The organism is Niveibacterium microcysteis, from assembly GCF_017161445.1.
Classification (GTDB): Bacteria; Pseudomonadota; Gammaproteobacteria; order Burkholderiales; family Rhodocyclaceae; genus Niveibacterium; species Niveibacterium microcysteis.
This window is the reverse complement of the sequence record NZ_CP071060.1, coordinates 1-57,671: the sequence shown is the minus strand read 5'-3', so window position 1 is coordinate 57,671 and position 57,671 is coordinate 1. Positions and strand designations below refer to the sequence as shown.

Here is a 57,671-nt window from a genome sequence, read left to right as displayed (position 1 = left end):
TGGCATCGAAGCGGCGCGCAATCACGACCACGCCGCGCGGCGGTTGCGACACCGCGGTATCGCGGATCGCCATGCGGCAGGTGAGGAAGTTCTCCGCGCCGAGGCGCGCAACCCCGCACTGGCTCGCGTCAGCCGCGATCGGGCCGGTCAGCGTGCGCAGCAACGGGCTGGACGGGGATTTGAGGGGCGAAAGATCGGGCGCCGCGCCCTTCGTCGCTGGTGCCGCAATCGCGTCGATGACATGGCCATCCGGCCCGATCACCAGCACCCAGGCCAGATCCGAGGGGACCAGCACCGTGGGCTGAAGGTTCTCGGCACGGAAGGCCGCACTGGGCGCCGCAACATAGCCGTACAGCTCGCTCCAGTGCGCCCAGCCAAGCAACAGTTGACCGAGCGAGCGGGCCTCGATTTCCAGCGCGTTCACCAGGCGCTCGGTTTCGTGCTCGGCCGCCTCGCGTTCGATCTGCACATAACTGGCACCGATGCCGCTCGTGAGCAAGCGTGCCGCCAACAGCACGGCGACGGCGAGCACGCCGACAACGCCAAGGATCAGGCGCGCGATCAGTGGCATGGCGTGCTCCGAAATGCGCGCAGGCGGAGCCGGAATCGTGCGGAGCGCAGGGACATACGACGGTTTACGGCCCCGCACCACCGGGCTTGACCCCGATGCCGCGCAGCGCGCGATCCGTCACGGACGGCGGCGGCCGTTGCGGCGGAAACTGGCGCCACAGGCTCCGCTCAGGCGTGGCACACGGTTTGCGTGCCCACTGCAAAGGCAACCCCAAGCCTGGCTAAGGAGGTGCTTGATGCAAAGCACGAAACGCGAGACGGTGCTCGCGCTGAACCTGATCTTCGGCCTGACCCTGATCGGCTGGCCCTTCATGGCGACTTTCTCGCTCACGCTTTTCGAGGGCAGCGGCGCCGTCAACGACAACTACCTTGTGCTGATGCTGGTGTGCGTGTGGCTCTACCCGCTGACCTACATCGTCGCACTCGCGTGGAGCCGGATGTCGCTCAACCACAGCCGCACCCGCCGCCGGGCGGTCCGCATCGCGTTGCTACCCGGCCTCAACCTGATGGCGGCGGTGGGCCTGACAATCGCGGTATGGCTGCACTGCGGCGGCGAATTCGCGTGCTGACTGGCTAACGTATTTCGGTCAGCGGCGCTGGCGCCACGTCCGCCGTCCGCGGGCGCACCAGCATCGCAAGCATCACCGCAGCCACCGCCAGCACCCAGACCACCACCGCCCCCGAGGGCAGGTCGAACACCGCCGAGGCGGCCAGACCCAGCGCATAGCCAACCGCCCCGAGCGCCCACGCCGCCAGCAGGCGGGGCGTGCCGCTCAGCTCACGCGTGGCGAGCGCCGGGATGATCAGGCTCGAGAACACCAGATACACGCCGACGACCTGCACCGATGCGGTTACCGCGATCGAGAACAGTGCGTAGAACACGAAGCTGCCGCGCTTGCGTGCGCCGCCGAACCACAGGACCAGCAACACCGCCGTCAGCACCGCGAGCCAGCCGATCTGCTTCGGGCTGACCCACAGGATCTGGCCAACCAACAGGTCTTTCAGGTGCTCGCCGCCGTGCGGATTGCTCGCGAGCAGCAGCAGCCCGCCGCTCGCAGCGAGCACGAAGAGCACGCCGATCAGCGCCTCCTGATGGCGACCTGCGCGCCGCTCGGTGAAGGTCAGCAGCAACGCCCCGGCCAGTGCGGCGGCGACCGCCGCCACCTGGACCATCAAGCCCTGCGGCTCCCAGCCCATGAAGTCGGCGGCGATCACGCCGAGCCCGGCGATCTGCGCGATCGCGAGGTCGATGAAGACGATGCCGCGATCGAGCACCTGCATGCCCATCGGCACATGGGTGGCGAGCACCAGCAGGCCGGCGACGAACGCCGGGCCGAGGATGGACAGATCGAGCGCCGAGAGGTCGATCATTTTCCGGCTCCCTTGAGCAGGCGCGCGATGGTGTCGTCGAACAGGCCGAACAGGTCTTTCGCGGCCGGCGTGCCACCGACCGTGAAGGGCAGTTGCACCGCCGGGATCTTCGCGCGCTCCGCGAGCCAGTCGGCGGAACGGGCGTCCTGATAGGCGGCGTACACGATCAGCTTGGCCGGGCGGTCCTTCTGGCGCGTGAGGATTTCCTGCAGGTGGGCCGCGGTGGGCTCGACGCCCGGCTTCGGTTCGAGCGCATCCACGTATTGCAGGCCGAGCCAGTTCTCCATGTAGGTCCAGGCCTTGTGCTGGGCCAGGATAGGCGTGCCGCGCAGCGGCGCCGCCTGCGCCGACCAGCGCGCGAGTGCGGCATCCCAGCGCTTGGCGAAGTCCTGCGCGCGCTGTTGATAGGTGGCGCGGTTGGCGGGGTCGATCTGCTCCAGCCTTTGCGCGAGCGCCACGGCCACCTTGGCGATGTTGCGCGGATCGGTCTGGATGTGCGGATTGCCTTCGGGGTGAACATCGCCGTCGGCGCGGTCGACCCGTGTCGGCACATCGAGCTTCTGCACGAAGTCGGACGCTGCGAAGTTGCCCGGCTTGCCCGGCTGGATTGCGGCGTTGCCCGATTGCTGGATCAGCACCGGCAGCCAGCCGATCTCAAGCCCAGCGCCAGTGCAGGCGAGCAGCTCGGCATTGCGGGCACGCGCGATCAGGCTGGGTTTGGCTTGCACATGGTGGGGGTCCTGCAATGCGGTTGTGGCGAGGGTGACGTCGACCTTGTCGCCCCCGAGCTCCTGTACCAGGGCGCCCCATTCGGGCTCGCAGGCGAGGACCTTGAGCGCGGCAGAGGCCGGGGTGACGGCTGCGATCAGCAGCGTGGCGGCAAAGAGTTTCTTCATGTCCGGTGCTCCGTGGTGGCTCAGTAGGTGTGCGCGCCGTGCGCGCCGAGGCTCATCTGGTACTGGATGAAGGCCTGGCTGTCGGCGAGGCCTTCGCGCGACAGATCGCGGGTGAATTGCAGGCGGATGCGCGAGAACTCGCTCGGGTTGTAGTCCAGCATCAGGCTTGCACGTGCCGGGTCGTAGCTGCTGGCGGCGAGGCTCGCGGCGTTGAGGCCGTAGTCCACCGTGCCGTGCTGCAGTTGCTCGCCGCGCAGGCCAACGCGCCACTGCGGCATGAACTGGTAGATGCCCTGCAGATACCAGCCGGACTGCGTGCTGCGATACGCATCGCTGCTGTTGGCGCCCGCGGTGTCGTAGGCGAGATCGCCCTTCTGGCTGCGGCGCAGGTATTCGCCCTGCAGCTTGAAGTTCTGCACCGTGGCATTGCCCATCGGCGCCCACTTCCACACGAAGTCCGCAATCCAAAGCCGCGTGTCGCCGGTGAAGGCGTTGCTGACGCTGTTGCCGGCGAGGTCAGCGACTTCCCACAACTGCTCCTTCGCCTTGGCCTGCAGGTAGGAAAGGCCCGCGCGCCAGCTGTGGCTCTCGCCGATGTCGCCGCCGATATGGCCATACACCGCGCCGCCACCGGCCCCGTTGCCGCCCGCATCGCTACCGGGGAAGGCGCGACCGCGGCCGAGTTCGGCACCGAATTCGAGGTAGGTGTCGGTCGGCGCCAGCCAGCGCAGCTGGACACCATCGTCGCCGTACTGGCCGCCTACGAAGGCCTGGTAGGCAAGCGGCGCGTCGACGAAATCCCAGGTGTGGGCGTGGGTTTCGTTGAGGTAGCCGATGCCGGAAAGATAGCGGCCGACCTTCAGGCCCAAACCGTGATCGAGGCCCATCGTCTGCACATACGCTTCCTCCACCGACAGCGAGTTGTCGCCGTGCAGCGCGATGTTCGCGACGCCACGAAAGCGGTGGTCGATATTGGCCGACAAGCCGAGTTCCGATTCGCCAAGGTTGAAGCCGCGATCGCCGGGCCCGATTTCGGCATCCGACGGCACCGGGAAGCCGGTGATCGCGTAGTTGGCCGGATCGCGCTTGGTGTAGGTGTACTGGCCGGCCAGGATCAGCGAAATGGCCGGGTTGAAGGCGCTATCGCTCGACTGCGGTGCGGCGGCCACCGGCGTTGCCTGCGGTGCAGCCACAGCGGGTTCGGTCACCGTGGCCGGCGCCACGCTCGGAGCCACGGCCACCGCAGGTGCGGCGCTACGTGCTTCGGCGGTTTCAAGCCGCTTTTCAAGCGCCTGGATGCGCGATTCGTAGTTCGCGCGCATCGCTTCGATTTCCTTGCGCAGCTTCGCCACGTCGGCACTTTCGGCCGCGTGAACAGGGGTGGTCAGCGCGAGCAGCAGGCTCGCGGACAGGAGTTTCCGTTGAAACATCGATGCCTCACGTCAAACGCAATGAACAGGAACGGCCGATCCCGTGCGGGATACCGTCAGCGGGGTTCAGGCGAGGGCGTAAGGGGGTGCGCGAGACGCGTAAGGCAGCCGCGCGACGGCGCGCGGCGTGGGGGCAAAGCAGGGCAGTTCGAAAACGGCATCCGGTGCCTGCAGCGCGGCGATGCTTGCCGCGCCAGCTATGCCGCCGGTGACGCCGCTGAAAGCGAGGCAGGCCTCGCACTGCGTTGCGTCCGGCGCCAGTGGCGCCTGCACCGTGCGGCTCGCCTCCGCAGCCTGCGCCGCATGCCCGTAGCCGTGCGCAAACGCGCCCAGCTGCATCAATGGCAGCAGTAGCAAGACCCACAGGAGGAACAGGGCCGGCAGCAGTCGCCGGCGCTTCGGCACGGTCACGGCAGGCGAAGAACCCGAATCAGGTTGAACAAGCGATTACAGCGCCACAAGGTTGCAGCCGCATGACGCCACGCTCAGGCGGGGCATCCGCTGAGGCAGGTCTGCGTGCGCATGCGGCGCAGGTTCACCACATGCGCGCCAACCAGCAGCAGGCCGCCCGCCACGGTGAAGGGCACGTCCAGGGTTTCGATGTGGAACAACGCCTCGGCACCCACGGCGATGCTGCACAGCGCGATGCCGGCGAGCGCCGCCACGCCGACGAAGCGAGAGCGATGGCGCCGATAGCCCGGCAGCAGGGCCAGCAGCGACAAGCCAACGATAGGCACCAGCAGCAGCGCGTGCACGCCGGTGTGCGGCACCAGTGCCAGCGCCGGCAGCAGCGGAATCAGCAAGGGCAGCGCAAGACAATGCACCAGACAGGCGGCGGACGCGAAGATGCCCAGCTTGTCCCAGGTGCTGCGCGGCAGATGGGTATGGCCGCGGTGGCCGTGCAAATCGTGCGCGCTCATCGGCGGGCCTCCACCGGCACATTGCAGGCCGCGCAGTGGCCGTGCACCTCGAATTCGACCTGCGTGCTGGCAAATCCGGCCGGCAGGCGTGGCGCGGCGCGTGGCGTATCTTCCAGGCAGAACACCTTGCCGCAGTCGTCGCACACGAAATGCGCATGCGCCTGGTGCGGCTCGCCGCCCGTGCTGGCAGCGGAGAAGCGGAACACGCGTTGCTCGTCCGCAGTCTTGTGAGCGAGGCCTTGTTCGACCAGCCAGTCGAGCACACGGTAGAGCGTCACGCGATCAACCGGCGTGCCGTCGTCGAGCGCTTTTTCAACGTCGTGATGCGAGAGCCCGCGCTCGGCGCCGCGCAGCAGCGCGAGCACACGCAGCCGCGCCGGCGTGACGCGGGCGCCGCGTTCGCGCAGCAGGCGGGAGATGTCTTGCGTTTCCTTCATGAACGCAATTGTATTTGCAACCATGTTGCAATAGCAACCCGCTGCATCAGCGCTGCCACGTCCGGCACCGCCTGCCCGCCCACCCGGACTACGCCGGCATCCGCGCAGGCGCGCTCAGCGCAAGCCCTGCGCCGGAGCGCAACGCGCGCCGGGCTGTCGTGTCACGTCGTCGCGGGCGTTCAGTAATCGTCGTCCGAGATACGCGGAACATGGTCTTCGGCGGGCAGACCGGTGTCCGGGTCCACCCAGTCCGAGAGCCCCAGCGAATCCTCCGCCTCGCGCAGCGACGTGCCTTCATCGTCGTCGCTGGCGCCGTAGTCCGAATTGGCGAGCGCCTCCTCGTAGGTGGCGAAGGGGCCGAACTGCTCCAGCGAGCCGGGGTCCAGCCAGTAGAACCCGTCCGCGCGTTCGACGATGCGGATCTCCTCGGATTCGGGCCCTTTGTCCGGCCCGATGTCGGGGTCAATGATGGGCGTGCTCATGACGGACTCCTTCCGCTTGTGCTGCGTTGCTCACGACCGGCTCGCCACAGGTGCCACGCACGCGGCGCGGACGGCGAGGGACCCTGTTGCTGCACAACCCCACTATATGCCTGTCGCCAGCGCGCGGTGCACTTGCCGACACGACATCGCTTGAGCGGTACACCAGCCCCTGCCGGCGGATCAGTGCCCGGCATCGACACCGGCGAATTGGTTGCATCAAACGCGGCGAAATTGGGTGGTTCACACCAACCAACGCTGTGTCAGCATGGGCCCACTCTCCCGCTTCCGCCGACCATGCTGCTCCTGAACCTTGACCGCGCCAGCGCCGTGCCGCTCTACCTGCAGATTGCGCAGCAGCTGGCCGCGCGCATCGACGCCGGCGCGCTTGCAGCGGGCGAAGCCCTCAGCCCGACACGCTTGCTCGCGCAACGGCTCGGCGTGAATCGCAGCACCGTGTGCCGCGCCTACGCGCAACTGCAGGCCTCGGGCCATGTTGAAAGCAGCGCCGGCGGCTACACCCGGGTACGTGCCCGCGCGGCGGCCACGGATGCCGCCCGCACCAGCGATGGCCATTTCGATTGGGGATCGCGCTTGCGCAGCGCGACCTCGCCGGCCCAATCGGTGCAAGCAGTGGGCGATGGCATCGACTTCCGCCCCCTCGCGCCCGATCCGCGCCTGGCGCCGATGGATGCGCTGCGCCGCGCGATGAAACTTGCACTGGCGGACGACGCGGCCAGCCTGCTCGACTACCCCAGCCCACTCGGCCACTTACCACTGCGGCAGTGGATCGCCGAGCGCATGGCCCGCCTCGGCGCACCCGTCACCGCCGATTCGGTGATGCTGTGCAACGGCGCCCAGCATGGGCTCGACCTCGTCTTCCGCACGCTGCTCGCGCCGGGCGCAAACGTCGCGGTGGAAGCGCCCGGCTACGCCTGCGCCAACGCATTGATCGCGCAGCACGGCGCCAACGCCATCGGCGTGCCGATGCGCAACGACGGCCTTGATCTGGCCGCGCTCGGCGCGGTGATCGCGCAACACCGGCCCGCCGCGCTCTACACGATGCCCAACTTCCAGAACCCCACCGGCATCACCACCCCGATCGCGCACCGTGAGCAACTGATGCGCCTGTGCGAAACGCACGCGCTGCCGATCATCGAAGACGGCTTCGCCGAAGACATGAAGTACTTCGGCCGCGCGGTGCCGCCACTCAAGGCGCTCGATCGGCAGGGCCTCGTCATCCACGTCGGCACTTTCTCCAAGCTGCTGTTCCCCGGCCTGCGGGTCGGCTGGATCGCCGCATCGCCCGCGCTGATCCCCGCCCTTGCCGCCACCCGCGGCACCGCCGATCTGGGTGGCAGCGCCTTGCCGGCCGCTGCGCTGTGGCAGCTGTGCGCCAGCGGCGAGTTCGACCGCCACCTGCGCCGCCTGCACACCGAATACCGCCGCCGCATGCAGCGCCTGATCCGCGCCACCCGCACCTGGCTGACTGGCGAGCGCGTGCGCTGCAGCGTGCCGCAAGGCGGCTATGTGTGCTGGGTTGAAGTGGATGGCGGCCAAGCCGGCACCCACGCAGACGAAGCTGAGCTGATCGCCGCGCTCGCCGCCGCCGGTGTGCGCGTCACGCCCGGCGCCGGCTGCTACCCGGCCGGCCACACGCCTGCCGGCGCGGCCTTCCGCCTCTCGATCGCGCAAGCCGACGAAGCCGCCATCGAACGCGGCGTGCAGCGCATCGGCGAAGTCCTCCGCGCTCGGCGCCCATGACACGGAACATCGAAATGGAAGAACCATGGAAGCGCTGAGGCCCTCGCAGTTCGCCGCCCTGCTGCCGATGCTGCGGCAAGTGACTATCAACCACCTGTTCGCGCGCAGCGTGCTCGAACGCAAGGTCGATGGCCGCGTGTGGGTGCATCGCGACGCCACTGGTGCACCCGCGCTGGTCTGGGTCGCCCACCCCTACGGCATGTCACTGCTGTTTGGCGACGCCGCGCAGGCCAGCCCGGCCGCGCTCCAAGCCACGCTGCGCGAACGCGCCGCGCGAGCGGAGGACGAATGGCTGCAGTGCAGCCCGCCGCCGCTGGCCGATGCCCTCGTCGCCTTGCTGGGCCTCCCGCCCACGCCTAGCAGCGCCACGCCGGGGGGCGACGCCCCGCAGCTGTTCACCCGCACCAACTTCCGCTTCAATGCCGCGCGCTATGCCCAAGCACGCGCCGGCCTCTGCGCCCGGCATCCGGTCGTCGAGATCGACGCAGCGCTGTTCGACCGCATCGATTTCAGCGTCGCGCCTCGCCGCTTCTGGCGCGATGCCGCCCAGTTCCAGCGCGAAGGCACCGGCTACTGCAGCATCGCCGGCGGGCAAGTCGCCGCCTGCGCCTTTGCATCCTTCGTGTTCGACGACCAACTCGAAATCGGCATCGAAACCCACCCCGACCACCGCCACCAGGGCCACGCCCTCGCCACCGCCATCGCCCTGATCGACCACTGCCTGCAAACCGGACTCACCCCCGTGTGGTCCTGCCGCAAACAGAACACCGGCTCATGGCGGCTCGCGCAGAAGCTCGGCTTTGTACCGAGCGTGGATTTGCCCTACTTGCGTCTGCCGGCGGGTGGCAGGGCTTCTGACGTTGCGCGGCACCTTTAGACGGAATTGGCTAATCCCTCGGTTTGCGGATAGTCGCTTGGCATCGTCAGATTAGCGATGGCCGATCCGACAACAGGGCGGCCTTAGCCGACATTCATGTGATCGTGCCCCGTGAGCACGGGAACGTCGGCTTTGCAGTCTGATGTGCGCGCGGATCCGACCAGCTGCTGTCGTTCGGTCTCTCCATGCCAACGTGAGCATTGCAGCAAAAGCCCGCCATCTAGGTTGCCGAGCCGAAAGACAGATGAGGGCCGCTCACGCGACGTTCGCGGTTCAGCAGGGGCCGGACAACCAGTACGCCCGCGGTGACTCGCGACACTGGACCCAAACGAGGCAATCGATTTCTTAGGAACAAACGCCTAACGCAACAGCGCGAACGCGGCAACGAGGGCCGCGCCGACCGCGCCGACCGATCCGATCATGGTCCAGCGAGTCATCCACTTGGCGCGATGCTCGGCCCGTGCAGCGTCCTTGCCTTCGAGGAACTGCTTCACGTGCTTGATCTTCCAGCCGGAATAACCATTGGTCCGCAGCCGCTTGCGGATGTACGCCTCGTCGGTCGCCTCGAGCTCGCGGTAGAACTCTTCGATCACGTTCCGCTGCATGGTCACTCCCCGAGTTCGCTGCGTGAGCCGATGTCATTCACGCGCTCGACCAGCGCCGCGTACTGTTCATCCGAGACGAGTTTTTCGCCAGTTTCGTCCTTCTCGTCGCGGAGGCGTTTCATCACGTTGTACGGGTTCAACAGGAGCACGTAGTGCATGGGTCCCTTCACGCCCTTGCGGAAGTCGACGAACCCGATTTCCTTCAGCACCTCCATGTGCTGGCGGAAGGTCGACACGTTCCGCTGGCCGCCGTAACCCGCCTCGTACGCGATCTGCGCCTCGCTCGCGATCCGCACAAGGCCCTCGCCGTAGTGATGCAACCAGAGGGCGAAATATGTCTTGCCCGCAGGAATCGCCTTGCCATACTTCTTCTTGGCGATGTCGTTGATGATGTTGATGACCAGCGACAGCGTGCGCGGGACTTGGGCGAAGCCGAAGCGCTTGTGCTCGTTGCTCAGCAGCCAGATGTCTTCGTCCTTCACGTCGGCCCAATGCACCTTTCGCAGATCAATGTTCGTCTGCTTGGCTTTCTCGCCCTTCTTCTGCGCTTGCCTGACGTTCGGCGCCTCGATGGTCGAGGCCAAGAGCGAGGCGGCCGTCGCCTCCAGCGGCGCAGGCGGAACGACGGCCGCAACTGCTGCCTGGACCGGGCTTTGCGGTGGCGCCGGTGGTACGACGGGGAGCGGATCGGGTACGGTTGTCATGGTGTTTCGGGGAGGGTTTTCGATACATCCAATTCTCCGGAAATTCTGCCGGAGTGCAAACACCCAGTCAGTGAGCAGTCCGCTTTTTTAGCAACGACAGGTAGGTGAGACAACAAGAACACGTCAATACTCAGATTTGGGCTATCAATCTTGCGAGACAGATGTCGCTTCAAACCAATGGCTTGACGTGGAAATGCAGTATCGCCTGTATCACCTTATCGTCGTGACGTATCTCATCACGTATCTCTACGCTATCCGGGGTTTGAAAAGGGGCACGAAGCCCACTTAGCAGGCGAATTATTTGTTGCCAGCCTTGTAGTTGACACTATGACCACGCCGACACGTGCAATTCATTGATATCCGTTCGTCCGATGTAGGTCGGACCCTCAAGACCACGAGGAATCAAGGCCGACAATCACTTTCTCCCGCGTCCGCTGCCTGACGCAGCGGCGTGCAATCAACCAAGCCGACGCCCCCGCCGCCAAGCACTCGGCGATTGCCCAGTCCACCCGACAAACGCGCGGAAGAAGGCGGAAGGTTCGGCGTAGCCGAGTTCGGCGGCGAGCGTAGCGACCGGCACGTCGGTCTGCCCTAGGCGTGCGAGCGCGAGGTCGCGGCGCAGGGCTTCGCGGATGGCGCGGAAGCTGGAAGCTTCGGCTTCGAGCCGGCGCGCGAGGGTGCGGGGGGAGAGGTGCAGGCGGGCGGCCACGGTTTCGAGCGTGGGGAGCTCGGGCAGGGCTTCGCGCAGCAGGTCGCGCACGCGGGTGACCATTTCGCGGTCGCGCCGGTAGAGGGTGGTGAGCCGCCCCGGCCCGCCGGCGAGGAAGCGGGCGAGCGCGGCTTCGTCGCGCCGCAGGGGCAGATCGAGCAGGTTGGCGGCGAAGTGAGCCACCAACGGCGTATCCGGTGAATCGCCGGGCGCGGCGAAGCGGCTTTGCGCGGTGTAGATCAGCGTGTAGTCGGCGACATGTGCCGGGGGCGGGTAGGGGAAGTCCACCGCGTCGAGCGCGATGCCGCGCCCCACCAGCCAGCACGACAGCCCGTGCAGCAGGCGCAGCAGCCATTCGAAGCTGAACACGCGGTCCACCGCAAAGGGTTGGCGCTCGCTGATCGTGAGCTGCGCGTGTTCGCCGCTTCGCGCCACCGTGATCGACACATCGGGCAGCACCAGCCGCAGGAAGCGCACCGCGCGCGCCAGCGCTTCGCCCAGCGTCGCGGCGCTCAGCACACCCCGGCACAGGAATTCAAAACTGCCCACCCGCATCGGCTGGGGGAACAGCCCGAAGGCTTCGTCGTCGAGCGTGGCCGCGACATGGTTGTAGAGCGCGGCGTAGTGGGCCAGGGGTACGCGGGCCGCGGGGTCGGCCAGCAGGGCCGCGTCGATGCCGACTTCGGCGGCAAGCTGCTCTGGATCGCGACCCTGGGCCGACGCGCCCGCCAGCATGCCCAGCACGAAGCCGATCGCCACGGTGGCGCGCGAGGGCGGCGAAAGTTCGGAATTTGTCGCGTGCATGACAAGCCAACTGAAGCGCGAAAGCGATTGGCGGAGTTTGCACGATAGGCGGCCAATCCGGCACTGGCACTGCGATGTGCGGGCGGCTACTTTCACAGGAAGCCCGCCGATTCTTCACGATGCGGGCACTGGAGAACACCGATGACCGACCCGCGCGTCCACACCCAATTGGCCCCGTACAAGACGAAGCACCGTGTCCGCTTCGTCACCGCCGCGGCACTGTTCGACGGCCACGACGCCTCGATCAACATCATGCGGCGGCTGCTGCAGGCGACCGGATGCGAGGTGATCCACCTGGGCCACAACCGCTCGGTCGGCGAGATCGTGAACGCGGCGCTGCAGGAGGATGTGCAGGGCATCGCGATCACCTCGTACCAGGGCGGGCATGTCGAGTTCTTCAAATACATGGTCGACCTGCTGCGCGAGGCGGGCGCGGGGCATATCAAGGTGTTCGGCGGTGGCGGTGGCGTGATCGTGCCGGCCGAGGCGCGCGAGCTGATGGACTACGGCGTGACGCGGATCTACTCGCCGGAAGACGGCGCCGCGCTGGGCCTGCAGGGCATGATCAACGACGTGGTGGCGAAGGCGGATTTCGAGATCGCGCGCGAGCTGCCGACCGATACCGACGCGCTGCTCGCCGGGCTGCGCGGTGGCGACCGGCGCCTGCTGGCGCGCACGATCACCGCGCTGGAGGCGGGCTCCGCCGCGCCGGCCGTGCGCGAGGCGATCCTGCGCGAAGCCGAATCTCTGACCACACCGCGCCTGGGCATCACCGGCACCGGCGGCTCGGGCAAGAGTTCGCTGACCGACGAGCTGATCCGCCGCTTCCGCCTCGATCAGGGCGACCGCATGAAGATTGCGGTGATCGCGGTCGACCCTTCGCGCAAACGCACCGGCGGGGCGCTGCTCGGCGACCGCATCCGCATGAACGCAATCGAGCACGCCAACATCTACATGCGCTCGCTGGCAACACGGGATACGGGTAGCGAGATCTCCGCCGCGCTGCCCGAGGTGATTGCCGCCTGCAAGCTCGCCGGATTCGATCTGGTGATCGTGGAGACCTCCGGCATCGGCCAGGGCGATGCGGCGGTGGTGCCGCATGTCGACAAGTCGCTGTATGTGATGACGCCGGAGTTCGGCGCTGCGAGCCAGCTCGAGAAGATCGACATGCTGGACTTCGCCGACTTCGTCGCGATCAACAAGTTCGACCGCAAGGGCGCGGCCGATGCGCTGCGCGATGTGGCCAAGCAGGTGCAGCGCAACCGCGAGGCCTTCAACCAGCGCCCGCACGAGATGCCGGTGTTCGGCACCCAGGCGAGCCGTTTCAACGACGACGGCGTGACCGCGCTGTACCAGGCGGTGCGCGACGCACTGCAGGGGCTGGGCCTGCATTTCGAAGCGGGCCGCCTGCCGGTCGTGCATGTGCGCCACTCGACGCACCAGACGCCGATCGTGCCGCCGGAGCGCAGCCGCTACCTCGCGGAGATTTCGGACACGCTGCGCGGCTACCACAAGCGCGTTGCCACGCAGAGCCGCGTCGCGCGCGAACGCCAGCAGCTGGCCGCAGCAAAGGCGATGGCGGCCGCCTGCGGCAAGGCGGCCGATCTGGACGAGCTGATCGCCGAGCGCGATGCGCAGCTCGGCGCGCACGAGAAGAAGCTGCTCGCAGACTGGCCGCAGGTGGCGGCGTCCTACGCCGGCGACGAGTACGTCGTGAAGATCCGCGACAAGGAGATCCGCACCCGGCTGGTGTCCGAAACCCTTTCCGGCAACTTCATCCGCAAGGTGTCGCTGCCGAAGTATGAAGACCACGACGAGCTGCTGCGCTTCCTGATGCGCGAGAACCTGCCCGGCGCCTATCCCTACACCGCCGGCGTGTTCGCGTTCAAGCGCGAGAATGAAGACCCGACGCGGATGTTCGCCGGCGAGGGCGATGCCTTCCGCACCAATCGCCGCTTCAAGCTGCTCAGCGAAGGCATGCCGGCCAAGCGGCTTTCCACCGCCTTCGACTCAGTGACGCTGTACGGCAATGACCCCGACCTGCGGCCGGACATCTACGGCAAGGTCGGCAACTCCGGCGTGTCGATCGCGACGCTGGACGATCTGAAGGTGCTGTACTCGGGCTTCGACCTCTGCGCGCCGAACACCAGCGTGTCGATGACGATCAACGGGCCGGCGCCGACGATTCTTGCGATGTACCTGAACGCGGCGATAGCCCAGCAGCTGGAGAAGTTCGAGGCGGACAACGGGCGCGTTCCGACCGAGGACGAGATCGAGAAGATCCGCGCCTGGACACTGGCCACCGTGCGCGGCACGGTGCAGGCCGACATCCTGAAGGAAGACCAGGGCCAGAACACCTGCATCTTCTCGACCGAGTTCTCGCTGAAGGTGATGGGCGACATCCAGCAGTACTTCGTCGAGCACGATGTGCGCAACTTCTACTCGGTGTCGATCAGCGGCTATCACATCGCCGAGGCCGGCGCGAACCCGATCTCGCAGCTCGCCTTCACGCTCGCGAACGGCTTCACCTATGTCGAGGCCTATCTGGCGCGCGGCATGCACATCGACGACTTCGCGCCGAACCTGAGCTTCTTCTTCAGCAACGGCATGGACCCGGAGTACGCGGTGCTGGGCCGTGTGGCGCGCCGCATCTGGGCGGTGGCGATGCGCGAGAAGTACGGCGCCAACGAGCGCAGCCAGAAGCTCAAGTACCACATCCAGACCTCCGGCCGCTCGCTGCACGCGCAGGAGATCGACTTCAACGACATCCGCACCACGCTGCAGGCGCTGATCGCGATCTACGACAACTGCAACTCGCTGCACACCAACGCCTTCGACGAGGCGATCACCACGCCGACCGAAGACAGCGTGCGCCGCGCGATGGCGATCCAACTGATCATCAACCGCGAGTGGGGTGTGGCGAAGTGCGAGAACCCCAACCAGGGCAGCTTCCTGATCGATGAGCTGACCGATCTGGTGGAGGAGGCGGTGCTCAAGGAATTCGAAGCAATCGCTGCACGCGGCGGCGTGCTCGGCGCGATGGAGACCGGCTACCAGCGCGGCAAGATCCAGGAAGAGTCGCTCTACTACGAGCACAAGAAGCACGACGGCAGCTACCCGATCGTCGGCGTGAACACCTTCCGCAATCCGCATGGCGATGCGGTGCTGGAGAAGCTGGAACTCGCGCGCTCAACCGAAGACGAAAAGCAGTCGCAGCTCGCGCGCCTCGCCAGCTTCCATGCGAGCCATGCCGGCGAATCCCCTGCGATGCTCGCGCGGCTGAAGGAAGCGGTGATCCACGACGAGAACGTGTTCGCAGTGCTGATGGACGCCGTGCGCTGCTGCTCGCTCGGCCAGATCACGAATGCGCTGTTCGAGGTCGGCGGGCAGTACCGCAGGAACATGTAGGCAGTGAGGGGCGATACGCCGGGGGCATAATCCGCCGCTCCTGTCATTCGCCCCCCGCTGCCATGCGTTACCTGTTGTCGTTCTGGCTGTGCCTGTGCCTCACCGCCTGCGGGCCTGAAGTGCCCCACACGAAAACGCTCGACCGCAACGGGCTGATGCGCCTTGTATTCCCGACGTGGGCACCGAAAGGCAAGGCGGCCAATCAGACGGTTTCCTTACCGGCGGAGTCTTCGCAGCCGGACAAGACAATCGAGACCGAGGCCCGCGTCAGCCCCCTGCATGTGATCCGGCTGGACGACACGCACGCGGTGATGGTGACCGAGGCGGTGGCGGTTGATGAGCACGGCGAGCCGGTGAACTGCCACGCCTGTTCGGCCAGCCTTGGCGCCTATTTCTTCAGCCGCGACGACAAGGGCTGGCGGTTCGATGCGCGACAGGACAGCGTCGGCACATCCGGCGTGAACGGTGCCATTGGCACTACCCGTGTTGAACGCCTCGGCAAGGCCTTCGTGGTGTTCGCTGAATGGGGTAGTTGCTGGCAGGGAAACTGCGGCAGCTGGCTGGAAGCCTTCGGCTTCTGGCCCGGCAAGGCGAAGTCACTGACGCCCGGCATTCCACTCGAAGCCGAAAACTCAGGCGCAGTGGGGGATTGCGATAACGCCGACCCGGAGCTTGGCGCGATGCAGCCCTGCTTCGACGTCTCCAGCAAATGGGCGGTTCGACAGGGGCAGGTGGTGATCGACTTCAAGGGTGAAACCCGAGACACACCCGATGAAGACGGAAAACGTCCGCCTGCGGTGAAGATCGCGACACAGGCACGCTACACGCTGCAGGGCGACGAGCTCAAGCTCGTTGCAGGCGCCAATCCGGTGCCGGGATTCTAGGGGTCGCATGTCGGCAGGTTCAGACCTGCCGGCAGCAAGCCCGGCGCGTCGTCCGGCGCGAGCAGTTGCGCCTGAAGCTGCTGCATCACGCCGCGATACAGCGCCAGATCGCCGGTCACGCGGCTGCACACCAGCGCGCCTTCGATCAGGATCTTGGCTTCCCAGGCGCGCCGTTTCGCAACGGCCGGGGCGACGCCGCAATCGACCAGCAAGTCGGCCAGGTGTTCGGCGCGCTTCACGAAGCGTTCTCGCAAGCCGCCCCCAAAACGTGCGAGTCCGTTGCCGATGCCGAAGGCGTTGGCCGGCGTGAGCTGGCTGGCGCGGTACTGCACCTCGTCGATGACCTTGAGGTAGGCGGCCAAGCGCTCACGCGGTGGCAGCGGGCTTGCCAACAGCGTGTCGACATGGGCGCTGGCCCAGGCATCAGCCTGCATCAGCACCGCGACGGCCATCTCGTCCTTCCCGCCCGGAAAGTGGTGGTAGATGCTGGCGCGGCCGAGCCCGGTGCGGGCGGTGATCAGCGCCAGCGTGGTGCCGTCGTATCCGTACTCGTAGAACAGATCGACCAACTGGCCGATGAGTTGTTCTCGCGTGTCGCTCTTGGGTCGGGCCATTGCGTTTTCGCTGCTGCGGACTGGTTGACAATCCTACCGTGATAATTACTATACCGATCGGTCGGTTAATAAACGAGATCGCCATGGCCCTACCTGCAATGTTCCGCCGCTTCGTCGCTGCGCTTTTGCTTGTGCAGATCCCCGCGTTCGGTGCGGCCGCATCGCCCTGGCAGGCCGGCAGTTTGCCGGCTGGGGCGGAGAGTCGTTACGGCCAGCACTACCTGGTCGCGCTGCCTGACGGCTATGAGGCAGAACCGCAACGCGCGTGGCCGCTGATCGTGTTTCTGCACGGAGCCGGCGAATGGGGCAGCGATCTCGCCAAGGTGAGATCGCAGGGGCTCCCGGCCTATATCGAAGGCGGCGGCAAGCTGCCGGCGATCGTGCTCGCTCCGCAAACGCCCCAGGGGCAGATGTGGCATCCGTTGTTTATCGACGCGGTGCTGCGCGAAGTCAGCGGGCGTTTGCGCGTGGACGCCGACCGCATCTACCTGACCGGTCTATCGCTGGGCGGCATGGGCACATGGAGTACCGCCCTCGCCTACCCCGACCGGTTTGCAGCCCTGGCACCGGTGGCGGGGGCGTTTCCGAACGACATGATGGCCTACAACCGCGGATGGCCTGAACCGAGCGCCGGCGACTGGCTGCCGGCGATCAGCCACCTGACGCATCTGCCGGTATGGATCGCGCACGGCGAGGTGGACCCGGTGGTGCCTTTCGCGATGGATCAGCGCGTGGCTGCGGTACTCAAGCAACTCGGTGTGACGCCGCGGCTCGACTGGATGGCCAATGTCGGCCACGACGCCTGGACACGCACCTACTCGGAGACACCCGGGTTCTACGACTGGCTGCTCGCCCAGCGTCGCGGCGCGCAAGCCGCCCAGCGGCCCCCGCAGCCTTCCGTTCGACTCGCGGGCGAATACCGCTCGGTTGATGGTCGCGTAGCGAAGGTCGAAGTGCGCGGCGATCGTCTCGAAGTGGCGTTGGGTGAGGCCTACCGCAGCGAGTTCCTGCCGATCGATGGCCAGCGCTTCATTGGCACTCACCTGATCCGCTTCGAGCTCGATGCCAACGGCCAGCCACGCCGCCTCGTCGCACCGGGCATCGGGCGTTTTGAACATCAAACGGGGGCTACACAACCATGAGCATCCGCCCCGCACGTCTGTGCCGCTTCGCACTCATGCTCGTCTGCCTGATGCCACTCGCCCGGGCTAACTCGGCGCAGGACGATGATGCGCTACGCACCACGCTGGACGCCTATGTGGACGGCTGGTACGCCGGCGATGCCGCACGCATCGAAGCCGCGACGCATCCGGATCTGATCCGCCGGAAGCCCGCCCTGGCGGGCACCAGCGGCGCGATCCAGCTCGAAGAGATCGATCAGCTTGGCTTGCTCGGTGCCGCGCGCAGCGGTATCGGCCGCCGCGCACCGGAGGCGGACCGAGTCCGCATGACGACCAAGGTGCTGGCGAAACGTGGCATCTCCGCGATGGCTCTGGTCGAAACCGGCGGGACTTTCAGTTACCTGCAACTGGTGAAGAACGCCGGGCGCTGGCAGGTGCTGAATGCCTTGTGGGAACCGAAGCTCGACCCGGCGGACGGCCGCGACATGCGTGAAGCCGACGCGGTGGCGTCCGTCGTGCAGGACTACGCGCTCGGGTGGTACGAAGGCAATGCGGCGCGGATGCAAGCTGCACTGCACCCTGCACTGCTCAAGCGCAAACCGGCGCTGCTCAATCGTGCTGGCGAGATCCGCATCGAGTCGCTCGATGCTGCGGCGCTGATCGCCGCCACGCGCGCCGGCGGCGGCCGCAACACCCCTGCGGACATGCGCGGCATTGCGGTGAAGGTGCTGGACATCCGTGGCCGGTCGGCAATTGCGGTGCTGGAAACGCGTGACTTCTTCGACTTCCTGGCACTCGCTCGCGACAAGGGCCGCTGGCAGATCGTCAACGCGCTGTGGGAGCCGACGCTGGACTGATCCCTCAGCGGGCGGCCGGTAAACCCGTTGCCCGGCGTCAAAGGTGTGCGCCAGTCGAGCCATACGCGCCGGCAACTTGCGGCAGAATGGCTGGCTGATCCCCCGTCGAGAAGCCACACCGATGCGCGCATCCCGTACCGCCCTTGCTGCCAGTTGCCTTGCCCTGCTGCTTGCCGCCTGCGGTGGCGGGGGCGGCGGCTCGTCGGGCGGCACCACGACCAAGGACTTCCCGCCCTCAGGCACCCTGGCGGCGCAGTGCATCGTCCCCCGCAGCGGCACCAACCCGGCCACCGGCCAGGCCTATGCGGACAAGGCCGGCAGCGCGGCAACCGAGAAGGCCTGGCTGCGTTCCTGGATCCATGAGTTCTACCTCTGGTACTCGGAAGTGCCCGATCCGGATGCGAGCGCCTACGCCACGCCGCAGGACTACTTCGATGTGTTGAAGACACCGGCGCTGACACCCAGCGGTCGCGAGAAGGATCAGTTTCACTTCACCTACGCCACCGACAAGTGGATCGCGGAATCGCAGTCCGGCGTAACCGCCGGTTATGGCGTGGAATGGAGCAGCATTTCGCGCAAGGCGCCACGCGAGATCCGCGTCGCCTACCTGCAGCCGGGTTCCCCCGCCGAAGCGGCCGGCCTCACGCGCGGCATGGAAGTCATCGCAGCCGATGGCATCGACGTGATCTACAGCAGCAACGTGGATGGGCTCAACGCAGCGATGTTCCCGGATCAAGTTGGCGCCACGCATACGCTGACCGTCCGCGACCCGGCGACCAACACCACCCGCGATGTGGTGCTGACCTCGACCGCCGTGACGCTGAGCTCGGTGATGAACACCCGCACGCTGGATACCACCGATGGCAAGGTCGGCTACATGCAGTTCAACGACCATATCGCACCGGCGGAGGCCGATCTCGTGACCGCGATCAGCCAGCTCAAGGCGCAGGGCATCAAGGATCTGGTGCTCGACATCCGCTACAACGGCGGTGGCTACCTCGCGATCGCAAGCCAGCTCGCCTACATGGTGGCCGGGCCTGCCAAGACGGCCGGCAAGACCTTTGAACGCACCGTGTTCAACGACAAGTATCCGAACACCGACCCGATCACTGGCCGCACGCTGACGCCGACACCGTTCTACAACATCACGCTCGGCTTCTCGCTCGCGTACGGGCAGAACCTGCCGACGCTGGGCCTCAACCGCGTCTACGTGCTCACCGGCAGCGGCACCTGTTCGGCCAGTGAAGCGATCATCAACGGCCTGCGCGGTGTCGGCGTCGAAGTCGTGCAGATCGGCAGCACAACCTGCGGCAAGCCTTACGGCTTTTACCCGCAGGACAACTGCGGCACGACCTACTTCGCGATCCAGTTCCGCGGCGTCAATGCAGCGGGCTTTGGCGACTACGCCGACGGCTTCGTGCCCGCGGGCAGCGGCACCGCCGGCCTGCCCGGCTGCGCAGTGGCTGACGATTTCGCACACAGCCTCGGCGACCCGGCTGAAGCACGGCTGGCTGCCGCGCTGAGCTATCGCACCAACGGCGTCTGCCCGGCACAAACGGCAGCGCGGGAAACGCGCATTGCGGCCATCAGCAGCGGCCCGGCCATCGGCAAGCGCGCGCCGTGGCGCGACAACCGCATCGTGGGCCAACCATGAACCGTGCAACGGCCCTTCCGCTCGTCGCCGGCCTGGTGCTGACGGCATGCCAGACGCCGCCGCAACTGGCGGAGCATGACGCACTGCTGATCGAACCGGACGCCGACACACGCGCCGAGGTACGCGCAGCGGCCAGCACCCTGCTCGGCGGCACGCCGGTGCTGCTGGCGCCCGACGCCTTCACGCAAGAGAGCCGTCTGACACTGGAACGGATGCCACGGCGGTCGCTGCTCGATTTGCCGCTCGCCGATCGCGCGCGTTTTGAGCCGCACCGGCTGCGCCTCGTGACCTCCGGCGGTAGCTGCCTGCTGCGCAACGAAAACAGCGACACGGCGGTGTTGCTGGAATCTGCACACTGCCGCGTACAAATCACGAAGACGGACGATCGCTAGTGCCTCATAGGCGCGCCGCGCGCAACACGCGCCACGCCAGGCTGTGCTAGCTTCCGCTACGTCACCAAGACCAACCACGACGTCAGTCTTGCAAGCAGCCACTTGCGACTGCGGCGGTTCAACCCCGGAGCGCGTTCCGATGTTTGCCGTTCGCCTTGCCCTGTCCGCCCTCGCCGTCGCGCTGGCGATCCCGCCCGCAGTGGCGCAAGTTCGGCCTTACCGGATTACCGGTTCCAACATCCAGAAGGCAGCAAACGGCGTGCTGTCGCTGATGAGCTATTCAGCAATCCCGGACATCACCTCCAGCTCGCTATCGATCAGCAGTGATGCCACTGGCAACCCGGACCTGCTGATGTCGCAGGTCGGCGGAGGCTTCACCTGGAGCCGCGAAACGCCCATCTATCTCGAAGGTGCGGCGGCCTACAGCCGCTACGACCCGAGCTTCGTCGCCACGGACGGCACCAATACGAGGTCGATACCGGTCAAGTGGACCTCCTTGTCCGGCACCGGCGGCATCGGCTGGGATTTCCCGATCGCGGACCACCTCGTCTTGCGCCCGATCTTCAACTTCTCGCTCGGTACGGTGGCGAGCGATCTCACCGTTGCGCGCGCCTTCATAGAGAACAAGCTCGACCACGACATCGCCTTCCTCGATGGCGGCACCCTGAACGCATACGGCCTGGGCGGCAGCCTGATGCTCGACTATGAGGCGGCGTACGAGAGTCACGAAACCGACATCGAAGCACGCATCACGAACCTGACGCTGCGCAGCTTCAATAACACCAGCGAGGCGGTGCAAGGCAGTTCGAATTCCACCACTGCCAACATCTGGGCACGCTACCGCGCCCCGACACCGTGGCGGCTGATGGACCGACCGGTGCGCTACGTGCTCGAGTGCGCGCATTCGGAATACTTCGGCGACCAGCGCGGCGCGCTCGGCTTCGTGCGCCTGAGCCAGGTCGGCGCCGGCATCGAATTCGACTCCAGCGCTTACGACATCATCGTGACCCGCACGCGACTCGTCGCACGCTACGTGTTCGGCGATGGCGTGGGCGGCATGTCGGTCGGTTTCGCGGTGAGTTTCTGAACGCCGGCGGGTAGGCACATCGGCCCCTCGCGGGGCCGTGCCGGCGCTTGGTAAACTCGCTGCTTTCCCCGCCCGCCGCTTGCCGGCGCCCCGTCCGTGAATCTCAACGTCGTCCTGCTGCTGCTCGTCACCCTCGTCTGGGGCACCACCTTTCCGCTGATGAAGGCGGCCTCGGCCACGCTCAGCGGCGTCGAGATCTCCGCGTTGCGCTTCCTGGTTGCCGGTGTCGTGATGCTGCCCTTTGCACTGAAGGCATCGCGCGCGACCTGGCGCGACGGCGCAGTGCTCGGTGTCGTCGCACTGGTGTCGTACGTGACGCAGGCCTTCGGCCTGGAGTACATCTCATCCAATCGCAGCGCCTTCATCACGAGCCTGAACGTGCTGATGGTGCCCTTCATCGGGCTCGTGCTGGGTGGCCGGCTAAGCGCGCAAGTGCTGGCCGCCGCCGCGCTCGCGTGCATTGGCATCGGGCTCTTGTCATGGGAAGGCGGCGGTCACTGGATCGGCGATGCGGCCACGCTGGTCTGCGCGCTGGCCTACGCGGTCTACGTGATCCTGCTGTCGCGCCGCGCTGCGCAACACAATCCGCGCACGCTGGCCGCCACGCAGATCGTGCTGATGGCCGGCTTCGCGCTGGTCTGGATGCTGGTTGCCGGGCTCGGCAGCGACCGGCTCGCAACGCTGCCGACCCGCACCGCGCCCGCCTTGCTGCCGATCATCTACCTGGGCGTGATCGCAAGCGCCGGCATGCTGTTCCTGCAAGCGGTCGCGCAACGCCACATCTCGGCCGAGAAGGCGACCGTGATCTACGCAATGGAGCCGGTGTTCGCCGCGCTGTTCGGCTGGCTCTGGCTCGCCGAATCGCTGGGCCTGCGTGGTGCGGCCGGCGGTGCGCTGGTGGTCGTCGCAGCGATCCTCAGCGAGTGGCGCTTCAACCCCCGCGCAAGCACCGACGCCGCCTGAAAGCCGCGGATCGCTCGGCCGTGCAGCGGCGGCACCCGCTACTTGAGGATCAACTCCTGCATCATCTGTGAGCCGAGCACCTCGCGCATCACGCCACGGTCAGCGCCTGCCTGCTCCATCTGCTTCATCGTGCCCATCACCTTGGCCGAGACCGCCTCATCCTCGGCAACCCGATCGAGCGCCGCCCAGTTCGGATAGGTAGTGCTCAGGATCATGTCCGGCTCGGACGGGTTGCGTGCCGCAAACGAATAGACCGCATAGCTCGTAATCAGGCCAGCCTTCTTACGCGCCTCCATCAATGCCTTGTAAGGCCCTGCGAGATAAGCGACGTAATCGCTGAACTTGCCGGGCTTGATCTTGATGAAGCTCTGCTCCACGACCGGGCCTTCCTTGTACTGCTTGTCCTGGGACATCGCAGTACCGGCTATCAGCGCAAGTACGGCACACAACGCATAGCGGAAGATCGTACGCATCACGTTACTCCTCATGAGGGTGCCGACCGGACGGCCGGTCTGTTGGGTATAGACGGCGCACGCTCGGAAGCAAGGCTGTTGGCGTAGCCGAGGGGTACAGCTGCGCAGCTGACCGTTCATCGCCCGGCCGACGGGCGCAAGTGGGCCAGCAGCGCAATCGCTTTGTCGCCCACCGGCTGCAGCAATGCGCGCGGCGGCGATCGGCACCAACGTCACCGTAAGTCGCCACCCCTAGCGGATTCCGTGACGAAAGTCGCGCTCAGGCGCCACTGCGGGGGCGGCCGTCACAGCCGCGTCATTGCCTGGCAACAGGCTCTTCGGGCCTTGCCGACCTTGCGTGCGGCACCGGCGATCCGACCACCCGACCCTGACGGACAACCACCATGCACAAGAAGACCCTGATTGCCGCCCTGCTCGCGGCCATCACCACGCCTGCCATCGCCGCCTTTGACCTGGTTGCGATCGGCGATCTGAACGGCAGCGCTGCCGGCTCATTTGCCGATCTCTCAGGCCTGAGCGGCACCCTTGAGAATGGCGTTGCGGCCAACATCCTCGGCGGCCTCGGATCCGGCCTCGCTTGGGCGGGGGGAAAAACCTTCATCGCACTGCCGGATCGGGGGCCAAACGCCGTCTCCTACAACAGTGCGATCGACGACACGACCAGCTACATCCCGCGCCTGCAAACCGTGACGATGAAGCTGACCGCGTCGGCTTCCGGCGCGCTGCCCTACACGCTGACGCCAACGCTGAGCGCGACGACGCTGCTGTACAGCAACAGCGCGCTGGCCTACGGCAGCGGCGCCGGGCTTGGCGTCGGCAATGGCGCGCTGGCGCAAAACAGCGCCGGCAAGTATTACTTCAGCGGGCGTTCGGACAACTTCAACGCCGCGCTGCCCTCGACCAGCGGCAACAACGCGCGCCTCGACCCGGAAGGCATCCGCGTGTCGAACGATGGCAAGAGCGTGTTCGTCTCCGACGAGTACGGCCCCTACGTGTATCAGTTCGACCGCGCGACCGGCGCACGTACCAACAGCTTCGCGCTGCCGGCCAACCTCGCGGTCAGCAACCTGAGCCCGAAGGGTGACGTCGAGATTGCAGGCAACACGATCGGCCGTGTCGCGAACAAGGGCATGGAAGGCCTCGCGATCACGCCGGACGGCAAGACCCTCGTCGGCATCATGCAGGCGCCGCTGGAACAGGACACGAAGAAGAACGTGCGCATCGTGACGATCGACATCGCCAGCGGCACGACTCACCAGTACGCCTACAAGCTCACGACCGGCAGCGGCGTGAGCGAGATCGTCGCGATCAACGACCATGAGTTCCTTGTCGACGAACGAGACGGCAAAGGCCTCGGCGACAACAGCAGCGCGGCCGTGAAACAGTTCTTCCGGATCGACCTCGCCGGTGCGCAGGACGTCAGCGCGCTGAGTGGCGACCTGAGCAGCAAGGCCGTCGGCAAGACGCTGGTGCTGGACTTCGCCAGCAAGCTCAGCGCGGCGGGCGTGAAGGCCAACGACATCCCGGCGAAGATCGAGGGCCTTTCCTTCGGCCAGGACATCGTGGTCGGCGGCGAAACCCGCCACACGCTGTACGTGGCGAACGACAACGACTTCCTCTCCAGCGTGACGGACAGCAATCACCCGGCCGGCATCGCGAATCCGAACAAGTTCTACGTGTTCTCGTTCAGCGACAGCGATCTGCCCGGCTACCAGGCCCAGCTGATCAGCGCCGTGCCGGAACCCGAGACCTACGCGATGCTGCTTGCCGGCCTCGGCATCGTCGCGCTGGGCGCGCGCCGCCGCCGCACAGCACGCTGAATCAGCACGCCGAACACCGCCCCGCGAAGGGGCGGTTCTGTTTCAGGGCACGGTGCGCGGTAACAAGCGGCCGCTGAACCCAAGCCATGCGGTACGCAGCGCCAGCGTGCCGATGAACAGATTGGCCGCGATGAATACTGGCAACGCCAGCATGCCGGCCGCCGGCACGCCCGCAATAGCCAACTTGAGGCCAACCACCGTCGCCGACGCCACGCCGAAGGTGTAGGCCCAGTAAGAGGGCGCAAACGGCTGTGCGGCAAGCCAACGACGCAGGCGCACACCCAGCAGCAGTTGGAAAAGGCCATAGCCCCACAGCATCAGCAGCCAATGGTCGTGCCCCGCGGGCTCCAGCATCAGCCAGGCCATCGCGCAAACCACCGGCGGCGCAAACTGGATGCCGATCAGCGGACGCTGTGGGGCCGGCACCGCAGGCCCCTGCCAAAGCCGCTGCATCACCAGCGATTCAAGCGCAAACCATGAGAACACCCCAGCGCCAAGGAACAGCCAGCCCCAGTCCGCATGCCCAAGCGCACCGAGCGCCGCTGCGCTGGTGAAGTTGCCCGCGACCGTCGGCAGGTAGATCGCTGGCACCGTGTGCTGCGCCTCGCGCCCGCCCTGCCACAACAAGCCCGTGTGCCACAGCGCGAAGGCCAGATGCCAACCGATGCCGGCAAGTGCCAGCCCCCACGCCGCCGCCAGCGAGTAGGGCAGCACCGCCAGCACCATCAGCAAGGTCGCGACCCCCAACAAGGCCGGCGTGCTGCCTTGCACCGGGTGTTTGAACTCGGCGGCTGCATGCGCAGGTGCGCGCAGTGCCTGAAGTGCGTAGGCGAGCAACAGTGTCGCCCAGACCAGGGCCGCCAGCAGCAGCACGGCTTCGCCGATCCATGGCGGCACCCCCCACATGCGATGCGCCAGACGCCAGGCCTGCCCGAGCCCGGACAAACCGAGCACCATGCCGAAGAACGAAGCGGGGAGGGGAGCTGCACGCATGGTCGACTGCACAGGAAGACGAGAAGGCCGCGATTGTAGGGGCTGCCGCGCCGGCCGCCCTTTGCGTATCGCAAGGTATCGAATGACACTTGCGCGCCGACGCACCGATGCTAGCCTGATGAAGTCGCTCCTTCCCCCCGGAATCCGATGCCAGCCGCACCGCAAACCCCGCTGATGACACCCGCGGTCGCCGACTTCATTGTCAGCGGCCTCTCGATCACGGTCGCATCCTGCGACAGCCGCCTCGTCCCCTCGATCGCGAAGGGCGTCGGCTGCCGCCCGGCGGACGACCTGACGACACTCACCGTGTTCCTCTTCGCTGAAAGCGCGGAGGCCACCTGCCGTGACATCGCCGCCAACGGCCGCATCGCAGTGACCTTCAGCCGCCCGAGCACGCATGAGACGGTGCAGATCAAGGGCCGAAACGCGCGCACCGTGCCGCTTGAGCCCGGCGACGTCGCCCGCGTCCGACGCAATCTCGACCTCTTCACCGAAGACATCGGCCTGCTCGGCTGGGGTGGGGACTTCGTCGACGCCGTGTTCTGGCGCGACCCGGCCGATCTGCTCGCGGTGCGTTTCACGCCCGATGGCGTGTTCGGCCAAACCCCCGGCCCGCGCGCCGGCGAAGCCCTGGCGAGGCGCCCATGATCCAGCTCGAAGCGATCCGCGGCTGCCTCGAAGGCTCGATTCCAGCGGTGCTCGCCACCGCCAGTGCCGATGGCACGCCGAACGTGACCTACGTGTCGCAGATGCATTACGTCGATCCGCGCCATGTCGCGCTGTCATTCCAGTTCTTCAACAAGACGCGCGAGAACATCCTTGCAAACCCGCGCAGCACAGCGCTGGTGATCGACCCGATCAGCGGCGAGAGCTTCCACATCGAACTGCTCTACCTGCGCACCGAGACCGAAGGCGCGCTGTTCCAGCACATGAAGGCGAAGCTCGCCGGCATTGCATCGCACTCCGGCATGGTGGGCGTGTTCCGCTTGCAAGGTGCAGACGTTTACCGCGTGCTGGGTGTCGAGCGCATCCCCGGCCCGGTGCTGCCGAATCCGCAGCCGCGCCGCAACCTGCTCAACGCAATGCGCAGTGCCAGCGCACGGATCGCGGCCTGCGTTGACCTCGACGGCGCCGTCGACGCCGCACTCGATGCGCTCGCGAGTGACTTCGGCATCGAGCATTCGATGCTGCTGTTCGCCGAGGAGGCCTGTGGACGCCTCTACACCGTGGCAAGCCGCGGCTATCCGGTGACCGGTGTCGGCTCCGAAATCGCCTACGGCGATGGCGTGATCGGCGTCGCGGCGCAGTACCGCACGCCGATCCGCATCAACCACATGACCATGGAGTACAGCTACGGCCGTGCCGCGCTCGACGGCGCCTGCGCCCATCCATGGCCACTCGAAACGCAGATACCGTTTCCCGGCCTGCCGGAACCGCACAGCCAGCTCGCCGTACCCGTACTCGCGCACGGTCGCCTGCTCGGTGTGCTGTGTGTCGAAAGCCCGCAAGACCTGCGCTTCACCTATGACGATGAAGATGCCCTCGTCGCGCTCGCGACCCAGCTCGGCTCTGCAATCCACGCGCTGCAACAACAGGCACTGGTCGAATCCGCCGTCACCGAACGCGAAGCACGCCCTGCCGCGCCACTCGCCGGTCAGGCGCTGGAAGTCCGCCACTACGCAGCCAACGACAGCATCTTCATTGGCGGCGACTACCTGATCAAGGGCGTCGCCGGCGCGATCCTGTGGTGCCTGCTGCAGACACGTGCCGCAACCGGCCGCGAAGACTTCTCCAACCGCGAACTGCGCGTTTCACCTGACCTGCGGCTACCCGAGATCAGCGACAACCTCGAAGCCCGCCTGATCCTGCTGCAGCGGCGCCTCGACGAACGCAACGCCGGCATCCGCCTGCGCAAGACCGGGCGCGGGCTGTTCCGGCTTGAGGTCGACATGCCACTCGATCTGCGCGACCTGTAGGTTCGTCGAAAGAACGGAGGCGACCATTGGCCGCCCCTCATTTTTTCCAGCAGATCCGGTCACGCCGCCGCAGCGCCGGCCGGTAAGCGATGCCTGATCACATTCACCGCGAACAGCACGACCGATGCAAACACCAGCACGCTGCTGACGGCCACCACCGGTTCTGCCGCTGGGGTGCCCAGCAGCAGGGCGGCGAGGCCCGCCATCATCACCGGCAGCGCGAGGTTGTAGAGCCAGAAGTGCAGCGTTGCCGCGCGATTGGCGGCCGCGCGAGGGAACTGGGTGTAGACCCAGCCGGTCAGCGCGAGCGACACCCAGCCGAGCAGATTGAGGTGCACATGGATCGGGCGCAGGCGGAAGTCGTGGCTCGCCGCCATACCGACGCCGAGCGCAACCGCGACGACGAAATAGAGCAGGGCGAGCAATACCCAGCGTTGTGCCTGTCGGGTCATGGTCGCCTCCTTAAATGCCCAGCGCGAGCGTGAGCTTGCGCCAGTCGCGGCCGCCGAGCAGCGGGCGGATCAGGTTGAGTACGCCGTCGAAGACTTCCGCCGGTGCGGTGCGCCGCATTCCGCCCAGCATGCCGGCGCGCTCGTTCGGCGTCATGTGCGGCAGCATCCAGCGCATCGCAAGTTGCAGGCGATCCGGGGCTTCGCCCGACACGATGGCGTGCTCGATTGCGCGGATCTCGTCGTCGCTGTAGTGCGCCCACAGCACGGCGTTGTGCTCGCGCTCTTCCTTGCCCATGTGCTCGAAGTTGTGGCCGACGAAATCGGACAGGCGGCGGTAGAGACCTTGCGCTGCCTCGTCATTGCCCGGCACCCGTTCGAGCAGCCAGCGTAGTTGTGCGATCTCGAGGGCGTGCGCCTCGTGCTCCGCGGCGACGTCGGCGCACGAGCCGGGCTGGCGCGCTTCCATCGCCGGGTGAACATGGCGGTTTTCGTTCTCAAGATGGTGCTCGCAGATATCGAGCAGCGCACGCACTTCTTCGCTGACTACAGCGATGTCGGCACTGTCGTGCGCATCGAGCCGGCCGACGCGGACCAGCGTATGCGCCATGAAGGCACGCAGCCCTTTGTGGATGAAGGCGTAAATGTCGTGACGGGGGTGTTGCATGATGTTCTCCAGCTGCTGTCTTGGGGTAAGCCGATGCCTGCGCATCGGATGACTGGAGAATAGAAAGGCGGCGCCCACGCCGTTCCTAAATCTTGGCTCGCGGAATCCTAATTTTTCCCTATTGCCGGCGGCCGCGTGACGCGCATCACGCGCGATGCGGCGTCACTGGGCAATGCCGGCAAAGCGCGCTGCGCTCTCGTTGCCCTCTGCGTCGAGCGCAATCACGCCGAAGAGGTAGTCGTCCTTCGATATGCCCTTGAGCGTCAGTTCGCGCGCCTTGCCGGCGTCGTGCTGATGCTGCCAGACCGGCGAGGTGGTCTCGCGCCATACCACCCGATAACCCGCTACGTTCTGCTCCGGGCTCGCCTCCCAGGTCAGCCGTGTGTCGTTGCTCAGTGACTGCGTATCGAGCACGACACGCGCGGGTGCTGCGGGTGCGCGCGCCAGGCTGGCCAGCGCGGCCGCATTGGCCCGGGCAACCCGCGCGACGTAGTCGAAGTCGACATAGTCCGGCAAGTCGCCGTATCGATGGCCATCGGACTCACGCAAGTCCTGGTGCTGGTGCCGGAAGTCTTCAACCGGCTCGGTGAAGCGCAGCGCGGGGAAGCCGCGCTCGAGGAAGGGCAGGTGGTCACCCCCGCGCAGGAAGCGGTCGCGTCGCGCGACGAGCTGCACCTTGAAGCCCGGCTGCCACTGCTCGGCCGCCCGCTTCACGGCACGGGCGAACTGGTGCGTGGGCGTGTCGTGCTCGCCGCCGATGCGGGCGATCTGCAGCAGTTGCTCGCGTGCCTGCTTTGCGAAGCTGTCTTCACCCGGCTGGTTGCGCTCGTTAGCCAACACCGTCTTGAGCATTGGCGTCAGGCCGTCGGCGAACAGTCGCACCGTATCGGCGCGGCGCACGCCGTCGTCACCGAGCGAACTACCGATGATGTCGTTGGTGATCATGCCCTCGATGCGGGTGTGCTCGGCAGCCGCGTCGCGCGCGAGCCGGTCGGCACCGAGAAGGCCCTGCTCTTCGCCGGCCACGGCGGCGAACACGATCGTCGCACGGGTGGACTGATCCGCCATCGCGCACGCTATGGCAATCACCGCAGCAACGCCGGAGGCATCATCGTTCGCGCCCGGTGCGTCGGACCTCGCATCCATCACATCACTGGCGCGCGAATCGTAGTGGCCGCTCACGAGGTACACCCGCTCACGGCCAAGCGGGTCTAAGCCGGGCAGGGTGGCGACGACATTGACGATCTCGGTCGGCCGGTCGATGCGCCGGCCCGCCAGCTCCACATGACTGAGAAAGCGCACGCTCAGTCGCCCCTTGCGCTCAGCGTTGCAGGCTTCAAGCCGCTGCTTGATCCAGCGCCGCGCAGCACCGATGCCGCGGGATTCCGATTGCGTGTCGGACATCGTGTGGCGGGTGCCGAAAGCCACCAACGTGCGAATGTCCGATTCGATCTGGCGACCGTCGATGCGTTCGAGCACGCGCGCGATTACGGCATCGTCGGCGACGGCTGGGGCGGCAAACGCTGCGGACAACAACAGCGCAGCGCCATGGATGGCACGCGAGCGGCGCATGTTCGGGGCTCCTTGTGGGAAGCCGCCAGCATACACACGCCTCCAGTGATCGGCGTGCGCGGCGCTACGAGGCCGGTATCACCAGATGTAGCCGACGCCCGCGATCACTGTCACTTCGTTGTCGTGCGCGACGATCGGGCTCTTTGCGGTACCGCTGTCAAAGTGTTCGATATTGCCGGATACCGTACCGAGCCAGTGGCGGTCGAAACGATAGCTGGTGATCAGGCTCATCATCGGCGACCAGGTCGCGCCGGTGTCGTGCTGCGGGCGACCGGGCCGCGCTTCGTCGGCCGATACGCCACCGAAGTAGTAATTCGCGAGCTTGCTCGAACGCCACAGCAGGCCCAGGCCGGGCATCACCAGCAGGCGGCCGCGGATCACGGGAAAGTCCGACCACAGCAGGCACTCCTGCCCCTTGCTGGTACCGCTGATGTCGCTCGCGGCACGCATCGTCAGCAACGCATACGGCGTAATCAGATTGGCGCCGATGCCAGCCTCGGGCTCCCATTCCCGCTTCGTCATGCCCGCCAGCTCCGGCGCATCGGCCGGGTCGAGATTACCGAAGCGCACGCGGCCGTATGCGAAGGCCGCAAAACCGCCTCCGCGATAAAAGTAGTAACGGGCACGGTCGCCGAGGTACATGAAGCGCTCGCCGAAATACACGCCGCCCGGCACCACAAGGTTCATGTCGTCCAGCGCCTTGTAGCGCGCGTTCGCGCCGATATAGACGCCACCCAATACCAGGCCCTGCGGCACTGGCGAATCCTCGGAGGCACTACTGATCAGATCCAGGGAGCCCAGATCGGTCTCCGCCCGAACCGGCGAACCCGCCATTGCGCCCAACGCGAGCAGTGCAGCAACCGCCTTGCGGAAACGACGAGAGGGCTTGGTCATCGGATAGATTGGCACGTCAGCACTCCTCGGCGTCGGGAAAGGGTCACTTCAGTGTAGCGACTCGCGCAACGGCGGAGCTTTGCGCCCGCGCAATTCGCCCTCATGGGCCCGATCACGGCCGCGCCGGATCGAAGCGGCCTACTCACGCGACGTTTGAGCGACGCAGACTACCTTGACTGCCCACGGTCGGGTAGGCAAACCCTGTGCTCACGCAGAGGCGAGCTAAAACACGTCTGGACCGAGGCCACCCAAACGGCTACAGCATCTCAAAGAAGCCGGCGACGAAGGACGAGACGCAAACGCAACCCGTATCGCAAAAGGCCAAGTGCGGAGAATGTCATTTGCACCACCGTGACTTTGGTCCGGATCCCGGGTACGAGATCCTCTCAAATGCTAACGCTGAGCGCGTGGCGCCGGTAGTATTTGAGGTGTCGCAGCTTCCTTTACGCATTGTCCATATCATGTTCGGCGCAAATCTCTTCGATCGCTTGGTGCTTTTGGTATTGCCTCTCTTATTGATTGCCTGTGGCGGCGGAGGCAACACCGCATCAGAACCCCAGTACCCCAAAACCGGTTGGTACCAACCTCCGCTTGCAAGCGACGACATGGTCGAGGCCCCTATCAGCGCTAGTTCGGTCGTACTGCTGCACGAGACCGCCCGGGATCGACTAATTAACGTTCTGCCCGTTACCGACGCTCCTTACGCGATTTGGCCAGTATTCGGCCAGCGGTTTGCGTCCGATCCGAATTCTCCGGTCGTCGCCACCCATTTGTTCGTTCTCGACCAGACCCGGCGTGCGCTCTTGCGAGTCAGCCTTGCAGCCGAGGGTTCGCGCCCGATGGGTTCGACTCTGTACGCGTCTGACGAACTGTGCCCGTTAGGTCGCGTGGCGCAGTCGCGATCGCTGCCGACCGACGCCGTGTTGTTGATTCAGAAACGTGGTCCCGACAAGCTGTGCGGCACGACTGACGACAACTCCGTGGCGGTTGGCATCAACGGGAGGATCACCGAAGTCAGCATTGACGGTGAGGTCCTCGTCGAGCTCAACCGCTACTTGCCCGGCGACCGTGGTGGTTGGTTAATCAGGCGTGCAGGCGCGACAAGCGACGACATAGTGCAGGTGAACACCGGCGCACCAAATACCGCAACCGCCACTTGGACTATTGCGCATGGTGCCAAGTTGCTGGACATCAGCCAGAACGTTGCGCTGTTTGATCGGGGCGCGACTGGAAGCTCTGCCGCCGGATTCACGCGTATCAACCTCGCCACTAAGCAGATCGACGTTCTTACCACTACGCTCGGTATCCTTGGTCCTGGAAGCACGCCACTCACTTTTAGTGGCGCGACCAGTACCGAATTCAGGTTCGTCGGCACCGAAGCCCTCGCATCGGGCCAGTGGCGTCGAGTGCTAGTTAAACTTCCTCATGAAAGAACGATCGGAGCAATCGTAGCAAGTCTCCCGCCCTTCTCTGCAGCGGAGGAAGATCCAAACGGCTCGATTCCCCTGGGCGACGGTGCTGCACCCGACTATCTTGGGGTCTCCCACGCGTTCTTCGCTACCGCCTATATTGCCGACGAGAATAACGGTTTGCTCGTCGCCCAACCCGAGTTGACTGGCCAGAGAGCGATCGCTGCTGCGAACGAGAGTCTCGTGTTTTCACGCTTCTCGGTGGATCCTAAGATCGGAAGTGACATTTCCGCGGTTTTCAAGCGCATCCCGGCCAAGCTTACGGAAAAATTCATGCTTCACGCCCTGGCGATCAATCGCGAAACACGAAGCGAAACACGAACGATCGAGTACGGCTATGGCGCCATTCGCGTGAGCGGCCTCACTGGTCGCGAGAGCCTTTACTCGTTCAACCCTTACAAGAGCAGTCTGTCCCTGTATGCCGACGACGCCGCAGTTGCGGCTGCAGCACAACTCAAGAGTTTGTCGTCTCCTATCGTGCCACGAATGCTTCTGACAGGCTCCGTCGGGTTGCTCGAGGTCAGCGGCCCAGATGCAAGCACCGGCCAGGAGAGCACCGTGATGCTGTCATTCGACGTGGCGAAACCAAACTCTTGGACCAAAATCCAGAAGGATTAGACAGCGTAGCGCCCGGCAAGCGCGACCGACGATACTGCGTCTACTGGCACATCGCGAGCGAGCCCCGGGCTAGTATCGCCGCTTTCTCCATCCGTCATGCCGGGGCCCGGACATCTGCTCAACCTTGCCGCCGTATGCCCGAGCCACGATACCGTCGAAGGATTCGGGCAGCCTGTCGTCGCAAATAGCGTCAGTCCCGTCCGTAGGCGGCTTCGAATATGCAGCCACGAGAATGCCAAAGCAAGCCCTCGAAAGCGACGATTTCTGGTAGAACAGACGACGACGCCGGGTATCGTTTGTTGATCGCCCCAGCGGCTGGACTCAGTGTTCGCGACGCGCGGGCGAGAGCTCAAATTCGACTTTTGCGTCGTGCGCCTGCCAATGCACCACCTCGTTGCGCTAGTTGGTCTCAGCACGCTGACCAGCCGCCGACTAGCCAAACCAAGCTTCTAGCCTCAAGGCGCTGACGGACGCGTTCCGGCTCAGCGCTACGAGCGTAAAACTCTTGGTAAGTTGGCACATGGAGACCCACAGTCTCGGTTGCGATACTGCTCTATGCCAGGGAGGCGTCGGGGATGTGCGCAACAACACCCGCAGTGCAGGTTAAAAGGTGCCACACGTCGTCACCGACGATCACTCTTGGGCTAACGTCTTGCAAACGCATACCGGCGCTGAGAAGGAAGCGGCGGCCGCGTTTCTCAATGTAGCCTACATGCGCGACGAATCACGATGAAGCGCGTGCCGACCGACCACAGCCCACCGCGGTCGAAGGAACTTTATTTACCTTCACTTAGAGGAGCGCTCAGAGTAAGGGAGCCAGCCAGCGCGCCGCCGCCTCCACGCTCATCTGCTTCCTCTTCGCCCAATCTTCGAGCTGGTCGCGGCCGATCTTCGGCACGGCGAAGTAGTGCGCTTCGGGGTGGCTGAAGTAGAAGCCGGACACCGCCGCCGCGGGCGTCATCGCGAAGGATTCGGTCAGGTGCAGGCCGGTGGCGCGTGGGGCATCGAGCAGGTCGAAGAGCGGGCCCTTCTGGGTGTGGTCCGGGCAGGCCGGGTAGCCGGGGGCCGGGCGGATGCCCTTGTACTGCTCGGCGACGAGGGCCGCGGTGTCGAGCGACTCATCGGCAGCGTAGCCCCAGTCGGACCTACGGACCTTCTCGTGCAGGTACTCGGCGAAGGCTTCGGCGAGGCGGTCGGCCAGCGCCTTGAGCATGATGCCGCTGTAGTCGTCGTGCGCGGCGGCGAACTCTTCGAGCTTCTTTTCGATGCCGACGCCGGCGGTGACCGCGAAGCCACCCAGCCAGTCGGGCTTGCCGCCCTCGGGCGCGAGGAAGTCGGCGAGGCACCAGTGCGGCTTGCCGTCCGGGCGCTCGTGCTGCTGGCGCAGCTGCGGCAAGACCTGGCGCACCGCGCTGCGTGACTCGTCGGTGTAGATGATGATGTCGGCGCCCGTGGCTCCCGCGCGGCCACCTTCCACGCCTCGGGCCGCCGGCCAGATGCCGAACACGCCGTGTGCGGTGAGCCAGCGGCCGTCGATGATCTTCTTCAGCATCGCCTGCGCGTCGGCATACACCTGCCGCGCGGTCGCACCGACCACCTCGTCGTCGAGGATGGCCGGGAAGGGGCCAGCGAGGTCCCAGGTCTGGAAGAAGGGGCCCCAGTCGATGTACTCGGCGAGCTTCGCCAGATCCATGTTGCGCAGCGCGCGCAGGCCGGTGACGTCCGGCTTCGGCGGCGTGTAGGTGTCGAAATCGAGCTTCGCATGGTTGGCTGCGGCGACCGCGTAGGGCACCAGCTGCACGCCGCGCTTCTTGCCGTGCTGCTCACGCACCTTCTCGTAGTCCTCGGCAACTTCGGCGACGAAGGTGTTGCGGTGGTCGATGGAGAGCAGCTTGGTGACCACGCCGACCGCGCGCGAGGCATCCGGCACGTAGACCACCGGGCCTTCGTAGTTCGGCGCAATCTTGATCGCGGTGTGCGCACGGCTTGTGGTGGCGCCGCCGATCAAGAGTGGTACCTCGAAGCCCTGGCGCTGCATCTCGGCCGCGATGTGGCTCATCTCCTCGAGCGAGGGCGTGATCAGGCCGGAGAGGCCGATCGCCTGCGCGCCGTGCTCGCGCGCGGCGTTGAGGATCTTCTCCGCCGGCACCATCACGCCGAGGTCCACCACGTCGTAGCCGTTGCAGCCCAGCACCACGCCGACAATGTTCTTGCCGATGTCGTGCACATCGCCCTTCACGGTGGCGATGACGATCTTGCCCTTGGCGGCGGCGCCGGTACGCGCCTTTTCTGCCTCGATGAAGGGGATCAGGTGGGCGACGGCCTGCTTCATCACACGGGCGGACTTGACCACCTGCGGCAGGAACATCTTGCCGGCACCAAACAGGTCGCCAACGACGTTCATGCCGTCCATCAGCGGGCCTTCGATTACCGACAGCGGCGGCTTGCCTGCCGCTTCGAGCGCGGCGCGCGCTTCCTCGGTGTCAGCCACCACGTAGTCGGTGATGCCGCGCACCAGCGCGTGCTTCAGGCGCTCGCCGACCGGCTGCTCGCGCCATGCGAGATCTTCCACGCGCTCTTTCGCGGAGCCCTTCACCTGCTGGGCGTACTCGACCAGCGCTTCACCGGCGCCCGGGTGGCGGTTGAGCACCACGTCCTCGACCAGTTCGCGCAGCTTCGGTTCGAGCTCGTCGTACACGCCGAGCTGGCCGGCGTTGACGATGCCCATCGTGAGCCCCGCCTTGATCGCGTGGAACAGGAACACGGTGTGGATCGCCTCGCGCACATGGTCATTGCCACGGAACGAGAAGGACACGTTCGAGATGCCGCCGGAGGTCTTGGCGTGCGGCAGGTTCTGGTGGATCCAGCGCACCGCCTCGATGAAGTCGACGCCGTAGTTGTCGTGTTCCGCGATGCCGGTGGCGATGGCGAACACGTTCGGGTCGAAGATGATGTCTTCGGGCGGGAAACCGACTCCGCCTTGCTCCGGCGATGCCGTGAGCAGCTTGTAGGCCCGTTCACAGATCTCGATCTTGCGCTGGTAGGTGTCGGCCTGGCCCTTCTCGTCGAAGGCCATCACCACGGCGGCCGCGCCGTAGCGCATCACCAGCCGCGCCTGTTCGAGGAACTTCTCTTCGCCTTCCTTCATCGAGATCGAGTTGACGATGCCCTTGCCCTGCAGGCACTTGAGCCCCGTCTCGATCACTTCCCACTTCGAGGAATCGATCATCACCGGCACACGGGCGATGTCAGGCTCCGAGGCGATCAGCTTCAGGAAGCGTTCCATCGCCGCCTGCGAGTCGAGCATCGCCTCGTCCATGTTGATGTCGATGACCTGCGCGCCGTTCTCCACCTGCTGGCGGGCCACCGCCAGCGCGTCGTCGAAGCGGCCTTCGAGGATCATCTTCGCGAACACGCGCGAGCCGGTAACGTTGGTGCGCTCGCCGACGTTCACAAACAGCGAGTCGTCGGAAATCGCGAGCGGCTCCAGGCCCGAGAGGTGCATCACATGCGACTTCTTCGGCCGGTAGGCGGGCTTCACGCTAGCCACCGCTTCACCGATCGCCTTGATGTGATCCGGCGTCGTGCCGCAGCAGCCGCCGACGATATTTACGAAACCGCTCTGCGCCCATTCGCCGACTTGGCGCGCCATGTTCTCCGGCGTGTCGTCGTACTCGCCGAAGGCGTTGGGCAGGCCCGCGTTGGGGTGGGCCGAGCGCCAGGTCTCGGACACCCGCGCCATCTCTTCGACGTACTGGCGCAGCTCCTTCGCACCCAGCGCGCAGTTGAGACCAATCGTCAGCGGATTGGTGTGCGCGAGCGAATCCCAGAAGGCCTCGGTGGTCTGGCCCGAGAGCGTGCGGCCCGAGGCGTCGGTGATGGTGCCGGAGATCATCACCGGCCAGCGGCGGCCGGCTTCGTCGAAGAAGCGTTCGATCGCGAACAGCGCGGCCTTGGCGTTGAGCGTGTCGAAGATGGTCTCGACCATCAGGATGTCGGCGCCGCCTTCGACCAGGCCCTTGGCCGACTCGATGTAGTCGGCGACCAGCGCATCGAAGGTGATGTTGCGGAAGCCGGGGTCGTTCACGTCCGGCGACAGCGACGCGGTGCGCGAGGTCGGGCCGAGCACGCCGGCGACGAAGCGCGGGCGCCCGGTCTTCGCGGCGAACTCGTCGCACACTTCGCGTGCGAGCCGCGCACCGGCGACGTTGAGCTCGTAGGCCAGATCCTGCATGCCGTATTCGCCCTGCGACACGCGCGTGGCGTTGAAGGTGTTGGTCTCGATGATGTCGGCGCCGGCATCCAGATACGCCGCGTGGATGCCGCGGATAATCTCGGGCTTGCTCAGCAGCAGCAGGTCGTTGTTGCCCTTCACGTCGCTCGCCCAGTTGGCGAAGCGCGTACCGCGGTAGTCGGCCTCCTGCAGCTTGTGCTTCTGCACCATCGTGCCCATCGCGCCGTCGAGCAGCAGGATGCGGGTTTCGAGCAGGTGGCGGAGTTCTTCGGTACGGTCGGCTTGCATCATCGTTCTCGTCTGTCGTGTCGCATCGCCGGTGTGCGGTGGCAATGCCAAAATCTTGGGGGGCAGAAGGCGTGTCAGCGGCTCTGCATCAGGGTGTTCATCATCAGGCTGGCGATGGCGTCAGCGTCCGGGTTGTCCTGCTGGCCGAGGGCGCTGACGACGCGCAGTCGATCGGCCGGCGACTTGTTCTGCGACAGCTTGAACTTGGCCTCGACCCGCTGCATCTCAAGCACGAAACAGTGGATGTGGGCCAGCATGCCGGCGCGCTCATCCTGCCGCATGTGCCGCGTACCCGCCTCGCCGAGCGGATCGGGGTCGAAGGTATCGACCAAGTGGTCGAGCATTGCCTGCGCGGCCTCGCCGTCGATCACGCGCACCTTGGCATGCACATGCACTGTCGCGTAATTCCAGGTCGGCACACTGGGCTGTTCATACCAGGTCGGTGACACATACACATGCGGGCCGTGGAACACCGCGGTAACGGTGGCGCCTTCAGCCAACAGCGCGGCGTGCGGATTGGCACGCGCCACATGCCCGACCAGCGTGCCGGTGGCGTCGGCCACCAGCGGCAGATGGGTAATCACCGGTTCGCCGCCAGCCACGCTGATCAGCGTGGCAAAGGGGTGCTGCGCGATCAGTTGAACGATCGCGTCGCGGTCCGGTGCGGCAAAGTGGTCGGGAACGTAGAGCGTCATCGCGGCCCTGAAAACAGAAAACCCGTTCGGCCTCGGCGGCGGAACGGGTTCTTGTGAAACGCGTCTCGCTTTAGCTGATTTCGGCCCGGTCGGGGTCGGCGCCCAGCAAGCTGAGGTCAAAGCGGCGCAAGGGGTGGCAGTTTGTTGCGACCCTGCAAAATTGTCAAGAAACCCTTGGATTCAGGGACTTGCCGCGCGCCAGCCTGGCCGGGCCACGCGCAGCAGGACCGCCGCCTTGCCCGGTTCGCGCCGCGGGGGCAGCATGTGGCCTAGTCGTCCCAATCACCGGAGCTGCCATGACCCTCATCCTTACGGGCATTGCCTTGTTCATGATTGCGCATGTGGCAAGCGTGTTTCCGCCGATCCGCAGCCGCATCGTCAGCCGCATTGGCGTCAACGCGTGGCGCGGCACGCATTCGCTGTTGTCTCTGGCCGGGCTGGTGATTGTCGGGATGAACTGGTCCCACGCACCGACGACGGCGATCTTCGCGCCAAGCCCGCTCGCGATCCAGCTCGCCCCCTATACCAACACGCTGGCGTTGATCCTCTTCGTCGCCGGCGGGTTCAATTTCCCCGGTTATCTGCGGGCACGGCTGCATCATCCGATGGTGATCGGCGTCTTGATCTGGTCAGTCACCCACCTGCTTGCAAACGGCGGCATGCGCCAGACGGTGTTGTTCGGCAGTTTCGCGGCCTATGCGAGCTTCGCTTTGCTGGTGGCGGTGGCATTTCGCAAGCGCGCAACGCTGACGCCGCACTTCGCAGCGGACATCAAGGCCGGCGTGATCGGCGTCATCGCGAGCGCGGCCGTCATGCACGGGCACGTCTGGCTATTTGGCGTGCCCGCGGTGCTTGGCAACTGATCAGACGCGGAAGCGGGACGTCACGCTATCCAGTTCAGCGGCGGTCTGCTCGAGCGCTTGGGCGGTATGCGCGGCGCTCGACATCTCGGTCGCGGTTTCCTCCACCTGATGTGCGATCCGGTCCACTTGCTGCGCAAGGAGGCTGCTCGCCTGGCTCTGTTCGCGTGTTGAAGACGCAACGTCGCGAACCAGGGCCTCGGCCGCCAGTGAGCCGGCCGCGATGCGCGACAGGGTTTCCGCCGCCGTCGCCGCAGCATCCCGTGCCTTGTCGGCCAGCGGCATTGCATGGTCCATGGTCTGCGCGGCGTCGAGCGTGTCGCGCTGGATACGCTCGACGACATGCGAGATCTCGGAGGTTGCGGTTTCCGTTCGGGCCGCGAGCTTGCGCACCTCGTCCGCCACCACCGCAAACCCGCGCCCGTGCTCGCCCGCTCGCGCCGCCTCAATCGCAGCATTGAGGGCAAGCAGATTGGTCTGGCCGGCGATTTCCTTGATCACCTGCGCGATGCGCGATACCTCTTCCGCGTTCTGGGCGAGCGCGCGCACCTGCGTCGCGGCACCGCTGAGCGTGGAAGCCATCGTGCCGATATCCTCTGCGGCCCGCGCGACCTGGCCCTTGCCCTCGCCCGCCAGCTCCGCCGCGTCGCTGGCGTGGCGTGCCGTCTCGCTGGCGCTATCGGAAATATGGTTGATCGACACCGTGAGTTCTTCCATCGATGCCGCCATCGCTTGGGTACTGTCTGTCTGCTCGGCGGCGGCCGCCGCCACCGCGGATGAGGCGGCGTTGATGTCCTTGGCGGCCCGCGTAACACGGGCCGAGCCGGCGCCGATCTCGCCAATCACCGCGTGAAGCTTGCGCACCAGGCGATCGAGCTCGCCCAGCAAACTGTCGCCATGCGCGTTATCGAGGCTGACTTTCAGGTTGCCGTCCGCCACTTCGCGCATCACCGCAACGGCCTTGGCCGGCTCACCCCCAATGTCACGCATCACCGCCCGCACCACGGCAACAGCGACAAAGCCGACGACTGCGAGGATTACGGCGATCGCGGCAAGTACCTTGAGCAGCTCTTCCTTGAACACCGCGTCCAGGTCGTCGACGTAGAGCCCGGTCCCGATCGCCCAATCCCACGGCTCGAAGTGCCGCAGGTACTGCAGCTTGGGCACCTGCACATCGCTGCCCGGCTTGGCGGTCAGCGTGTTGGCGAAGCCGCTCTTGTCGAGCGCGGCGGTGATCATGGCGCGGATCGTGTAGGTGCCGGATTTGTCCTTCCGGTCCCAGTGATTCTTGCCTTCGTACTCTGGCCGGATCGGGTGCGCGACGCCGTTGCCCTTGGAGTCATAAACGTAGAAATACTCCTTGCCCTGATAGCGCATCGATTTGATGGCCTGCTTGGCCAGCGCCTGGGCCTGATCCTTCGGCAACTCACCCTTTTCAACCCGCTCCTGCAGGCCCGCGGCCACGCTGTAGGCGATGTCCACCGCCGAGGTCAGCGTCAGCTTGCGGTCGTCGAGCAGTTGCGTTCGCAGGTGGGCAATCTGCAGCGCGGCGAGGAACAGCATGCCGAGCAATGCAACCGCAACGAGCACCAACAAGCGGGTCTTGAGGCTGAGTTTGGCGAACATCGGGCGTACTCCTTCTTCACGGGCGTTCTCGGGGCGAAGCGTTGAAGCACCTGGCCTGAAGGCCAGACCAGCGTTAACGGCAAGGCGCCAAGCCAACTTGAGGCGATACGGACGACCGAAGCGCGGCATGCGCTACAGTGGCGTCCGATTCTCATCCACCCTGCCCCATGAAGCTCTACCTTGCCGGCCCCGATGTATTCCGAACCGATGCGCACGAATGGGCTGCAGCCGCCCGTGCGCTGTGCCAGCTCTTCGGCCATGACGCGCTGGTGCCGCTCGACAGTGATGCGCAGGACGCCGCCGGCATCTACGCCGCCAACATCGCGATGATCCGCGCCGCCGATGCGGTGCTCGCCAATCTAGCGGAATTCCGGGGTGCCGAACCCGATTCCGGGACGGCGTTCGAAGTCGGGTACGCCATCGCGCTGGGCAAACCTGTGATTGGCTACCTGCCTACGAACGAACCACTGGCAGATCGGATCACGCGCCATTGCGGGCCATTGACGCAAGATCACGGCGGCCTGCTCGATGGCAGCGGCTTGCGCGTAGAGCAGTTCGGCCTGCCGCTCAATCTGATGCTCGCGGTGCCGGCCCGGATCGTCGTGGGGGATCTATCGGTCGCGCTTGGCGCCTTGCCTCGCCAGCCAGCCGGCGGCTGACCCGCATCAATCGGGATTCATCGTATCGCTTGGCGGCGTCACACACTGGGGCCAGAATCGGGTCTCCCTACTTCGTACGAGCGCCCGCCATGCATGCCTCCAGACCGGAAGTAACGCGAACTTTGCTCGCCGTGATGACGATTGCGCTGCTGATCGTCACCTCGCTTTGGGTACTGAGACCCTTCCTGGGTGCCCTGATCTGGGCAACGATGATCGTGGTGGCCACCTGGCCGCTGATGACGGCGCTGCAGAGACGGTTGTGGGGCAAGCGGGGCCTCGCGACGGCGGTGATGGTGGGCGCATTGCTGCTGGTGTTGTTCGTACCGCTCACGATTGCGATCACAACCGTCGTATCGAACGCCGACAAGGTGGCCGAACTCGTTCCGAAGTTGCAGGAAGCCACGGTGCCCGAGCCGCCTAGCTGGGTCTCGGGCCTGCCGATGGTGGGCGACAAGATCGCGAGCTTCTGGCATGGGGTCGCCGTCAACGGCGTGGCGCCACTGCTCGCGAACATCAAACCCTATGCCGGCGATGCGCTGAAGTGGCTGGCGTCGCAGGCGGGCGGCCTCGGCATGGTGGTGATTCAGTTCCTGCTGACCGTAGCCGTGGCGGGGATTCTGTACAGCACCGGTGAAACCGCGGCGCGCGGCGTGCGTGGTTTCGCGCGACGGCTCTCCGGCGTGCAGGGCGATCGCGTGGTGATTCTGGCCGGTCAGGCAATCCGCGGCGTCGCGTTGGGCATCGTGGTCACGGCCCTGGTGCAATCGACGCTCGGTGGGCTCGGGCTGCTGATTACCGGCGTTCCGTTCGCGGCGGTGCTGTCGGCGATCATGTTCATGTTCTGCCTCGCCCAGCTCGGCCCTGTGCTTGTGCTGCTGCCTGCGGTCGGCTGGCTGTTCTGGAGCGGCGACAACACGATGGGTAGCGTGCTCTTGGTGTGGACTCTGATCGTCGGCTCGCTCGACAACTTCCTGCGGCCCTGGCTGATCAAGAAGGGCGCGGATCTGCCGCTGCTGCTGATCTTCTCGGGCGTGATCGGCGGCCTGCTTGGTTTCGGCATGATCGGCCTCTTCATCGGCCCGGTGGTGCTTGCCGTCACCTACACGCTTCTGGATGCCTGGATCGGCGACGCCTGGCCGCCTGAAGACAACGCCACGCCTGCCAACGACGGCAAGCAGGCTTAATCGCCGAAGAGCTTTCTCAGGCTCTCGCCAATCCCACCAGCGGCCTTGCCAACCCCTTCCGCAAGGCCGCCGATGCTGACACCCAACCCTTCGGCCACCGCGGCCGCAAAGCGCGAAGCCATCACCTCGTTGAGCGAGAACTTCGGATCATCGAGGTTGCCCTTCAACGTGAAGTCGACCTGAATTCGCCCCGATCGGTCCTTCAACGCCGATACCACCAGCGCGCGCGGTAGGCCCAGCGCGCTGTGGCCGTGCTCAACCAGCTCAAGTTCACTCAGGGTCAGGCGGCCGGGCGCATCGAGGCGCCGCTTCAGCACCTTGGCGTGCATGGAAAGATCAAGCACGCCGCGCTTCACTCCCGCATCGGCCGCTTTCACCAGATATGGCTCCACGCTGCGCAAGTCGACGCCCGTCAGGTCCAGCTTCAGATCCATGTCACGCGTCGCCATGGTCAGCGAACCTTCGAGCGCCAGATGACCGTCGCGGGTCGGGCCGGCAACGGTGCCGGCCAGTGTCAGCGTGCTCGCCGCATCCAGGGTCGGAATCCGCAGATCAGACAAACGCCCGTCGAGCGCACGCAGCGCAATGCAATGCGGCTTGCGTGCCACCGTGGCATCGCAGTAGTCCAGCGCGCCATCGACCAGCACAATCGAATCGAACCGGATGACGCGGGCTGGCGCCTCATCGGAAGACGCCTCGACGGCCGCATCACTTTGCGGTCCCGATGCGTCATCCTGCCGGCCCTGCGGTGCGGCAGCCGGCTCCAGCACCGCCGGCAACACCCGCAGACGCCCGTTCCGCGCGCGCAGCATCGACAGATAGGCACCTTCGAGACGGAGCTCACGTACCTCGATGTCGCCGCGCAGAAGACTCATCAGCGCCGGCACCACACGCACCACCCGCGCCCGCAGCTCGTCCTGCACAGGCCACTCATCCGCCGCCCGCACCACCACGTCGTGCAGTTCCAGCGCGTTCCACCGCACCACCACATCCCCGACCTGCGCCCTCGCCCCCAAGCCCTGCTCAACCGCCACCTTCAAGCGCTGAACAGCAAAGTAGTAAGCAGCCGGAACCAGCAACAAAAGCGCGAGCAACGCGGCAAAAATGAAACGGGCGGTGCGAGAACGGAGCATTGGAATCGAGGAAATCGATCAAGACGATGGGCGCAATTGTAGGAAATTGGCGAGCAACGCTGCGCTGGGTCGAATCGAACGCACCGGACCACTGGCCGGCCCGGTGAGGTTCTTCCGTTTTGCCTTTAGCTTCGAGCAGCGCGGTAAGGGCGATTTTGCCGTTTGCGTTGACGCTTCCGCCGCTGGCTTCGTTGCCTTACGCGTTGTCTGGCACACAGCTTTTGTGGGCGATCCCTATCACGATTGGTCGGTCGATGTCGCCGTCGGAGAAATCCATCAGCGTTTCCGCCTCATACTCGGCGTGAAATGCGCGCCTTGGTGGTATCCGGCCTAACCTGCCGCTGCTCCACAACTCTCAGTCAGGGTGGTTCGAAACGGCCCACCCTGCAGGACTGACGCTGTGGTCTCTCGCTGCTCGATAGGCAATCAGTTCGGAATATGGCCGAGCTCTGGGCCCGAAGAGCAAGACTCGCGCGTACATATGTGCTGCGCTTATTCGTCGAATGATTCTTTCGCGATCTCGGTCTTCAGGATCAGTTTGAGTAGGCGTCCATTCCAAAGGTAGTAGAACTTTCCCTCGTCCTCGTCGTTCTTGCGTCCAGTGATCACGAAAAGACTGCTGTTGAGCCGATAGGCCAAGCGGTCTTCAGCGTTCCCCATGACGCCGGCGACGTAGTCAACGCCCGGCATCGTATAAACCTTGCCATTACGTTTGTTGATGATCGCAAAGCCGTGGCAATCGGTGCCGCATCCCCAAGTAGCAACACGGTAGTGGCCGGCGAGGTCAGCGCCCTCGCGGGACGGCTGAGTGATGACCGTACGGTACTGCTTGGCGAGTCTGGTTTGCAGGATGAGGCTGATCGACGGAAATGGCTGGCTGTGTTCGACCACAGGGTAATCATCAAAAGACGGGGCACACTTCGCCGCGCCACATTCGGTGGCGGAAGCGGAAGCCGGTAAGGCGAACGCGATCGTTAGCGCGGCAAGTACGGTAAGTACCCTATTTATGATTTTGATACAGCCGCTCACCTTCGCGTGATAAGCAGAGCGGTGTTTGCCCGTTGTCACCAGCCAGCGCTGGTTACCACACGCAGCCGCGTGCCATCGGTCTCGTTCGCACGCGCGTTGTCGTCCCCGTTCGGGTGGGCGATGTGGTTTTGTGCGTTGCCGCCGCGCCGCCACGAGAGCTGAATCTGATGCGGCCGCCCTAATCGGCGGTGAGCGGGTTGCCGCGCAGCCGTTGCTTGCGCCCGCACCGGGTTCATTCACACTCGCTGGGTGCGTCCTTCAACTGCTCGGGGGTGAGTTTCGTCGCCGATTCGTAGCCGCAGGGTCGCGTCTGAAAAGAGCCCTTGCCGAGGATCGTAAGGACGTTGGTAATTCGCCACCCAATATCGGTCTTTGACAAATAGAAAATGTTCCGGTCGTACAGGGCTTGCCCAGGCTCCTTGCTCTTGAAGCCCCGCACGTAAACAACCACCTTGGCTGTATTGCCAATCACCGTCGGCGTTTCAATCAAAGGGCGGGCGATGTCCTCGTATCGGGTGGCTGGGGAGATTTCCTCCGAGCCAAGATGTGGGAATAGATTGGGTGCGCTGCACGCGACAAAAGTCTTCTTCTGCGTTCGCCGAATTATCGAACGGTCGAAAAACTCTTCGATAAGTTCGCAGTTTTCCTTAGGCAAGTACTTTGATAGCGCAGGATTGTCTGGCGCCTTGTTCAGTAGATATGGCTTCCGCGTTTTCACGTCAAACTCGCCGCCCTCGAAAGTTGCTGGGTCATAGGAATAGAGTTTCTTAATGAAGTCTCGCACCTCCAGTTGCTCTGGCGTCAAGGATTGTGCTGCTTGAGCACTCAAAGTACTAAGTCCTATTCCAACAAGCAGCGAATTTACAATTCTGCTCAATCGCATTTCTTTCTCTCTTCCGCCAGATATCGGTCAAACAAGTTCAACAGGTAAGCCATGTTCATGGATTTGCCGTCTGGTGTCTTTCGACGCTCATTCTCTGCGCCACCAGGAAGGCTGGTCCATTCTTTTGGCAATGTCGTGTCTTCAATGGCTTCCCGAATTTTCCCCGAGCGAATCAGGTGGAGCGCGTTGCGGTCTTCGATCTTGATGACTGCAATACGGTCCTGGATGGCCGGGCTGAAGGTATCGCCGTTGCTCGGGATCAAACCTTGGTCAATCTTCTCTTTCCATGTACTAGCAAGGACCTGGTAAGCGCCGGCCGCCGTGGAGCCCTTGGATTTCGGTGGCGGTGGAAGCCCTTCCCATGGGTGGGTTTTGTAGCTGCCAAAGCGCCGCTCCGACGTACCCGGCACTGCGCAGTTGAGCATCTGGTAGCGCTTGCTGTCGTCGCGCTCTGCCTGACATTCAAATTCGCGCAAGCAGCGCAGGAATGCTCGAATGCGCTGGGTCGGCAGCGGATCGAACACCTTGCGATAGATGCGGATGTTGGTGTAGTCAGTCCAGGTCGGGTGTGCGGGTTTCTCGGGTGGGAGCGTCAGATAGTCGCTCACGTAGAACTCGTAGTCACGAATGTCAATATGGCCATGATTTGGCCAATCGTCCTTTTTCTTTTGCTTTTTTCTCCTCGCCCAAGTCTCGGGAGTCCATTCGTAGACGATGACATCTCCGGCGGCGGCCCATCGGGCGTCAGGCACTAAAGACGTTACATCGCGAAAGCCCTTCGCCAGCAGCGCCGGGCCGGCCTTGCTGGCACTGTCTTGCATCGCAAGATGCTCGGCCGTGCCCTGTTTCGCCAACGGCTTTTCAGCCAGAATGCCATCGACGATCTTGCTTCGCGTCAGCGCCACTTTGACATAGGTGTAGCAAAGGCCTATCGATATCCAAGCCTTTTTCTCGTCGCTCTTATGCTTGAAGCTACGATTGGCCATTGATGTGAGTACGCCGGCGGTGCCCTCCGTGTATCTGTACTCGGTCTGCTCCTTCGCAAACGCCAAAAGGGCCTGGACCTGTTGAACCATCTCGGCGGTGACCGCTACAGAGGTTTGCGGCGCGGTGCCTTGCACCGCTGACTCACCCCACAAGTTGAGCGTCGGTAGGCGCCAACTGCCCCACCAGTCAATTAACTTCTGCGTGTGAAACGCGATCGGGTGGCCCCGTTCGTTGCGTCCAGTCTGCAGTGCTTGCTTGGCATCGTCAGCGCCCGAAATCTTTCGTGGGGCTGAAGTCGCGCTGTGCGCGGCAGTCGGCACCGCTGTGGCTTGTTTTGGTGCGGCTTGAACTGGCACAGGCTTGGTCGACTGCGCTGGGGCGGCCTTGCCTGTCGCCTGCGGCGTCGCGGCTTTGTCTGCATTCCTTGCGGGCGGGGCAGATGGTGCGTGTTCCGGCGCCGCACCCGTGGCGGTGACCGGGGGCGGAGGCATGAGGTCGCCGGCATCGCTTGCCTCGGATTTCGGAATCGCCGCCTCGGCCGTGCCCGGCGTGCCCTCATGGAGTTCAGTCTTGGTTTCAAGTACGAGACTCGGGCTGATCGCGGTCAGCAAGCCATTTGAGGCGGGCATCACCGTTGCGCCGATCTCCTTGTATGTCTTGTCGAAACGCTGCACCGCCAGTGTTAGCATGGCCCCCGGGGGCGCTTTGACAGGGGGCAACAAGCCTTCGGCATTTGTGAAGGCGGTAAGCTCGCCACCGTCCCAGCAAACATTCACGCCGAGTTTGACGATTGGCTCGCCGTCGAGTGCACGCATGCAGATCGACAGCTCTGGCGGTTGGGCAGTCGCTGATCCTTCCGCAGGCGCGGTTTCATCTACAGCGGAAGTCTGAAGTGCAGACTCTTCGGGCGCAGGTTCATGCGGGGTGGCAGCCTCAATGTCAGTCAACTCTTCATAGGTGTTCATGAGGGAATATCCAGTGGGCAACGGGCGAATCAAAGGTGCTCGATGTCTTGCAGCAGAATCCACTCACCGGTCTTGACGACCACTTTGAGTTTTTCGGATTTGCTGGTGAATACCCGGTCCGTGTTGCCATCGGGATTGATCTGCCCGGCCGCAAGTTTTTGCCCGCTTTGGTCGAAAACCTCATAGCTCATGTTTCCATGCAGTGCGTTCGTCTCAGGGTCCAGCCCTAGAAGGCCCGCGACGTTGAGTTTCTGGCTGAAACGGCTGTGTTCTTGCAGCGCGGGAAACTCAGGGGTGCTCACAGGGAAATTGGGCGTCACTACTGCCGCGCTCGTCCCCCCCGTCAGATTCTTCTGGCTTGCCTTGAGCTTCACACTCCCCGGCGCGGTCAGTGTGATGTTGCCGCCTTCGATCTGGATCGCAGCGCCGGCGGCGGTGAGCTGGACGTGGCTCTTGGCGCTGATCTGGATGCTGGCGTGGGTGCTGGCGATCGTGACTTGCTTCTGCGCCGCGACGGTGGCGGTGTTGTCGTGGGCGTGCGCAGTGACTTTGCCGGCGGCGGCGTGCAGCTTTATTCCGGTGTCGGTGATCGGGCGTGCGCCTTCGGGCTTCTTGCCCACGGTGTAGAGCACGAGGCCGGCACCGCTCGCCCAGCGAATCGCGCCTTGCGCGGCGGCCTCAAAAGTCTGGCCACCGGTGACGGAGAGGTCGTTGGCCACGGTGGTGCTGTGTGCCGGGGTGGTGAGTGCGATGCCCGCTTCACCGAATAGCGAAAGGTGCGGCGCAGCCCAAGCGCTGACGGTACCGGTGCCGCCTCCGATCCCGGCGGGGCTTTGGTTGATGCTGGTCGTCTCGGCCAGTTCCTTGGATTGCGTTGTTGTGCCTTCGAGCGGTGGCAGTTGCCTCGGCTCGGACGGATCTTTCGGCAGTTTGGCGCGTGAGGTGTTCGCAGCCTTGGCGAGCGCGGTCGCAAGGTCGCTGCTGCTTTCGAGCACCGAGGTGGCGCCACTCGCGTCGACGTGCGGCACGCCACGATGCCCGGATTCGCCGGCGGAGAGTTGCAGACCCTGTGCGGCACGCACGGCGCCAGCGGCGCCGGTGGCCAGTTCCGCCCCGTGGCCACGGGCGGCTTCGCGGGCGTTGTCGGTCTGTGCCCGCAGGTGACCCAGCTGCAGGCGACTATCGTGCTGGGTGGTAGAAAGGCGAAGACCGTCTTGGCCCGGCGTGGCGTCGAACACCAGCGCGTTGTGTTCGCCGCTGCCAGCCTGGCTGCTCGCGAGTGCCTGGGTCTTGATGCCGGCAAACACCGGCTTGTGCGCATGTGCACCGGCTGTGCCGGGGAACCACGCGGGTGCGTTGCCCGTGGCGTTGGCGCTTCCACTGCTGACCTGATTGCCTTGCGCGTCGTCTTGCCCGCGGCCGTTGTAGGCGAGCCCGATCACGATCGGGCGGTCGATGTCACCCTCAGAGAAGTCCACCAGCACTTCCTGGCCTAGGCGCGGGGTGAAATGGGCACCCCAGTTGTCGCCAGCTAGCGCAGTCGCCACGCGGACCCAGGTACCGACGGTTTCGTTCGCGCGGGCGTTGTCGTCCCCGCTTGGATGAGCGAGGCGGCTTTGGGCATTGCCGCCGCGTAGCCACGGCAACTGGATCTTGATGCGGCCATCGCGATCCGCAGTGAGCGGCGTACCCGAAACGCCGACGACCAACGCCGTCTGAGTGCCACGCACGGTAGGTTTGGCATGGATGCGTGCGCCGTGCTGATCCCAAGTCAGCGGGCGGTAGGGTGCGTCGGCGGGAATGCTGTGCGCGCGGTTGCAGTAGAGTGGGGCGTCTGCGTCATTGCGCACTGCTTGCGCGCTGTTGGTTACATCAACCAATGAATCGAGCAGGGCCATTGAAGGTGCCGGCCCCAGGACTTCGCGGATCTGTGCCAGTACATCGGCGGCGAGGTTGTTGCGCGCTTCGTGCTCGACGCTGAGCACAGCAATCGGCACACCGGTCGGCAGGCCAAACGGGCCGTCGGTAATCACGGTACGAGTACCCGGTGCGAACCGGCGCACGGTGCTGCGGATCGGGTATGTGTGAATTCGGCACTGCCAGGCTTGCAGCTGACGCTGGGCGTAGCGCTCACCGTCTTCCACACTCGGGAAGGCGTAGAGGCCGGGCGAATCGCTGCGCACGAGCGAGATTGGGCCGCACTGCTGTCCACGCGCTTCCACGGTGACACGCTGATGGGCACGGTAATCCCAGGTCACGATGCGCACGGTGTCGGGCATCACGCGCGAGCTTCGCTGCAGGCTTTGCACGGTGTCGGCCACTTCGGTGGCATCGGCGCGGTGAAAGCGCATCGGCGGCACTTGCTTGAAAGCGCCGTTGTGATCGGCGATGACCAGGGTGTGGGAGTCGGCGGCGTGCTCGAACCAGTAGAACAGGCCTTCCTCGGCAAGCAAGCGTTCGACGAAGGCCAGATCACTCTCACCATGCTGCACACAGAGGCTGCGCGGTAGCAACGCGTCAGGCTCAGACAGCTCCCAGCGCCACTGCGGGACCAGCTTGCCTTGCCCTTGCCAGCCAGCGAAGAGCTCATCGCAGATCGCAACGACGTTCTGATCCTGGAAAGCCCAGCTATCGCGGTTGTGGCCAAGGAAGGCGAGCCACGGCTGCACCCGCATGCGGTAGCGCGCAAGCCCCCCATCAGCGCCTTGCAGACCAAATCCGGTCACATAGCCGTGAAAGGGGCGATCTCGACTCACGAGGCCATCGGTTAGCAGCGTCAAACACACCGGTTGCCCGATCAGCGATTTGTGCGCGATCTGCGCATCCTCGCTCAAGAGCATCAAGTCGAGTTCAAAGCCACCTTCCCCCACCGACTCGCGGATTCGCGCGATTTCCACCAGCAGTGCATCGTTGCCCAGCGGGGTGGTAAGACGCAGCAAGCGGTGGGCGTCGGAAAAGCTGCGCGAAAGCAGACCAGGGATTGAGAAACCAGGCATCGGAACGGTCCGTCGAGGCACGACATTTTGGTTAGGCCGACAGCATATCGCTATGGCATATCAAGGACCGTGAAATGCGACAGGTTGCCGGCGCCTTTGGGCGATCGAATCCGCCTCCGTCTGGTGTTGAAGCTGTTTCGCCCTTGGGACCGATAGGCAATTGAGCCGCACTGTGACGCCCGACGCACGGCCGCTCACGCTTTTGACGTGAGCCAGTCACGCGCGGGAATGCCGACGGTATGATTTGTTCGCCAACCGGATTTGAACCAAGCTCCGCGCCTGGGCGCACTCAGCAGAGGTAATCGTGGGACTTTTCGATCAGCTCAAATCGATACTTGCCAAATCGCCGACCCCCCAAGCGCCGGCAAACCACGCTGACGCGGTTGGGACCAGTCTTGGCCAGCCCCCGGAGCGACGCGTCCGTGATCGCCAGAATGCGCGGCCCGGTACGAGCGCACTGATCGTTGACGACTCGCCGACCATCGTCGCCGCGCTTCGGAAGATGCTCAATTCCGCCGGCTACGTCACCCTTGAAGCGCTGACCGCCGAAGAAGGAATCGAGATAGCCCGCGACCTGACGCCGGACATCATTTTTCTCGACATCGTCCTTCCGGGCATGAACGGCTTCGCAGCGCTGCGCACGCTACGGCGTGATCCGCTGACGAAGGATATTCCGGTGATCATGATCAGCGGCAACGAACAAGCCACCGAACAGTTCTTCGGCACCCGAATCGGCGCCGACGATTTCATGAAGAAGCCTTTTTCACGGCTTGAAGTGTTCGCTCGAATCGAACGACTTCTTGATGCAGATATGGTGCCGCGCCGGCTGGTTACCGCTTCGCAGCCAGAAGTGGCGAGCACAGGCAGCGTCTAGCCGATACGGCAGAGATTGCCGCTGGTGAGCGGCGAACCGGCGGGAATGCGATTCCAAAAAGAACAAAAGGCCCTTTATGGGCCTTATGTTCATTCGTATCTCAGAACTTGTTCAGAGACAAACGCTTTTCATATCAGACATCGATGTTGCGCGCGTAGAGCGCATTGCTTTCGATGAATTCTCGACGCGGCTCTACCTGGTCGCCCATGAGCGTGGTGAAGATTTCGTCGGCGGCGATGGCGTCGTCGATCTGAACTTTCAGCAGGCGACGAACGGCTGGGTCCATGGTGGTTTCCCACAGCTGGTCGGGGTTCATTTCGCCGAGGCCTTTGTAGCGCTGCTTGCTGAGGTTACGTTCGACTTCGTTGAACATCCAGCGAATGGCGTCGGCGAAGGATGTAACCGGTGCCGCTTTTTCGCCGCGGCGCATTTCCGCGCCTTCGCCGATCAGGCCATTGATCATTTCGGCGGCGCGCCGGATCTGCGCGTAGTCACCGGAGACAAGGAATTCAGCGTCGATGATGCCGCGGCGTACGTTGCCGTGGTGCATGCGCTCCACCGCCAGTTCCCACGCTTCGCTTTCCTGATCGAAGTGGGGCCGGACATTAACACCCTTGGGCATCGAGGCTTGCAGTCGCGCTGCGGAATCGGTTGCAGCGGCCTCGTCGGTGAGCGAAACGTTGATATCGCCGGCCAGCATGGCGTGCAGCGCAGCGGGGTCGATGAAGCCGGAGACCCGGTTGATCACCGCTTCGGCGAGCAAGTAGTTGCGGGCGAGTTCGCCGAGCGTTTCGCCTTCGATTGGCGCTGCTCCCGATGAGGGAATGAGTTGCGCGGTGTCGAGGCCCATCCGCAGCAGGTGGGCATCGAGTTCGGCATCGTCCTTGATGTAGCGCTCGTTCTTGCCGTGCTTGATCTTGTAGAGCGGCGGCTGCGCGATGTAGATGTGACCGCGCTCGACGAGCTCGGGCATCTGGCGATAGAACAGCGTCAGCAGCAGGGTGCGGATGTGGGCGCCGTCGACGTCCGCGTCGGTCATGATGATGATGCGGTGGTAACGCAGCTTCTCTGGCTTGAAGTCGTCCTTGCCGATACCGGTCCCGAGCGCGGTGATCAGCGTGGCGATCTGTTCGGAGGAGATGAGCTTGTCGAAGCGCGCGCGTTCGACGTTGAGCACCTTGCCGCGTAGCGGCAGGATCGCCTGGAACTTGCGATCGCGGCCTTGCTTGGCTGAGCCACCTGCGGAGTCACCCTCGACGATGTAGATCTCGCACAGCGCGGGATCCTTCTCCTGGCAGTCGGCGAGTTTGCCGGGCAGGCCGACGCCATCGAGCACGCCTTTGCGGCGCGTCATTTCACGCGCCTTGCGGGCGGCTTCACGGGCGCGCGAGGCCTCAACGATCTTGCCGCAGATGGTCTTGGCATCGATCGGGCGTTCGAGCAGGTATTCGGACAGCTTGGCGGCGACGACTTCTTCCACCGCCGGGCGGGCTTCGCTCGAGACCAGCTTCATCTTGGTCTGCGAAGCAAACTTCGGATCGGGCATCTTCACCGACAGCACACAGGCAAGGCCTTCGCGCATGTCATCGCCGGTGATCTCGACCTTGGCCTTCTTCGCGATCTCGTTTTCTTCGATGTACTTGTTGATGACGCGGGTCATCGCCATGCGCAGGCCGGTGAGGTGGGTACCGCCGTCGGACTGCGGAATATTGTTCGTGAAGCACAGCACCTGTTCCTGGTAGCTGTCATTCCACTGCATCGCGACTTCGACGGTGAGTTCCACTGTGCCGCCGCCACCGCTGACCGGCACCTGAGTGGCACCGGCCGCGTAAAAGACGTTGGGGTGCAACACCGTCTTCGCACGGTTGATGTACTCGACGAAGCCACGCACGCCGCCGGAGAAGGCAAAGTCTTCCTCGCGGTTGGTGCGCTGATCGATCAGGCGAATGCGCACGCCGTTGTTCAGGAAGGAGAGCTCGCGCAGACGCTTCGCGAGAATCTCGTAATGGAATTCGACGGTGCCGAAGATCTCTTCATCGGCAAGGAAGTGCACTTCGGTGCCGCGTTTCTCGGTGTCACCGATGACGCGAAGCGGCGAGACTTCGACCCCGTTCTGCACTTCGAGCAGGCGGTCCACGGCGTGGCCGCGGTTGAACTCGAGGAAGTGCTTCTTGCCGTCGCGACGAATCGTCAGCCGCAGCCATTTCGAGAGCGCATTCACACACGACACACCAACGCCGTGCAGACCGCCTGAGACCTTGTAGCTGTTCTGGTTGAACTTGCCGCCTGCGTGCAGCACGCACATGACGATCTCAGCCGCCGAGCGCTTGGGTTCGTGCTTGTCGTCGAATTTGATGCCGACCGGAATGCCACGACCGTTGTCGGTGACCGAGATCGAGTTGTCGGTGTGGATCGTGACGACGATGTCGTCGCAGTGGCCCGCCAGCGCTTCGTCGATCGCGTTATCGACGACTTCGAACACCATGTGGTGCAGACCGGTGCCGTCAGAGGTGTCACCGATGTACATGCCAGGGCGCTTGCGCACGGCCTCCAGCCCTTCAAGCTGCTGGATGCTGTCTTCGTCGTAGGCGGGTTGCTGGTTCTGTTCGGACATCGGGTGACCTTGCTTCAAAAACTGAAATTCATCGCCGCGGATCATACGACCAGGCGCGAACGGCTGAATGAGCCGTTCGCGCCCGCCTGCAATTCCGTGGCCTAACGCTGGGAATGACTGTCGGCTTAGATCCGCATCGGCATCACGACGTACTTGAAGCGCTCGTCGCCCGGCAGGGTGATCAGCGCGCTGGAGTTGCCATCGTTGAGCCGCAGCTCGATCTCGTCGGTGGCTGAGTTCGTCAGCACATCGAGCAGGTAGGTGACATTGAAACCAATGTCGACCGAGTCGCCGGCGTAGTCGACTTCGATCTCTTCCTGAGCCTCTTCCTGCTCGGCGTTCGAGCTGATGATCTTGAGGCTACCAGAGGACAGTACCACACGAACGCCCCGGAACTTCTCGTTGGTGAGAATTGCGGCGCGGTGCAGCGACGCCAGCAACATCGTCCGGCCAAGAATCAGCAGCTTCGGATGGTTTTGCGGAATCACGCGCTCGTAGTCCGGGAACTTGCCGTCGATGAGCTTTGTGATCAGCTCGATCGGGCCAAAGCGGAAGCGTGCCTGATTGCCGGCGAGGGCGATTTCGAGGGGTTCATCGCTATCCGCCAGCTGGCGAGCGAGCTCAAGCACCGTCTTGCGGGGCAGGATGACTTCGGTTTTCGGCAAATCCGCGTCGATTTCGGCCGAAGCGAATGCAAGGCGGTGACCGTCGGTGGCCACCATGCGCAGTTCGTTGCCCTGAGCAACAACCAAAAGGCCATTGAGGTAGTAGCGGATGTCCTGTGCCGCCATCGAGTAGGCGACCTGGGCGAGCTGGCGTTTGAAGGCCTTCTGCGACACCGTGAAGCTGACCGCCTCGGCATCGTTGAACTGCATACGGGGGTAGTCGGACGCAGGCAGCGTCTGCAGCGCAAAGCGGCTCTTGCCGGCGTGCAGGGACAGGCGGTTTGCCTCGAGCTTGAGGTTGACCTCGGTGCCATCAGACAGGGCGCGGAGGATGTCCTGGAACTTGCGCGCGCCGACCGTGAAGCTGGCGTCGGTACCGCCGCTGGCAAGGCCGGAGGTGCGGATCTGGATCTCGATGTCAGTAGCAAGCAGCGTGACGTCGTCACCGTGCTTTTCGATCAGCACGTTCGACAGGATCGGCAGCGTGTGCCGTTTTTCGACGATCCCTGAAACCGACTGCAGGGGGCCCAACAAGGCTTCACGAGAAGCTGTTAACAGAAGCATTTAAGTAAACCTCTATTATTAGTTAACTGCACCCGGTTTCTGTGGATAAACACAGAATATCCAATAGATACAATCGCTTAATGCACTTAAAACCCTGTTCATAAACTGCGTAGCGTTTGATGAACAACTGGGGAGTGTTTTGCTCATCGACCGAATTGATGCGCTTATCCCCAAATCTTGCCACGGTCTTCCCACTGAATATTCACACTGATGCGGTTTCGATTTTGGTCAGCCGATGGTCAAACAATCGACGCAGAACACGCATTCGCTTCACAGTCAGTTGTTAACAAGATCTTGTAAACATATAACTACTATTAGTAAACCAAGACCTGTTTCTGTGCATAAGTGAAAATTACACAATAAAAACAATCGCTTGAACGGTCTGAAACCCTGTTTGGAACGACGGTACTATCCGATGAACAAGTGGGGACGGTTTCCAGCCATCTCGATATCTTCAAGCTTGTCCCCAAACGCCCCCTTGCTCTATCCACCCTGAATCCACAGTTTTCGGCGTCAACCACGCAAGGTCTGCGTCAACACATGCAGATCGTGGTTGAGCTGTTGATCAGCGAGTCGAAGCTCAGCAATCGTCCGGCATGCGTGCAACACCGTGGTGTGGTCGCGGCCACCGAAGGCCTCGCCGATGGACGGCAGCGAGGAGGGTGTGAGTTCCTTGGCGAGGAACATCGCAACCTGGCGCGGGCGGGCGATGGCGCGGGTGCGTTTCTTCGAATGCATGTCGGCGACCTTGATCTTGTAGTAGTCGGCGACGGTCTTCTGGATCAGCTCGAAGGTGATCTGGCGGTTGTGTGCGGCCAACAGGTCGCGCAAGGCTTCCTTGGCGAGCTCAAGGCTGATATCGCGGCCATGGAAGCGGGCAAAGGCCAGCACCTTCTTCAGCGCGCCTTCGAGTTCACGGACGTTCGAGCGCAGGTTTTTGGCGATCAGGAAGGCGACGTCGTCCCCAAGCAGCGTGCGTTCGGCTTCCGCTTTCTTTTTCAGGATCGCGACGCGCATTTCGAGTTCCGGCGGCTCGATCTGTACCGTCAAACCCCAGTCGAAGCGAGAGATGAGCCGGTCAGCCAGCCCCTCGACATCCTTCGGATAGGTGTCGCTGGTGATCACGATCTGCTTGCGTGCCTCGACCAGCGCGTTGAAGGCGTGGAAGAACTCTTCCTGCGTTCGATCCTTGTTCTTGAAGAACTGGATATCGTCGATCAACAGCAGGTCCAGCGAGCGGTAGTACTTCTTGAACTGGTCGAAGCTCTTCTGCTGGTAGGCGCGCACGACGTCGGCGTAGTAGTCCTCGGCGTGCACATAGCGGATCACCGCTTTCGGGTTGTGCTTCCAGACCGCGTTGCCGAGGGCGTGGATCAAGTGGGTCTTACCGAGGCCTACGCCGCCGTAAACGAACAAGGGGTTGTAGCTGGTGCCGGGGTTCTGCGCCACTTGCATGGCTGCGGCGCGTGCGAGGTCGTTGGCGCGGCCGGTCACCAGGTTGTCGAACGTGAAATCGGGGTTCAGTCGCGTGCGCTCATAGGCATCGGTCTTGCGTGCTTCAGCGGGCTGCGCCGCACGGGCCTCGTCCTGCGACTTCTGAACTGCGGGTGCGCGGGGCGCGTCGGCCGTGTGCACGGGCGAAGTGGCTGCGGGCTTACTTGCGGCCACGGCGCGCGGCGCAGCGGGCTTGGCGGCACCGCCAATCGCAAGGCTGACCTGTACCGGTTCGCCGTACAACTCGTTGCCGATCTCTTCGATGCGCCGCAGGTAGCGCTCGCGCACCCACTGCAGAACGAAGCGGTTAGGGGCGAGCAACTCCAGGCTGCGGGGGTTGGCAGCCGGAGAAGCGGACAGGGCCCGGATCCAGGTGTTGAACTGTTGTTGAGGCAGTTCAGCTTCGAGGCGGGACAGGCAGGTGGACCAGAATTCGTGACTCAC

49 protein-coding genes (1 of these 49 running past the window's edge) are annotated in these 57,671 nt (G+C 64.5%); 20 read left to right on the top strand and 29 right to left on the bottom strand.

What is annotated here, in order from left to right; translation table 11 throughout:
- Positions 1–571: the 5' end (the start) of a sensor domain-containing diguanylate cyclase gene (locus tag JY500_RS00245; protein WP_206254660.1), read on the bottom strand. The gene continues 1,043 nt to the left of window position 1, outside the view; only the first 571 of its 1,614 coding nucleotides appear in the window; its start codon is at positions 569–571; its stop codon lies off the left edge, out of view.
- 235 nt (positions 572–806) lie between these two features.
- On the opposite strand from JY500_RS00245, the gene JY500_RS00240 reads away from it, so the two are divergent.
- Positions 807–1,139: a hypothetical protein gene (locus JY500_RS00240; protein ID WP_206254659.1), complete on the top strand. Its 333-nt coding sequence runs from the start codon at positions 807–809 to the stop codon at positions 1,137–1,139.
- 4 nt (positions 1,140–1,143) lie between these two features.
- Here JY500_RS00240 and JY500_RS00235 read toward each other — a convergent pair whose 3' ends face one another.
- The 7 genes from JY500_RS00235 to JY500_RS00205 form a co-directional block, all read right to left on the bottom strand.
- Positions 1,144–1,941 (bottom strand): metal ABC transporter permease, encoded by a 798-nt coding sequence (locus JY500_RS00235; RefSeq protein ID WP_246479728.1) that lies wholly within the window; start codon positions 1,939–1,941, stop codon positions 1,144–1,146.
- Positions 1,938–2,837, bottom strand: coding sequence for a metal ABC transporter substrate-binding protein (locus tag JY500_RS00230; protein ID WP_172202036.1), 900 nt, complete (start codon positions 2,835–2,837; stop codon positions 1,938–1,940). Before JY500_RS00230 ends, JY500_RS00235 begins: the two co-directional genes overlap by 4 nt.
- 20 nt (positions 2,838–2,857) lie before the next feature.
- Positions 2,858–4,267, bottom strand: coding sequence for a TonB-dependent receptor (locus JY500_RS00225; RefSeq protein WP_206254658.1), 1,410 nt, complete (start codon positions 4,265–4,267; stop codon positions 2,858–2,860).
- Between the two features lie 66 nt (positions 4,268–4,333).
- Positions 4,334–4,678, bottom strand: a complete 345-nt coding sequence (locus JY500_RS00220; RefSeq protein WP_206254657.1) for a hypothetical protein — start codon at positions 4,676–4,678, stop codon at positions 4,334–4,336.
- A gap of 74 nt (positions 4,679–4,752) precedes the next feature.
- Positions 4,753–5,187, bottom strand: a complete 435-nt coding sequence (locus tag JY500_RS00215) for a MerC domain-containing protein (protein ID WP_206254656.1) — start codon at positions 5,185–5,187, stop codon at positions 4,753–4,755.
- Positions 5,184–5,624, bottom strand: a complete 441-nt coding sequence (locus JY500_RS00210) for a Fur family transcriptional regulator (protein WP_172202044.1) — start codon at positions 5,622–5,624, stop codon at positions 5,184–5,186. The genes JY500_RS00215 and JY500_RS00210 overlap by 4 nt, the downstream gene beginning before the upstream one ends.
- Positions 5,625–5,803: 179 nt before the next feature.
- Positions 5,804–6,106, bottom strand: coding sequence for a hypothetical protein (locus JY500_RS00205; protein WP_206254655.1), 303 nt, complete (start codon positions 6,104–6,106; stop codon positions 5,804–5,806).
- Between the two features lie 294 nt (positions 6,107–6,400).
- Here JY500_RS00205 and pdxR point away from each other — a divergent pair, with 294 nt between their 5' ends.
- Both pdxR and JY500_RS00195 read left to right on the top strand, forming a co-directional pair.
- Complete coding sequence (gene pdxR, locus JY500_RS00200; protein WP_206254654.1) at positions 6,401–7,867, top strand: MocR-like pyridoxine biosynthesis transcription factor PdxR; 1,467 nt, start codon at positions 6,401–6,403, stop codon at positions 7,865–7,867.
- 25 nt (positions 7,868–7,892) lie between these two features.
- Positions 7,893–8,744 carry a GNAT family N-acetyltransferase gene (locus JY500_RS00195; RefSeq protein ID WP_206254653.1) on the top strand — a complete coding sequence of 284 codons (852 nt, stop codon included), beginning with the start codon at positions 7,893–7,895 and terminating at the stop codon, positions 8,742–8,744.
- A 359-nt stretch (positions 8,745–9,103) separates the two neighbouring features.
- On the opposite strand, the gene JY500_RS00190 is transcribed toward JY500_RS00195, so the two are convergent.
- The 3 genes from JY500_RS00190 to JY500_RS00180 all read right to left on the bottom strand — a co-directional run bounded on the left by JY500_RS00190 (position 9,104) and on the right by JY500_RS00180 (position 11,566).
- Complete coding sequence (locus tag JY500_RS00190; protein WP_206254652.1) at positions 9,104–9,349, bottom strand: hypothetical protein; 246 nt, start codon at positions 9,347–9,349, stop codon at positions 9,104–9,106.
- Between the two features lie 2 nt (positions 9,350–9,351).
- Positions 9,352–10,053: a hypothetical protein gene (locus JY500_RS00185; protein ID WP_206254651.1), complete on the bottom strand. Its 702-nt coding sequence runs from the start codon at positions 10,051–10,053 to the stop codon at positions 9,352–9,354.
- Between the two features lie 457 nt (positions 10,054–10,510).
- Entirely contained in the window at positions 10,511–11,566 is a 1,056-nt protein-coding gene (locus JY500_RS00180) for an AraC family transcriptional regulator (protein WP_206254650.1), read from the bottom strand.
- 141 nt (positions 11,567–11,707) lie between these two features.
- On the opposite strand from JY500_RS00180, the gene icmF reads away from it, so the two are divergent.
- Together icmF and JY500_RS00170 are read left to right on the top strand one after the other, a co-directional pair.
- On the top strand, positions 11,708–14,974 hold the full coding sequence (gene icmF / locus JY500_RS00175; protein WP_206254649.1) for a fused isobutyryl-CoA mutase/GTPase IcmF: 3,267 nt from the start codon (positions 11,708–11,710) through the stop codon (positions 14,972–14,974).
- Positions 14,975–15,036: 62 nt separating this feature from the next.
- Positions 15,037–15,858 (top strand): hypothetical protein, encoded by an 822-nt coding sequence (locus tag JY500_RS00170; protein WP_206254648.1) that lies wholly within the window; start codon positions 15,037–15,039, stop codon positions 15,856–15,858.
- Here the strand turns inward: JY500_RS00170 and JY500_RS00165 are convergent.
- Positions 15,855–16,472, bottom strand: a complete 618-nt coding sequence (locus JY500_RS00165; RefSeq protein ID WP_206254647.1) for a TetR/AcrR family transcriptional regulator — start codon at positions 16,470–16,472, stop codon at positions 15,855–15,857. The genes JY500_RS00170 and JY500_RS00165 overlap by 4 nt on opposite strands.
- Positions 16,473–16,555: 83 nt before the next feature.
- On the opposite strand from JY500_RS00165, the gene JY500_RS00160 reads away from it, so the two are divergent.
- From JY500_RS00160 to JY500_RS00135, 6 genes are all read left to right on the top strand, one after another.
- A complete protein-coding gene (locus JY500_RS00160; RefSeq protein ID WP_206254646.1) occupies positions 16,556–17,614 on the top strand; it encodes a carboxylesterase family protein in 1,059 nt (352 codons plus the stop codon).
- On the top strand, positions 17,611–18,450 hold the full coding sequence (locus JY500_RS00155) for a nuclear transport factor 2 family protein (RefSeq protein ID WP_206254645.1): 840 nt from the start codon (positions 17,611–17,613) through the stop codon (positions 18,448–18,450). The genes JY500_RS00160 and JY500_RS00155 overlap by 4 nt, the downstream gene beginning before the upstream one ends.
- A 121-nt stretch (positions 18,451–18,571) precedes the next feature.
- Positions 18,572–20,104 carry a S41 family peptidase gene (locus tag JY500_RS00150; RefSeq protein WP_206254644.1) on the top strand — a complete coding sequence of 511 codons (1,533 nt, stop codon included), beginning with the start codon at positions 18,572–18,574 and terminating at the stop codon, positions 20,102–20,104.
- Positions 20,101–20,496, top strand: a complete 396-nt coding sequence (locus JY500_RS00145; RefSeq protein WP_206254643.1) for a hypothetical protein — start codon at positions 20,101–20,103, stop codon at positions 20,494–20,496. Before JY500_RS00150 ends, JY500_RS00145 begins: the two co-directional genes overlap by 4 nt.
- A gap of 139 nt (positions 20,497–20,635) precedes the next feature.
- Entirely contained in the window at positions 20,636–21,583 is a 948-nt protein-coding gene (locus tag JY500_RS00140) for an autotransporter domain-containing protein (RefSeq protein WP_206254642.1), read from the top strand.
- 96 nt (positions 21,584–21,679) lie between these two features.
- Positions 21,680–22,546 (top strand): DMT family transporter, encoded by an 867-nt coding sequence (locus JY500_RS00135; protein WP_206254641.1) that lies wholly within the window; start codon positions 21,680–21,682, stop codon positions 22,544–22,546.
- 38 nt (positions 22,547–22,584) lie between these two features.
- Here JY500_RS00135 and JY500_RS00130 read toward each other — a convergent pair whose 3' ends face one another.
- Positions 22,585–23,019: a hypothetical protein gene (locus JY500_RS00130; protein ID WP_206254640.1), complete on the bottom strand. Its 435-nt coding sequence runs from the start codon at positions 23,017–23,019 to the stop codon at positions 22,585–22,587.
- A gap of 383 nt (positions 23,020–23,402) precedes the next feature.
- On the opposite strand from JY500_RS00130, the gene JY500_RS22065 reads away from it, so the two are divergent.
- The gene (locus tag JY500_RS22065; protein ID WP_246479725.1) at positions 23,403–24,839 is read left to right on the top strand and encodes an esterase-like activity of phytase family protein; all 1,437 of its coding nucleotides are present in this window, start codon (positions 23,403–23,405) and stop codon (positions 24,837–24,839) included.
- 42 nt (positions 24,840–24,881) lie between these two features.
- Here JY500_RS22065 and tehA read toward each other — a convergent pair whose 3' ends face one another.
- Positions 24,882–25,832, bottom strand: a complete 951-nt coding sequence (gene tehA, locus JY500_RS00120) for a dicarboxylate transporter/tellurite-resistance protein TehA (RefSeq protein ID WP_172202081.1) — start codon at positions 25,830–25,832, stop codon at positions 24,882–24,884.
- A gap of 174 nt (positions 25,833–26,006) precedes the next feature.
- Here tehA and JY500_RS00115 point away from each other — a divergent pair, with 174 nt between their 5' ends.
- Together JY500_RS00115 and JY500_RS00110 are read left to right on the top strand one after the other, a co-directional pair.
- Complete coding sequence (locus tag JY500_RS00115) at positions 26,007–26,480, top strand: pyridoxamine 5'-phosphate oxidase family protein (protein ID WP_172202083.1); 474 nt, start codon at positions 26,007–26,009, stop codon at positions 26,478–26,480.
- On the top strand, positions 26,477–27,808 hold the full coding sequence (locus JY500_RS00110; protein WP_206254639.1) for a GAF domain-containing protein: 1,332 nt from the start codon (positions 26,477–26,479) through the stop codon (positions 27,806–27,808). The genes JY500_RS00115 and JY500_RS00110 overlap by 4 nt, the downstream gene beginning before the upstream one ends.
- 59 nt (positions 27,809–27,867) lie before the next feature.
- Here the strand turns inward: JY500_RS00110 and JY500_RS00105 are convergent, their stop codons facing one another.
- The 4 genes from JY500_RS00105 to JY500_RS00090 form a co-directional block, all read right to left on the bottom strand.
- Positions 27,868–28,260, bottom strand: a complete 393-nt coding sequence (locus tag JY500_RS00105; RefSeq protein WP_206254638.1) for a hypothetical protein — start codon at positions 28,258–28,260, stop codon at positions 27,868–27,870.
- Positions 28,261–28,270: 10 nt separating this feature from the next.
- A complete protein-coding gene (locus JY500_RS00100; protein WP_206254637.1) occupies positions 28,271–28,924 on the bottom strand; it encodes a hemerythrin domain-containing protein in 654 nt (217 codons plus the stop codon).
- Between the two features lie 162 nt (positions 28,925–29,086).
- On the bottom strand, positions 29,087–30,496 hold the full coding sequence (locus JY500_RS00095; protein ID WP_206254636.1) for a M20/M25/M40 family metallo-hydrolase: 1,410 nt from the start codon (positions 30,494–30,496) through the stop codon (positions 29,087–29,089).
- A gap of 78 nt (positions 30,497–30,574) precedes the next feature.
- Positions 30,575–31,405, bottom strand: coding sequence for a MipA/OmpV family protein (locus JY500_RS00090; RefSeq protein ID WP_206254635.1), 831 nt, complete (start codon positions 31,403–31,405; stop codon positions 30,575–30,577).
- Between the two features lie 326 nt (positions 31,406–31,731).
- On the opposite strand from JY500_RS00090, the gene JY500_RS00085 reads away from it, so the two are divergent.
- Entirely contained in the window at positions 31,732–33,477 is a 1,746-nt protein-coding gene (locus tag JY500_RS00085; protein ID WP_206254634.1) for a hypothetical protein, read from the top strand.
- An 802-nt stretch (positions 33,478–34,279) separates the two neighbouring features.
- Here the strand turns inward: JY500_RS00085 and metH are convergent.
- Positions 34,280–37,999 (bottom strand): methionine synthase, encoded by a 3,720-nt coding sequence (gene metH, locus JY500_RS00080; RefSeq protein ID WP_206254633.1) that lies wholly within the window; start codon positions 37,997–37,999, stop codon positions 34,280–34,282.
- Positions 38,000–38,073: 74 nt separating this feature from the next.
- A complete protein-coding gene (locus JY500_RS00075; protein ID WP_206254632.1) occupies positions 38,074–38,694 on the bottom strand; it encodes an FMN-binding negative transcriptional regulator in 621 nt (206 codons plus the stop codon).
- Positions 38,695–38,990: 296 nt separating this feature from the next.
- On the opposite strand from JY500_RS00075, the gene JY500_RS00070 reads away from it, so the two are divergent.
- Complete coding sequence (locus JY500_RS00070; RefSeq protein ID WP_206254631.1) at positions 38,991–39,557, top strand: NnrU family protein; 567 nt, start codon at positions 38,991–38,993, stop codon at positions 39,555–39,557.
- Here JY500_RS00070 and JY500_RS00065 read toward each other — a convergent pair whose 3' ends face one another.
- A complete protein-coding gene (locus tag JY500_RS00065) occupies positions 39,558–41,180 on the bottom strand; it encodes a methyl-accepting chemotaxis protein (RefSeq protein ID WP_172202101.1) in 1,623 nt (540 codons plus the stop codon).
- Positions 41,181–41,347: 167 nt separating this feature from the next.
- On the opposite strand from JY500_RS00065, the gene JY500_RS00060 reads away from it, so the two are divergent.
- Entirely contained in the window at positions 41,348–41,839 is a 492-nt protein-coding gene (locus JY500_RS00060) for a nucleoside 2-deoxyribosyltransferase (protein ID WP_206254630.1), read from the top strand.
- Positions 41,840–41,928: 89 nt separating this feature from the next.
- The gene (gene ydiK / locus JY500_RS00055) at positions 41,929–43,023 is read left to right on the top strand and encodes an AI-2E family transporter YdiK (RefSeq protein WP_206254629.1); all 1,095 of its coding nucleotides are present in this window, start codon (positions 41,929–41,931) and stop codon (positions 43,021–43,023) included.
- On the opposite strand, the gene JY500_RS00050 is transcribed toward ydiK, so the two are convergent.
- Positions 43,020–44,156: a DUF748 domain-containing protein gene (locus JY500_RS00050; RefSeq protein WP_206254628.1), complete on the bottom strand. Its 1,137-nt coding sequence runs from the start codon at positions 44,154–44,156 to the stop codon at positions 43,020–43,022. The genes ydiK and JY500_RS00050 overlap by 4 nt on opposite strands.
- Between JY500_RS00050 and JY500_RS00045 the strand changes: the two genes are divergently transcribed.
- On the top strand, positions 44,128–44,490 hold the full coding sequence (locus JY500_RS00045; RefSeq protein WP_206254627.1) for a hypothetical protein: 363 nt from the start codon (positions 44,128–44,130) through the stop codon (positions 44,488–44,490). The genes JY500_RS00050 and JY500_RS00045 overlap by 29 nt on opposite strands.
- A 158-nt stretch (positions 44,491–44,648) precedes the next feature.
- Here the strand turns inward: JY500_RS00045 and JY500_RS00040 are convergent, their stop codons facing one another.
- The 4 genes from JY500_RS00040 to JY500_RS00025 form a co-directional block, all read right to left on the bottom strand.
- Positions 44,649–45,224 (bottom strand): hypothetical protein, encoded by a 576-nt coding sequence (locus tag JY500_RS00040; RefSeq protein ID WP_206254626.1) that lies wholly within the window; start codon positions 45,222–45,224, stop codon positions 44,649–44,651.
- A gap of 193 nt (positions 45,225–45,417) precedes the next feature.
- Entirely contained in the window at positions 45,418–46,062 is a 645-nt protein-coding gene (locus tag JY500_RS00035) for a hypothetical protein (protein ID WP_206254625.1), read from the bottom strand.
- Positions 46,059–48,020, bottom strand: coding sequence for a hypothetical protein (locus JY500_RS00030; RefSeq protein WP_206254624.1), 1,962 nt, complete (start codon positions 48,018–48,020; stop codon positions 46,059–46,061). Before JY500_RS00030 ends, JY500_RS00035 begins: the two co-directional genes overlap by 4 nt.
- A gap of 29 nt (positions 48,021–48,049) precedes the next feature.
- A complete protein-coding gene (locus JY500_RS00025; protein WP_206254623.1) occupies positions 48,050–51,016 on the bottom strand; it encodes a type VI secretion system Vgr family protein in 2,967 nt (988 codons plus the stop codon).
- Between the two features lie 304 nt (positions 51,017–51,320).
- On the opposite strand from JY500_RS00025, the gene JY500_RS00020 reads away from it, so the two are divergent.
- On the top strand, positions 51,321–51,890 hold the full coding sequence (locus JY500_RS00020) for a response regulator (RefSeq protein ID WP_172202117.1): 570 nt from the start codon (positions 51,321–51,323) through the stop codon (positions 51,888–51,890).
- Positions 51,891–52,023: 133 nt separating this feature from the next.
- Here the strand turns inward: JY500_RS00020 and gyrB are convergent, their stop codons facing one another.
- From gyrB to dnaA, 3 genes are all read right to left on the bottom strand, one after another.
- Complete coding sequence (gyrB, locus tag JY500_RS00015; RefSeq protein WP_172202119.1) at positions 52,024–54,504, bottom strand: DNA topoisomerase (ATP-hydrolyzing) subunit B; 2,481 nt, start codon at positions 54,502–54,504, stop codon at positions 52,024–52,026.
- A gap of 125 nt (positions 54,505–54,629) precedes the next feature.
- Positions 54,630–55,733, bottom strand: coding sequence for a DNA polymerase III subunit beta (gene dnaN, locus JY500_RS00010; RefSeq protein ID WP_172202121.1), 1,104 nt, complete (start codon positions 55,731–55,733; stop codon positions 54,630–54,632).
- A 513-nt stretch (positions 55,734–56,246) separates the two neighbouring features.
- A complete protein-coding gene (dnaA, locus tag JY500_RS00005) occupies positions 56,247–57,671 on the bottom strand; it encodes a chromosomal replication initiator protein DnaA (protein WP_172202124.1) in 1,425 nt (474 codons plus the stop codon).

Coding starts and splice junctions, on each gene's coding strand:
- JY500_RS00240 (WP_206254659.1), top strand. CDS start 807: ATGCAAAGCACGAAACGCGAGACGGTGCTCGCGCTGAACCTGATCTTC.
- JY500_RS00235 (WP_246479728.1), bottom strand. CDS start 1,941: ATGATCGACCTCTCGGCGCTCGATCTGTCCATCCTCGGCCCGGCGTTC.
- JY500_RS00230 (WP_172202036.1), bottom strand. CDS start 2,837: ATGAAGAAACTCTTTGCCGCCACGCTGCTGATCGCAGCCGTCACCCCG.
- JY500_RS00225 (WP_206254658.1), bottom strand. CDS start 4,267: ATGTTTCAACGGAAACTCCTGTCCGCGAGCCTGCTGCTCGCGCTGACC.
- JY500_RS00215 (WP_206254656.1), bottom strand. CDS start 5,187: ATGAGCGCGCACGATTTGCACGGCCACCGCGGCCATACCCATCTGCCG.
- JY500_RS00210 (WP_172202044.1), bottom strand. CDS start 5,624: ATGAAGGAAACGCAAGACATCTCCCGCCTGCTGCGCGAACGCGGCGCC.
- JY500_RS00205 (WP_206254655.1), bottom strand. CDS start 6,106: ATGAGCACGCCCATCATTGACCCCGACATCGGGCCGGACAAAGGGCCC.
- pdxR (WP_206254654.1), top strand. CDS start 6,401: ATGCTGCTCCTGAACCTTGACCGCGCCAGCGCCGTGCCGCTCTACCTG.
- JY500_RS00195 (WP_206254653.1), top strand. CDS start 7,893: ATGGAAGCGCTGAGGCCCTCGCAGTTCGCCGCCCTGCTGCCGATGCTG.
- JY500_RS00190 (WP_206254652.1), bottom strand. CDS start 9,349: ATGCAGCGGAACGTGATCGAAGAGTTCTACCGCGAGCTCGAGGCGACC.
- JY500_RS00185 (WP_206254651.1), bottom strand. CDS start 10,053: ATGACAACCGTACCCGATCCGCTCCCCGTCGTACCACCGGCGCCACCG.
- JY500_RS00180 (WP_206254650.1), bottom strand. CDS start 11,566: ATGCACGCGACAAATTCCGAACTTTCGCCGCCCTCGCGCGCCACCGTG.
- icmF (WP_206254649.1), top strand. CDS start 11,708: ATGACCGACCCGCGCGTCCACACCCAATTGGCCCCGTACAAGACGAAG.
- JY500_RS00170 (WP_206254648.1), top strand. CDS start 15,037: ATGCGTTACCTGTTGTCGTTCTGGCTGTGCCTGTGCCTCACCGCCTGC.
- JY500_RS00165 (WP_206254647.1), bottom strand. CDS start 16,472: ATGGCCCGACCCAAGAGCGACACGCGAGAACAACTCATCGGCCAGTTG.
- JY500_RS00160 (WP_206254646.1), top strand. CDS start 16,556: ATGGCCCTACCTGCAATGTTCCGCCGCTTCGTCGCTGCGCTTTTGCTT.
- JY500_RS00155 (WP_206254645.1), top strand. CDS start 17,611: ATGAGCATCCGCCCCGCACGTCTGTGCCGCTTCGCACTCATGCTCGTC.
- JY500_RS00150 (WP_206254644.1), top strand. CDS start 18,572: ATGCGCGCATCCCGTACCGCCCTTGCTGCCAGTTGCCTTGCCCTGCTG.
- JY500_RS00145 (WP_206254643.1), top strand. CDS start 20,101: ATGAACCGTGCAACGGCCCTTCCGCTCGTCGCCGGCCTGGTGCTGACG.
- JY500_RS00140 (WP_206254642.1), top strand. CDS start 20,636: ATGTTTGCCGTTCGCCTTGCCCTGTCCGCCCTCGCCGTCGCGCTGGCG.
- JY500_RS00130 (WP_206254640.1), bottom strand. CDS start 23,019: ATGCGTACGATCTTCCGCTATGCGTTGTGTGCCGTACTTGCGCTGATA.
- JY500_RS22065 (WP_246479725.1), top strand. CDS start 23,403: ATGCACAAGAAGACCCTGATTGCCGCCCTGCTCGCGGCCATCACCACG.
- tehA (WP_172202081.1), bottom strand. CDS start 25,832: ATGCGTGCAGCTCCCCTCCCCGCTTCGTTCTTCGGCATGGTGCTCGGT.
- JY500_RS00115 (WP_172202083.1), top strand. CDS start 26,007: ATGACACCCGCGGTCGCCGACTTCATTGTCAGCGGCCTCTCGATCACG.
- JY500_RS00110 (WP_206254639.1), top strand. CDS start 26,477: ATGATCCAGCTCGAAGCGATCCGCGGCTGCCTCGAAGGCTCGATTCCA.
- JY500_RS00105 (WP_206254638.1), bottom strand. CDS start 28,260: ATGACCCGACAGGCACAACGCTGGGTATTGCTCGCCCTGCTCTATTTC.
- JY500_RS00100 (WP_206254637.1), bottom strand. CDS start 28,924: ATGCAACACCCCCGTCACGACATTTACGCCTTCATCCACAAAGGGCTG.
- JY500_RS00095 (WP_206254636.1), bottom strand. CDS start 30,496: ATGCGCCGCTCGCGTGCCATCCATGGCGCTGCGCTGTTGTTGTCCGCA.
- metH (WP_206254633.1), bottom strand. CDS start 37,999: ATGCAAGCCGACCGTACCGAAGAACTCCGCCACCTGCTCGAAACCCGC.
- JY500_RS00075 (WP_206254632.1), bottom strand. CDS start 38,694: ATGACGCTCTACGTTCCCGACCACTTTGCCGCACCGGACCGCGACGCG.
- JY500_RS00070 (WP_206254631.1), top strand. CDS start 38,991: ATGACCCTCATCCTTACGGGCATTGCCTTGTTCATGATTGCGCATGTG.
- JY500_RS00065 (WP_172202101.1), bottom strand. CDS start 41,180: ATGTTCGCCAAACTCAGCCTCAAGACCCGCTTGTTGGTGCTCGTTGCG.
- JY500_RS00060 (WP_206254630.1), top strand. CDS start 41,348: ATGAAGCTCTACCTTGCCGGCCCCGATGTATTCCGAACCGATGCGCAC.
- ydiK (WP_206254629.1), top strand. CDS start 41,929: ATGCATGCCTCCAGACCGGAAGTAACGCGAACTTTGCTCGCCGTGATG.
- JY500_RS00045 (WP_206254627.1), top strand. CDS start 44,128: ATGAAACGGGCGGTGCGAGAACGGAGCATTGGAATCGAGGAAATCGAT.
- JY500_RS00050 (WP_206254628.1), bottom strand. CDS start 44,156: ATGCTCCGTTCTCGCACCGCCCGTTTCATTTTTGCCGCGTTGCTCGCG.
- JY500_RS00030 (WP_206254624.1), bottom strand. CDS start 48,020: ATGAACACCTATGAAGAGTTGACTGACATTGAGGCTGCCACCCCGCAT.
- JY500_RS00025 (WP_206254623.1), bottom strand. CDS start 51,016: ATGCCTGGTTTCTCAATCCCTGGTCTGCTTTCGCGCAGCTTTTCCGAC.
- gyrB (WP_172202119.1), bottom strand. CDS start 54,504: ATGTCCGAACAGAACCAGCAACCCGCCTACGACGAAGACAGCATCCAG.
- dnaN (WP_172202121.1), bottom strand. CDS start 55,733: ATGCTTCTGTTAACAGCTTCTCGTGAAGCCTTGTTGGGCCCCCTGCAG.